Below are 57,671 nucleotides of genomic sequence, written 5' to 3' on the forward strand. Positions count from 1 at the left end.
CCGGTTGTCATGAAGCGTGCGGCAGAGCTGGCAGGGATTGCGGAAATCGGACCGGCAAGAAAGCCGGTACTGGAATGCAGTGCACAGGATGATGAAAAAATCAAAGAGATGCTGCAGTATTACCATCTCATATAATAACACGGGAAAGGATGATGGATATGAAGGAATACATCGTACGGGAAGATAGAGGAAAGCTGCTACTGTATACGCTGCTGAATCTGTGCTTAACCATATTGCTTATGCTGCTGACAATCTATGTTTACGGTTCCGGACATTTCCTGCTTGCGTTCTTAAGCATCACAGGTCTCTGGTTTTCTGTAAAAGCCATGTACCGTTATGGCTTTCGGCTTGTCAAAAACACCCCGGTATGTGAATTTAAACGCGACGAGGTGATTCTTCCGGCACTTCCCAAAGAGCAGCGGCACATGAAATATAGGGATATTCGTGCGGTAAAAATTCTTCGCAGCAGCAGCTCTGTCAAGCTCTTTTTCTCAGGAGATCATGTGACGCACCCCTCCGGCTGGCAATACGCAGGGGCGGTCTATCTCTTTCAGAGAAAGAAGCTGAATGATGTACAGAAGTATGCCATGGACTGCCTTCATACCCATCACATATCCTGCGAGGTTGTACAAAAGGCATAAAGCTAAAACAACAGGAGGTACGTATATGCAGAAAGCAGAGCTAACAAAACGCATAGCGGAAACAGGCGCTATGGCAATCGTTCGTGTCGAAACGATAGAGCGGGGAATAGAAATCGCAAACGGATGTCTGGAAGGGGGCGTCAGCTGTCTTGAAATCAGTTATACGCTGCCCAATGCAGGTGAGGTGATTCAGGCTCTGCGTGAGACATTTCAGGATCGTCTGATCATCGGAGCAGGAACCGTGCTTGACAGTGAAACAGCCAGACATGCCATCCTTCACAATGCGCAGTTTATCATAGCACCGAATTTTTCTAGGGAGGTTGCCGTTATGTGCAACCGGTATCAGATTCCCTATGCGCCGGGCTGCACGACATTAACGGAAGCACTTCAGGCTCTGGAAGCAGGGGCAGCCTTTATCAAGGCGTTTCCGATTTCCGATTTCTATGGTCCCAGACTGGTATCCGTATTCAAGACGCCGATTCCCTATATGCCGATTCTTGCGAGCGGTGGAATTGATCTGAAAAATCTGAAGGATTATGTGCTGCGTGGTGTGGACTGCTGCGGCTTCGGCTCACTTCTCACAAAAGGCAGCCGGGAAGAAATCGCAGCCAATGCACGCTCAATCAGAACGCTGATTGATGAAGCAAGACTGGAAATGCAAACTACGGCGGGATAACGTTTTAAAAGCCATTATGATACAATGAAAGGCGTATGATGAGCTGCGCCTTTTTTTGAGTTCAAAATTTGTGCGTATACAAAACAAAACTTGTACCGAAAACACTTTGTCAGTGATACCGTTTTCAGATAAAATCTAGTTGTAAGCATCATATGGGGAGGTATGTGTATGGATAATGAACTCATGGCACTCATGCAGGTGCTGTCCAATAAGCCTTATCTCACTCTGAAGGATATCGAAGTAAGTGCCGGCATTACCCGTCGTCAGGCAACCTATCGTATTGAAAAGGTGAACGATCTGCTGCGGCAGCATCATGCGCCCATCATTACCATTGGAACAGCGAAGGAAATTCGATTGGATTCCAAAGCACGGCAGAAGCTTGAGGAGCTGCTTCAGGAGATGAATCAAAGCAGCCAGTATTACATGAACAAAAAGGAACGTCAGATCTATATGTATCTGATGCTGTTTATGAACAGTGAGTATCTGTCATTGAGTGATTTCATTGATTCTCTCGGTGTGAGCAGAAGCACGGTGCTGCTGGATTTCAAGGAACTGACACAAATGCTGGAGGAGCGCGGCATCCGGGTGAGAAACAACCGGACCAAGGGCTATTATCTGATTGGCTCCGAAATGGAAATCCGCAGAATGATGATGAAGTATGTCATTTATACACTTGCCGAGGAACAGAGTGCTAAAATCTTCGATGTCTTCATCGACGATTTCAATCTGGATATTTTTGATTATTCACGGCTGGTGATCACGGAGCTTGCACAGCGGCATAACATTCGGTTTGTAGAAGACCGTCTGGTGGAGTTTATTTATATTTTTATTTTTCTGAAGGCACGTATGCAGAGTGGAAAAAACACAGAGGAGGAAATCCATGCGTTGCTGGATATGGAAGCAATATCCTCGATGAAGGAATATGAGTTTACGGTGGAGCTGTTAAAGAATTACAAGAACACTGACAATATTACAAATACGGATATCAATTATATCTCCTCGTGGATACTGGGAATTTCCTTTGGCGATATCAATGAGGAGACCAAGGATTGTATACTGATCTCCGATATCATCGGAAAAATCATGACCCGTTTTGAATATCTGAGCGGAGCCCATTACCGCAATACCGAGGAAATCTTCATTCAGCTGTATTCTCATTTTCGACCGGCCTATTACCGTCTGCTCTGCCGTCTGCCGATATTCAATCCACTGTGTGACAAGGTGAGGGAGGAATACCGGGAGCTGTATCAGCTTGTGGAGGAAACCATGAAGCCGTTTCATGTGATTTTCGGTGGAGATATTCCGGCAGGAGAGATTGCATATCTGACCATGCATTTTGCTTCCATTTATTCCGATCAGAAAGCGTTTGAAATAGCGAAGCAGAAGACTGCACTGGTGGTGTGTTCCAATGGAATCGGCAGCTCTGCCATTCTTTATAACGAGCTTACCGGTATGTTTCCCGAGCTGCATTTTTTGCCACCGCTGGAAACCTCGCATATCCATGACGTCAAAGAGCATGTGGATATCATATTTTCCACAAGCTATGTTTCTTTGGGTGCGGGTATCCATGCGCCTGTCATTCGGGTAAGTCCGGTCATGTCCATCGCAGAGCGCTATCAGGTAATGCGCGAGGTCTACATGCAGATGGGAAGCCATTTTTTAAAGCAGCCCAATGTTGATGTCGTGATGGGGATCGTAGCAAAATATGCGAATATCCAGAATGAGCATGCATTGTACAATGAGCTGATTACGTATTTCTCTCATATTGACACGACTACACAGGAGGAACGTGTCCTGCATCTTGCGGATATGGTCAAGCCTGAGCTGATCCGTCTGCATATGGATGCCGATAACTGGGAGGAGGCTGTGCGGAAAGCCTATGAGCCGATGGTACAGCATGGCTATATCACGCAGAATTATGTGGAGGAAACCATTAGCAGCGTAAGGATCGTAGGGCCGTATATCGTTATCACAAAGCATGTGGCGCTGCCGCATGTGAAGCCGGAAGCTGGGGCGTTGTCCGTTGCACTTGGGGTTGGCGTATTAAACAGCGCGATCGAATTTGGAAACCGTGACAATGACCCGGTAAAATATATTTTCAGCCTGAGTGCTACAGATAATCAGACGCATTTGTGCGCCATGGCGGAGCTTCTGGAGATGTTTAATAAGCAGGAATTCTTCGATATGCTGGATCAGGCGGAAAACAGCGATCAGGTTATGGTGTATTTAAAAGAAAATCAATAGTGAAAAGCAGGGCGGTGATTCTACAGATCATCGTCCTGTGTATTTGTCTTGAGGAAGCCTCGAAGTGTTATGTCTGAGATTTATTTTCGCTTCTATATCATACGTTCTGCGCTTCCCTTATATCCTGTTTTCTTGTTTGCAGCGTGCCGTATTCTTAAAAGAATTAGCGCTGCATGTATTCCTGCAGTTCTTTAGCACCCCTTGGCAGAAAATAGACATCCTTCAGATACTTCATACTGTTTAATGCCTCCCGTGCATTGTAGGTCAGATCAAGCTGACATCCTATTTCTATAGCTGTTTCATGAAACTGCTCACACATTGTAAACACCGCCTGCCACAGCGCCTCACTCTCAGCTTTTGCGTAGGTTGCCAGAAAGGTCTGATATACAGCATCTGGCAGCAGCTGTTCCATATATTTTCCGCATTTTCCGGCACTGATTTGAAAGTTATAGGAAATGCCGATTTTCCATTCCAATAGACGTTTCAGCATGGGTCGCAGGGTAAACTCAATAACATCCAGTGCATAGGGGAGCTCATTTCGTTTTAATCCCTTCGCGGCATTATTCAAACACCACCAGTATTCATTGCAGGTACAGGAAAACTGCTGTTGTGAAGGCTTTTGAATCCAGTATTGCTGAAGTGCTTTTTTACTTGGCTGCGGGAGGATTCCATCCTTGTCAAGCAGTATTTGATAGGCTTCCAGGTGCGTCTTTGCATAATCCTGTGTGCAGACATGAAGATCAATCCGGTTTCCGTCCCTCAACTGCATAAGCCACCCGTAACAGTTTTCTTTATCCCCTGGATCATAGACACTGTCTTCCGGATACTGCATATAAAGCCGTTCACCGAAACGATCAATCCAGCTGTTATCTTTTTGAAAGGAAGCTGTTTCTTTTACGATATATACGACATCATAATCCTGAAACATATCCCTGGGCACATCCGGGTTCACACGGGAGCCTTCCAGGTAAGCCGCCCGTATCCTATCATCCTGCGCAGCTGTGTTGATCAGCAGCTTCATTATTTCGTCTTCTGTTCTCATGAATGTTCACCTTGTCCACTGGCAGCACGGTGGGATAGCATTATAGCTGTATTTTGCTCATCCATGTGGTGCACCGCTTTCCTATTCTATATGTATTATAACGTGAAAACAGAAAATATATATGCTTTTTCAGGAAGGAAGTTACCGAATGCTTTTAAACCAGATGTGAATAGAGAAGAATATATTATAAAATCTGACAGTGCATGACTACGCAAAACGCTTAACAGAGAAAGAAATAACTTGCTGTTGCCGTTTCTACAAAGGATTCAGCTGGACAGTCTTGTTTTATCCCTTTATAATGGAACATAGAGGTGAATATAACATGGAAAAAATTACAAGCTTTTGTATTGATCATGACATACTGGAAAAAGGAATGTATATATCAAGAATCGATGGAGATATTATTACCTATGACCTTAGAATGGTGAAGCCAAACTGCGGTACGTATCTGGATAACGATGGTCTTCATACCTTTGAGCATCTGTTCGCTACCTATGTAAGAAATTCGGTATACAGTGATGCAGTCATTTATGCCGGGCCGATGGGTTGTAGAACAGGCTTCTATTTTCTAACGAGAGATTCTATCAGTAAGGCGCAGGCGGTACAGCTGGTTAAGGATACGATGGCGTTCATTGCGGGATTTGAGGGAGATATCCCAGGTGCACAGGAGTCTAAGGAGTGTGGCAATTATCTGGATCATGATCTTGCCAAGGCGAAGGCCTATGCAAAGGCTTATGGTCAGGTGATGAAGGACTGGAACGAGGAACAGCTCGTTTATCCACAATAAATCAGTGGTTTCAGACTGGATTGGTCTGAAGCCTTTCTTTTGAAAGAGGGTGACGTATGAAAACACGTATCAATTTGCTGGAGGGAAACATTCTTCCTGCATTAAGCGCGCTGGCATTGCCAATCATGGCAACCAGTCTGATCCAGATGGCCTATAATCTGATCGACATGATATGGATTGGAAAAATCGGTGCAAGTGCTGTTGCGTCCGTTGGTGCAGCCGGTATGTTTATGTGGCTGTCCAACGGTCTGGCGACATTGGCGAAGATGGGTGGTCAGATTAAGGTCGGCCATGCGCTGGGGGCGCAGAAGAAGGAGGATGCGGCGTCCTATGCACAGAGCTCGATTCAGATGGGAATTGTATTTGCCATCGGCTTCGGTATTCTGTCTATTGTGTTTGCGGATGAGATGATCGGCTTCTTTCAGCTGAACAGCGCACAGGTCATACAGGATGCAAAGCTGTATCTGATGATTACCTGCGGTCTGGTCATATTTTCTTTTATGAATCAGATATTCACCGGGATTCTGACAGCGATGGGGAACAGCAGAACCTCCTTTATCGCTACCGGTATCGGGCTTGTTTTGAATATCGTGCTGGATCCGCTGTTTATTTTCGGCTTTGGTGCAATTCCTCCAATGGGTGTTGCGGGGGCTGCAATTGCGACAGTTCTTGCACAGCTGGTGGTTATGCTGTTGTTTCTGCATACCATACTACGGGATACGGTCTTGTTCAGTAATGTCCATATACTGCATTCTTATTCTTCACAGCATACCATGGAAATTTTCCGTATCGGGCTACCTTCCGCTGTGCAAAGTATGCTGTTTTCTGGCATTTCCATGGTCATTGCAAGATTGATTGCAGGCTGGGGAGATGCTGCCGTGGCAGTCCAGAAGGTAGGCTCGCAAATCGAATCCATATCCTGGATGACTGCGGAAGGCTATGCGGCGGCTTTGAACAGCTTTGTGGCTCAGAACCATGGTGCGAAAAATACAGATAGAATCCGGGAGGGGTATCGGCTCTCCATGATTGTCATGCTGTCCTGGGGTGTGTTCTGTTCTCTTGTTCTGATTGTTTTTCCACAGCTCATCTTTCAGGTCTTTATTCAGGAAGCAGAGGTGTTGCCAATGGGGGTGGATTATCTTCGTATTCTTGGTGTTTCCCAGTTGTTTATGTGTATGGAAATCACAACAGCTGGTGCCTTCAGCGGACTTGGGAAAACGCTGCCTCCATCCATTGTAAGTATCACGTTAACCGGCGCACGAATACCGATGGCGATATTGCTGGGAAGGTGGCTGGGGCTGAATGGCGTCTGGTGGGCAATTACGATTAGTTCGATCGGGAAAGGTATCGTATTGCTGGGGTGGTTCTTAAAGGATATGAAGAGAGCAGGTATGCCAGAGAGGTAATCATTGTGTTAGAATTTGAAAGTTAAAAAATCATTTCATTATGCTAGAATCAACGATTAAGGTTGATGATGAGCTGGCATTAAAATATTTGCAGGATATTATGGGAAAGATGGAAATTATAGATGTTCTTTCAACATCAAATATGTATTTGAATTATCTGATACATTCAAAAGTAGAAAAAATAAAATCACTAAATATTGATTTAACGTGTGGTTTTAAAAATACGCTGGATTTTCTGAATCTTTTTGAATTGACAACGATCCTGGGAAATCTGATTGATAATGCTATAGAGGCTCAAAAATACGTAGAAAATAAAAGGTTTATAAAGCTTTCAACAATAAAAAAAGCGGACAGGGTTAGGCTTATTATAGAAAATAGCTGTAATATAGAAGAAATCCATATGGATAATCAGAAGCTTATTACAAGTAAAGAAGATAAAGAAAATCACGGAATCGGCTTTAACCGTGTTTGTGAAGTGGTGAAGGAGAAAAATGGCATTATTACAAGAACTGTTAATCATAAAATATTTACAGTGGAAATTGTATTGCCAATCGAATCGTAAAAGTGAAGCTGGTAAAAAAGGTAACTGATTATTGCAGTTGATGGGATAAGTCTTATTAAGAGATTGTTGAAGGATAGCTTAATAATCATAAACAGCTATGTTAGAATGATAACAAGGGTGAAAATGGTTTTACCTTCATAAAATCATAAAAATTTATTATTTTATGTACACAAAAATAAAAATAATTATAATTTTATGTTCATAAAAAAATGTCACAGGGTTGGCGTTTGCATTCAAATGTAGTATACTACTATTATAGGAGTGATGCTATGTATCGAATGATAGAAGAAAATTTCTTAAAGTGGAAAAAGCAGGAAAATCATAAACCTTTACTTATATCTGGATCAAGACAGGTGGGAAAGACATACAGCATACTTAATTTTGCTAAAAAACACTACCTATCTTATGTATATATTAACTTTGAAAGAGATGATGATATCAGAGCTTTTTTTGAACAGACATCGAAACCGGAAGAAATCATGATGAATCTGCAGGTTTTCTTCCCTGAAGCAGATTGGAAGGCTAAAGAAATTTTAGTTATATTGGATGAAATACAGGCGTGTCCCCAGGCGTTGACATCCATCAAATTTCTAGGTACAGAAACACCTTATGATTACATTTTGAGCGGCAGTCTGCTGGGAGTAGCTGTGAATCGTACTTCCTCCTATCCTGTAGGCTATGTGGAATCCATGGAAATGCAACCAATGGGATTTATGGAATTTTTATATGCTGTTGGCTTAAAAGCTGAACATATTTCCTACCTTAAGGAATGTTATACAGAAAAGCGAAGAGTAAATGAAGGTATTCATAAAGAATATATGAAGCACTTCAGAAATTACATAATAACCGGGGGTATGCCGGAAGCGGTGAAAACCTTTGTGGAAACCGAGGATTTTGTAAAGACAAGAAATATTCAGCAGCAAATAGTAGAAGGCTACTATCGGGATATGGCAAAATACGCAGATGCATCAGAAAAAATAAGAACACATGAATGTTTTCGTTCCATTCCTCTGCAGCTCGCAAAAGAAAATAAGAAGTTTCAATATAAGCTCGTGAGAAAGGGAGGACAGGCAGCGCATTTTGAAAACAGCCTGCAGTGGCTGAAAGACAGCGGGACTATTTCATTTTGTTACCGGCTGCAATGTATCGATGTACCGATGGAGGCCTATAAGGAATCTTCTGTATATAAGATATATATGAGTGATACTGGCTTATTACTCTCTCAGTTCAAAGAAAATGTGATGCAGGATATTCTGAAGAATGAGTTAGGTGTATATAAGGGAGCAATCTATGAAAACATTGTGGCGCAGATGCTGACATTCAATAAATACAGTTTGCATTATTTTGAACCGTCTTCTCATTCAGAGATAGATTTCATTATTGAACAGGATTGCGGTATTGTACCTATTGAAGTGAAAAGCTCCATGAACACAAGGGCAAGAAGTCTAAAAGCGTATATAGATAAGTATGAGCCGAAAAGAGCATTACGCTTTTCTATCAGAAATTTAAATATATCTGAAAGGATAGAGGATTACCCGTTATATATGCTGATGTTTCTTTAATAAACTTTTATTCTATATAAGATTGAGCTTAGCACGATTAAAAGTTCAATCTTTTTGAATATAAGATAGATATAGCTTTTACTGCTAACACAAATCATGAGCGGAGAATCTATTTCGAGATTATAATGCTTAAGATATTTTCGGTGTAAATATCTTATCCGACAATATCTATCACCGTTATTGTTGGATATCCTTCCGTTTTTATGATAGGAAATCTATCTGTTAATAAGGAACAGAGATAGATTAGACATGGGTGAAGTATAGTAAAAAAGAGGTGTTTCACACAATGCGAAAGACCCCTTCTTTTTCTGATGAATATGGATAAAATATCGTTGAAATCTATAAGTTCACTTTCTTTGATATAAATTAAAATATTAGCGATTTTACGATTTTCAATCGTTTTGAATATGAAATAATTTGTTGCAAATATAGGGAGCGAAGCTTCCCATATATTCTACAGCTGAAACAGTATACCCACAGCGGCGGAAGCAGCAATGCACAAAATTGGATGCCATTTGCGTTTATTCGATAAATAATAGATAACGGCAAACAGCAGGATACACGGCCATTTGACCATTTCCATGAAATTTTCACTATCCTGAAATAAAGCAGCGATGAAAATCGTTATACCGGCAGAGGCGATGAGTGCAGTGACTGCTGGACGAATACCGTAGAAAACGGATTTCACCAGCTCACTGTCCTTAAACTTCTTCAGAAACTGCGCAACGATACAGATCACGATGATGCTTGGCGCAACAAGCCCAAGCGTCGCAACGATACCACCCAGCACACCATTGATATGATAACCGGTGTAGGTTGCCATATTGATACCGATTGCACCCGGTGTTGATTCACTCACAGCAATCATGTCGGTCAGCATATCTGCAGTAAACCAGTGATATTTATTCATCATTTCCGTAAGAAACGGTATGGTAGCCAGACCACCTCCAAGGGCAAACAGTCCGGTTTTGAAAAATTCGTAGAAGGCAAGCAGCAATAACTCCAGATTCATTCCTTCACCTCCCTGCGGCGAAGTGCACAGACAATCACACCGAGTAATGCGGCGATGATAACAACAAGGACGGTTGATACGCTGGTAAAGGTGATTGCAGCTAGGACAACGGCAAATAACAAGATGCCGAAGGTATCCTTAATGCCGCTTTTCCAGAGCTTGACTACAGCGTTTAAAACAAGAACACAAACCGCGACACGGATACCTGCTAAAGCATGCTGAACCATAGCAAGTGAGGAATAGGTGGTAAGCACAGAGGCAATCAGCAGAATAATGATGATGCTTGGCGTAACAACACCCAGCGTTGCGATAATAGCACCAAGGATTCCTTTCTCATAAAAGCCGATAAACGTTGCCGTGTTCACCATGATGATTCCCGGTGTACACTGCGCAACCGCATAGTAATCCATAATTTCCTCTTCTGTGGCCCAATGCTTTTTATCCACAATTTCCTTCTGTATCAGCGGCAGCATGGCATAGCCTCCACCAAAGGTAAAGGCTCCGATCCGCATAAAGACAGAAAACAGTTCCCAGTAAATTTTCATAAACACCCTCATTTCCATATAAAGAATACCCATATTATACAAAAAACAAACATAAATACAAGAACTGTGGGGTATTTTCCCCTGGTTTTGGGATTGTAAGAGAAAGCGCTACACTATATAATAATACATATGGAGGTTTACTTATGTTCAATATATATCATCAGCCCTATACCAGAGGCCGCTATCCCACAATAGCCGCAAACGGTGTTGTTGCTACCGGAAACAATCTTGCTGCTGCAGCGGGATTGCAGATTATGCGAGAGGGTGGCAATGCCATTGATGCCGCGATTGCGACAGCCGCAACACTTACCGTTGTTGAGCCTACAGCAAACGGTATCGGTTCCGATGCCTTCGCCATTGTGTGGTACAAGGATGCCATGTACGGTTTAAACAGCTCAGGCTGTGCACCTATGGAAATTTCAATAGAAAAACTGAAGGAACAGGGTATCACGGAAATGCCGAAGCATGGATGGACACCGGTAACGGTACCGGGAGCACCCAAGGCGTGGGCGGAATTAAGCCGCCGGTTTGGAAAGCTGCCCTTTGCGCAGGTACTCGCACCTGCGATCACCTACGCCCGTGACGGATATCCGGTACCGCCGGATCTTTCCAGAATGTGGAAGATGGCTGTCAGAAGCTATACGGATAAAAAGGATGATCCGGTATTTGCACAATGGTTTCAGACATTCACCTTTCAGGGAATGGCACCGGAGGTAGGACAGCTGGTAAAGCTTCCGGATCATGCGAAAACATTGGAGAAAATAGCGGAAACACAGGCAGCCGCCTTATATGAAGGAGAGCTTGCACAGCGTATAGAAGAAGACAGTATCGCACACGGCGGATACCTGCGGAAAAAGGATCTGCAGCAGCATAAGGCAATATGGGTGGATCCGGTTTCAGTACATTATCACGGCTATGATGTTTGGGAGCTGCCGCCTAACGGACAGGGAATCGTTGCATTGATGGCATTGAATATATTAAAGGAATTCCAGTTTGCACAGCGTGATGAGGAAATGTTTCATCATCAGTTTGAAGCGATGAAAATGGCATTTGCAGACGGCTTGCATCATATTACAGATGCCCAATATATGAAAACCGGGGTACAAAGCCTGTTACATGCAGCCTATGGCAGAGAGCGTTCGCGGGAAATCGAAGCTTTTGCCAAACAGCCTGCGGTCCACATGCCGCCGAAAAGCGGTACCGTATATTTATGTACAGCAGACAGCGAAGGAAATATGGTATCCTTCATTCAAAGCAATTATATGGGCTTTGGCAGTGGGGTTGTAGTAAAGGACACAGGAATCGCCCTTCAAAACCGCGGACATGATTTCTCTTTGAATCGTAATCATGTCAATGCTCTTGTTCCCGGAAAGCGTACCTACCATACCATCATTCCCGGATTTCTTACAAGGAATGGAAAAGCAGTTGGTCCATTCGGCGTCATGGGCGGCTATATGCAGCCCCAGGGACATGTGCAGGTGGTTATGAATATGATTGATTTCCATCTGAATCCACAGCAGGCACTGGATGCACCCCGCTGGCAGTGGGTGAAGGATAAAAAATTTATCATAGAGGACAGCTTTGATACCAACATTGCAAGAAAGCTGCAGGAGCGTGGTCATCAGCTTCAGGTTGATTTGGAGACTGCCGGCTTCGGACGCGGGCAGATTATTGTGCGGCTTGATAATGGAACATTTATGGCAGGAAGTGAGTCAAGAACCGACAGCAGCATTGCCTGCTGGTAATGGCAATAAAAGAAAAGACAGGGGAATATATATGCAGACTGTTTACCATATAGCATTACTGGATGATGAACCATGCTATACAAATATGATTCGTGATAAAATTGAGGCCTTTGGATTAGAGGAACAGCTTTTCATCGATACGTATAATAATGTAAATGATTTTTTGAGAAGTAAACATATATATGACATACTTCTGCTGGATATCGAAATGCCGGGCATGGATGGGATTCATCTGGCAAAGTATATTGCCAATGAACGGACACTGGTGATCTATGTAACGAATTATGCAGATCGTATGGAGGATGCATTTGGAATCAACGTATTCCGCTATGTTCTGAAATCCAAAATAGATGAAAAGCTGAAGAGAACGCTGCAGGATGCTTTTGAGTTTTTACAGGATAACGCTGATTTTAAGATACGTACTGATGGCGGTTATGAGATGCTTGCACAAAAGGATATCATTTATATGGAGTATTTCTCTAAGGACGTCTATGCATATACCAAGGATCGTGAATACATATTTCGCATGTATTCCATGGAACGCATGATGAAAGAATTAAACAGCCGCTTCGTTCAGATCAATCGTGCCAATATTGTGAACATCGAATATATCCGCTCCATTCGCGGGTTTGAACTGCATGTAAAGGGTATTGATCGCGTACTGAAGATCAGCAGGCGGCGTAAGAACGAAATTATGGATGCTTTATTTCAAATGACGACAAAGCTATGATGCCGTCATTTTTTACTTTCAAATCATGAACACGGCAAGGATCGCTGACAAGAACATGAGGTGATTACTATGATTGGAATAAGTGGTGCCAGGTTACTCTTAAATAAAAAGGTGATTTTAAAATTCCTATTTTGAGGATACCTGTTGTATTTTTATAGCCGCTTGTGCTGCACTGTAAATACGAAAAAAAGGAGGGGCTGTCCCATGAAAACAAGTATGAAAACCATAATGATGATGTATGTATCACAACTGCAAAAGCCCCGGCCTTTCTGCATGTCTGTTTATTAGCGGTGTTTTTTCATATCCATGTCGTATGATGATACAAGGCACCCTTTTCTATTACATGAGTTCCTTGACTGCCGATTATCGGCGGACATTGTATACACGGTTCCAAATGTAGTGAATATAACAGCAGTATAAGAGGTCCACCAAATTATACTTCAGAAGCAATTAAATGTACTTAAGAAAGCATGGTATGTCTTTTCAATTATTGTGTTTATCATAATCAGATCCCTTCTTATATTCTTATACAAATATGTATTTCATAACATATCCTGGAATTAAATTGTTTGAAATAGCATCTATAGAGGACAGTAAGATAACAGCACTGTACCTGCTATAGGTGCTTTTTGCGTAAATTCCATGGAATGGAATAAATAGAAATTACAGATGGTGTGTTTTTATGAAAAACAGGAGGGATTACCATGACCATTGAATACAAAAAAAAAGGCCATTCATGCAAATAGTATACCGAAAATCCGTTATATTGTAGTATAATAATGGTAGGAAGGGGGAAGGGAAAAGGTATCTCAATCAAGAGAAATAGAAAAATTAAATTTTACATGACATCATACAGGCCTTCTTATATAATAGTTGTGCAGGAAAAGAGTGATGTTATGAATGAATTTATGGAATATGTGTATTGTTTAATTTATATTGTAGGAATAGCCTTCTGCGTTATCAGAGTAAACAATGATGTAAAATGGAATACTCGTACGGTGCTGCTGATTATTGGATACAGCTATATCAATATGCTTGTTACCAATAATATTGATGTATCTGATATCATGTTTTTAGTATCCAACATGTTCTCTACTCTTCCGGATTTTTTGTTTATCTGTGTATTATGCAGAAAAATAAAACTGTTGAATCTATTTTATCTATTGTTTTATACGGTTTCGTTCATGACCTTTATAGAAATATTTATGTATGCTCATATCCATTTATTCAACGGGGCATTTGATGCAACCTTTGTACCCGGGATATTGCGCACCGCTTCCATTATGTTTGCTAATGTCTGTGCAGCAATAGCATTTCAGATACCAGTATATCTGTATCGTAGATTTTTCGTCGTATTATCAAAAAAACAATTGCTTCCATTTGTTTTTCTACAAATTTTTTTCATGCTTGTCCTTATGATGTACATGAGGGAGTTGGAGCTTTATCCAAAGGATCTCGCTATGTTCTTTGTATTTCTGCTCATGGTAGTGCAGACATTGACCGTAGATTTCATCTTTGTTCGATTCTGGCTGCTTGCTCAGGAGAAGAGTGAAATCGAACTGACGGAGCTTTCTAGAAATATACAAAATCAATATATGCATGATTTACAAGAGGAACAGGAGAAAAACAGAGAGCTTCGCCACGATATGAGAAATCATATTGAGATACTGGAAAGCATTCATCATGACCGTGATTTTTTGAATTATCTGGATCGTGTAAGAAAAGATGTAGATGAACTGGGACAACGTATTAAGACAGGGAATATGTTTCTGGATGCATGTCTGAATACGAAAATTGAATCAAATAATGATATACAGTTTGAGGTCAGTGCATTTGTAAATGACGAAATAGGTATTGAGGATAAGGATATGTGTGCTCTTGTATTCAATATGCTGGATAATGCCATTGATGCCGCTAGGGGTAGTGAACATAAGAAGGTGGACATAAAGTTAATGATACATAACGATTCTCTGATTATTGAGGTTACCAATTCAACTGTTCAAGCACCGGATTTTCATTCCAGAAAAGGAACTGGACATGGGTATGGAATGAAAATCATTGAGCGTATTGCAGCTCAATATGAAGGTATGGTGAAATATGATTATGATGAACAAAGCCATACGGTAAGTGTGCACTGTCTGATGCCTCTTCCAAAATAAGAAAGGTTGGTAAATTTATATGAAATTTGAAATTAAGAAAAAACTTATCGATTATGCATTAAAAAATGTATCAAACACATCAGTTTTTGGACATTTTATGCCAAAGCCTTTTACCTATAAAAAGGAATCTGTGAAATCACAGAAGCATGGAAACAATAAGTAGAAGGCTGAGCATATTTCTTGCAAAACGAGGTCTGATTGAAGAGGATGAGGTGGATATCATCCGCTTTGCCCTTGAACTTCTTCTTACACAGGGAATACAGATTGTCAGTATGCTCATACTGGGATACTTCCTGCAGTTTTTCTGGGAAACGGTGCTTTACCTGTGCATGCTGCTTTTCCTGAAACGTTATACTGGCGGTTATCATGCAAAAACATATGGACGCTGCTATCTGATAACGATGATTATCTATCTGCTGGTGTTACTCTGTGTGGAGTATCTGAATATATACAGTCTGCTGGTCTTTCTTCCTGCCGGACTTGGTATTTTCATTTATTTCGGCCCGTGTCTTAGCTATAAGACGATGCTGGAACGTAGAAAGCAGCAGCTGCATCTGAAGCTTTCTCTGGCTCTGTGTCTTGTTTTGCTGCTGCTGTTTTTGGGAGTCCATGAATTTCGCTATACGATAGAAATTGCAGCTATTCTGTTTTTTACCGCGGTGATGATGCTGCCGGTATTCTGGAAAAAGTCAAAAACAATCTGATGAAAAAGGTCTGGTATGTCATGATGACGATCAGATCTTTTTGTAATATCTTTGGCAGCTTCACCATACATGTCAAATACTAAGAAAGCTCAGTACAAAACGTTGATCTTTATAAAAATAAATATTCGCAATGATAAATTAGAAAGATGGGAACGACTGTTTGCCATATACATAGTTTCCGATTTCATGGATTGTTGTATTGGTACTATTTTTTGTATAATATCCGTTGTATAATACAAAGGAAACACGTAATATGTATAAAAGTAAGGGGAATGAAAGGGGAAACAGAATAGAGGGAGATTATAATGAATTACACGATAAAGGAATTGATTGAAAAAGAGGATAGGAAAAATCCATATACGGATGAGCAGCTCGCAAAGCTTTGCAATATGAGTCGTGAGGAAGTTACACTTCTGCGTCAGGAACAGGGAATCTTAGACTCCCGGGAGCGGAGAAGGCAGATATTACTTCCAGAGGTTAAGGAAATATTGCAGGCAAACGAAAAAATATCAGACCGGAAGCTTACAGCGATACTGAATGATCGGGGATATCAGATATCGCGATTTATTGCTAGAGCAGTCCGTGATGAGCTAGAGCCCAAAGCGAAAAAAGAGGAACGCCTGCAAATGGATCCGGATCGTGATTTTGAACAGCTGATTGGTTATGACGGCAGTATGAAGCGGCAGATTTCCCAGGCACAGGCTGCTGTTCTTTATCCGCCAAGAGGTCTTCATACGCTGATCCATGGCCCCAGTGGTGTTGGAAAAAGCCAGTTGGCCGAAGCCATGTATCACTTCGCCATTCATGTGGGTACCATACAGAAGGATAGTCCGCTGGTGATATTCAACTGTGCAGATTATGCGGATAATTCAGAGCTCTTACTCTCACAGCTGTTCGGTTATGTGAAGGGAGCCTTTACCGGTGCGGATCATGAGAAATCAGGGCTTGTGGAAAAAGCCGATGGAGGTATTCTGTTTCTGGATGAGGTACACCGTCTGCCAAGCGAAGGCCAGGAAATGCTGTTCTATCTGATTGATAAGGGGATGTATCGAAAGCTGGGGGAAACAGATAATACAAGAACGGCAAGACTTCTTATCATTGCTGCCACTACGGAGGATCTGGATTCCTATCTTCTGACAACCTTTCGACGCAGAATTCCCATGCTGATCGATTTGCCGCCATTGAGCGAGCGCCCGCTTCTGGAACGTCTTATGATTATCAAAGTCTTTCTGTTTCAGGAAGCTCTGCGAATACAGCAGAATATTATTTTGGAAAGGGATGCTTTGCGGCTTTTACTGAATTATCCGTGTCCGGGCAATATCGGACAGCTGCGAAGTGATATTCAGGTGGCCTGTGCCCGAAGCTTCTTAAAGCATATTACATATGGGGATGAACAGCTGATCATAGCGCTGGATGATTTGCCACCCCATGTAGGTAATCTCGCGCTTAATACCGCATCACGTGAATCCCGGAAGCTGTGTGAAAGTGATTTATTTGTTTCCTGCACAAAACCAAGAGAACAGAGTGCGCATATGGGACCGAATATCTATCAATTCATAGAAGAAAAATACGAAGCCCTTTTAAATGAGGGATGTACTGAACATGAGGTTTATCAGACACTTGGAAAAGAACTGGATACAGAGATGGACAATCTGTTCAATAAAATAAAATATCAGCAGGTTGATCGAAAAAATCTGGAAGAGGTTGTGGGTAATCGTATTATTCAATCCGTACAGAAATCAGTTGATATCGCCAGGATTAGTATGCAGGATATCAGTCCCAATATACTCTCGCCCCTTTGTCTGCATGTGAGCGCAAGCTATGAACGTATGAAATGTGGAAAACGTATTATGAATCCACAGCTTGAAAAAATAAAAAAAGAGTATCCGCTGGAATTTGCCACTGCACGAAAAATGTGTATGCAGTATCATGAGGATTTCATGATAGAGCTGCCGGAGGATGAGATAGCGTTTATCGCCATGTATCTTAAAACCTTTACCAAAAAGAAGAAAGAGGAAAGCAGAGGGAAAATTGGAATCATCGTTTTAACACATGGCAATGTCGGTATCGAAATGGTGGAGGTCGCCAATCAGCTACTGAATGCTAGCTTTGCAGTTGGACTTCGCTGTGCCTTGGATGAACCAAGCAGTCATGCCCTGCAGCGGACACAGCATGCAGTGGAACAGCTTGATGAAGGCAGGGGCTGTTTAATTCTCACAGATATGGGATCACTGGTAACATTCGGACAGATTATCACACAGCGCACAGGAATTGACACCCGTACGATCTCCCGTGTAGACACGGTAATGGTCATAGAGGCGATTCGCAGAGCAATTCTGGAAGAAACAACACTTGATGAATTGGAACAGGCATTGAATATGGAAAAGGAAATCAATTTCCACGGTAATCTGGAGCTTGAAGAAAAGGAAACTGTGATTGTTTCCATTTGTCTGACAGGTAAGGGCAGCGCGGTCCTCATCCAGTCAAAAATACAAAAGCTGCTACAGGAGCATAACCTGACAATCCGAATACTGACACTGGGGGTCATCAGCGAAAACGGAATTGAATTTGAACTGGACCACCTTGCACGCAACTATCATATTCTTGCGATACTGGGAAACTTTCAGATAGAGTATCATCAGATACCATTTTTGTCCACGAATGAAATTCTCAATGGAACTGCACAGGAGCTGCTAAGCATCATAAAAAATAACAGGCAGCCCGGAAAGACTGTGAATTGCCTGCAGGAGCTTCTTGATGAGGATATCATACTCTGTCACGTACAGGATGCTTTATGTAAAAATGATATTCTGGAAAAGCTGGTAGACCTGCTCGTTAAAAAGGAACATGTATCTGAGGAATATCTGCTGGATGTATACAAACGGGAGGCAATGGGCGCAACCATTATGGGAAAGGCAGCTATCCCGCATGGTTTTACAGAACATGTCACAAAACCTGCCATTGCTATTCTGACCCTGCAGGATGCAATATTATGGGAGGATGACTTTGAAACGAATATCATTTTGATGCCGGCACTGCAGGAAGAGAGTATTGCATACACGCAGGAATTGTTCTCCATATGCAGCGATTCAACGCTGATTCAGGCACTTTCGGCTTGTCAGAAGCCGCAGGAAATCATAAGGCTGATAGCCACTTACACAAAACCGTCCAATTAGTTGGCACGGTTTTTGCTATTTTATGGGTGAAGGATAAAACATGATGGGAGGTGAAGCTGTTGGATCAGGAAATACAAATCGTCAGAGAATGTATTCTGCCGCATTATGCAGCACAGCAGAAGGAAGATATCATACAGGAACTCAGTAAGCGAATGAAGGAACGAAATCTTGTGAATGCAGATTTTCAGGAAGCGGTATTAAAACGGGAACAGAAGTATCCTACCGGATTGCTGATAGGGAAACGCAATATCGCTATACCTCATACAGAGCCGCAGTATGTTAAAGTACCGTGTATCGGTATCGCCACCTTGAAAAAAAGTGTTGCGTTTCACCGCATGGATGCATGTGATGAGCTGGTGGATGTGGATGTCGTACTGCTGCTTGCCTTGAATCAGGCACATGCACATATGGAAATGCTGAGCAGAATCATCCTCATGTGCCAGGATGAAGCATTCATCGAGGAATTGATGCGGGCAGAGCAGGAAACAGATATTGAACAAATCGTCAGAGAACGATTAGAAGGAGGAAAACAGCATGAATCGTAAACCATTGGTACTGGTTGTATGCGGCGCAGGAACCCTGACTTCCGTTATTGCCAGCCAGGGAGTGGAACAGGGCTTGAAGAAAAGAGGAATCACAGATGTGGAAATCAAGGTAGGCAGACTGGACGATATCGGACGGTACGCTGATCGTATTACCGTGCTTGTCGCTTCCATGAATATTCGCCAGAAATATGATTTTCCGGTTATCAATGCCATATCGTTTCTGACGGGGGATGAGGATGGTCAGGAGCGTGTCGTGGATAAAGTGGCTGATATTTTGAAAAATAAATAAGCAGAGAAAGTGAGGAGAAACTTATGGAAATGCTACAGAATTTTTTTGACTGGTTCTTCGCCTTGGGCAGCAGTGTGTTTGTGCCGTTCATCATGTTCACACTATGTATGGTGTTTAAGGGCGGTTTGAGCAAGAGTCTGCGCAGTGCCCTGTATATGGGCGTTGGGCTTGTTGGATTGGGGCTGATCGTTGATTATTCCGTTGCAGCGATGACACCTGTTACAGAATCACTCGTAAATAATCTGGGATTGAGTCTGAATGTAATTGATATCGGGTATGGAAATGTCAGTGCAGCCTGGGCTTGGCCGGGCGTAGTCTGGGTGATTTTGGGTATTATTGCAGTGAATTTCATCATGGTTGTTTTAAAGTGGACAAAGACGCTGTGGGTGGATATGTGGAATATCTGGCATGGTGAGTTTGTTGCCGGTATGATGTGGGCATTTACCGGAAATATCTATATCGGTGTTGCCAGCGGTCTGATCTTGCTTGTCATCAATATGAAGCTTGCCGATTATCACGCTAAAAAAATACAGGAGTTTAACGGTTTGGAGGGAATTTCTGTAGTTGCGACCTCAGGTACCTTTACAGCATCCTGGGCACAGGGATGTATGTGGGTAATCAACAAGATACCGGGGCTTCGCGATATCAAGGCATCCTCCGAACAGATTAAGGAGAAATTCGGAATTTTCGGGGAAATGTCTGTTATTGGTGCGCTGATGGGTACCGTTATGGGAATCGTTGCCGGCTTTGATTTTATTAACACGGCACAGCTGGCAATCAAGCTTGCGGCAGTGCTTGTCATTCTTCCAAGAATGCTGTCTATTATTGCAGAAGGTATTATACCGATTTCCAATGCACTGTCTAAATTCATGAGAGAGAAATTTCCAGGCAGAGAGCTGTATATCGCAGTAGACCCAGCCATTCTGCTGGGGGATCCTTCCGTTATGTCAACAGTAATCCTGATGTATCCGATTTCCGTTATGATTGCAGCGGTTATTCCGGGCTGTAACTTTCTTCCGGTTGCATCTCTTGCGGCTCTGCCATACTGGATTGGCGGCATGGTGCCGTATACAAAGGGAAATATCATTCATACGGTAATCTGTGCAACGCTTTGGATCATACCTGCCACTCTGATTGCTTCCTCTCTGGCGGGAATATGCACCGATCTTTGCAGCATGACGGGGTTATTTACAGATCAGATAGCAAATGGCGCAATGTTTACCAACTGGGATGAAGGCGGAAATATTCTTCTCTGGTTATTTGTCAAGGCAGGTCAGCTGTTTGGATTTGGTGGATAAGGGGTAAAAAACTTGAAGTATCCAACGGGAAAGCAAGAAAGCTGTACCCGTATACAGCAGGAGAATGGAGATAGTATGAAACAGGCAGTATTGAAACAGCAGGGGGTGCTTGCCATTGCGGATGTACAGGAGGATCTAACTCTGCAGGCGGATGAGGTGCTTGTTGAGGTGAAGGTTGTTACGATCTGCGGATCGGATCTCAGCTACTTTCAGGCTGAAACGCTGCCGCATGATTTACAGTATCCGCTGGTGCTGGGACATGAGATGGCCGGCATTGTAAAAGAAACCGGTACTGCTGTAAGCGGTGTTCAAAAGGGAGATCGTGTAGCAGTGGAGCCGCAGAGCTATTGCGGGCATTGCGAGGCCTGTCAAAGAGGAGATTATAATTTCTGTGAATCATTGCAATTCATGGCCAGCAAGGGAATCAGCGGAGCTTTAAAGCAATATGTGAAGTGGCCGCAAAGCTCAATCTATAAGCTGGAGGATTCCATGTCCTTTGAAGAAGGTGCGCTGCTGGAGCCGTTATCTGTTGCATACAGCGCGATTGAAAAGTTGGACTTTCACAAGGAAAGCAGGCTTGTGATTTTAGGAGCAGGATCTATCGGACTGCTTATGGGAGTGCTGATGCAGGAATTATATCCCGAGGTGAGCGTTCATCTAGTGGATGTTTATGAGAGTAAGCGGGACATAGGAGAGCGTCTGCATATGAAAAAGGATCAGTTTCTGATAGGAACTGCGTATGAACTGGAATCTATGAAGCCGTTTACCCACATCATTGATACAACCGGGAACAGTGAGGTGGTGAAGCAATTTCTGCAGCATAGCATACCGCAGGCCGTACTTCTGGAACTCGGTGTCAGTGATCGCCCTTTGGAAATCAGCTTTAAGGATATTGTATATCAGGGGCTTCGCATTATAGGCTCTTACCGCTATACGAATACCTATCCCAGACTTTTGAAATTGTTTCGGGAACAGCACCTGCAAGTGCGCGATATTATAACGGGCAGATACCCGTTTGAAGCAGTACAGACAGCCTTTGAACAGGCAATGGATGGACGCCATCACAGCAAAATCGCCATTTATTTATAACGAAAAGCCTGTTGGCTGTGCAGTAGGCAGCATGCCGACAGGTTTTTCATACATTTGGAAGGAATGTAAAAAAGAGGTTGAAGGAAAAAAAGCTAACGTATGATAAGCATCCCGTATTGCGTCTATCGGGGTGTATAAACCGTTATGGGATAAAAACGTACAGTGTATCACAGAGAAAGCGAAGCGCAGTAAGGAAAGCAGGAGTGCGTGTATAGGAGGATATGATTATGAAATTGAATACAGGAATGAATTTGTCTGTGGATCTGGATAAAATGGAATTTATATATGATGTAGCTACGACAGGACCGCTTACAGAGAAGCGTAGACTGGATGATATACGTGCAAGCTTGAGTGATCCGAATGCAGAAGGACCGTCCATTGTTTATGCAGTTGCAATGGATGTAGCCAAAAAGAAGCATATGCAGGATTTAATTGACCGCAATCTTTTGTATGGCGCGATGATTTTTGAAAAAGGAGTTATCGGGGAGGAGCCTGTTCGTTCTCAGGGGCATATCCATGCGGTGTCAGCCTCATGTAATGCCTCTACCTGTGAGGTATATGAAATCTGGGCAGGGGAGGCCTATATCTATATGCAGGAATATGCCGGGGATGATCCGGGGCGTTGCTTTGCAGTTCATGCCAGAACCAAAGATGTAGTGATTGTACCGCCGGGGTGGGCACATTGTACAATCAACGCGGATCCCTCCAGAGCCATGCTGTTTGGTGCATGGTGTGTCCGTGATTATGGTTTTGATTATGAGCAGGTTCGCGCACATAGGGGAGTTGCATTTTTCCCAAAAGTAAAGGATGGCAGTATCACCTTTGTGCAGAATACACAATATCACCCTGCACAGCTAGAAATTCTGAAAGCAAGAGCATATCCGGAATTTCATCTGGAGCAGGGGGTACCAATCTATACGCAGTATGAGAATAATCCGGAAAGATTCCGTTTTGTAACGCATCCACAGGAGGCTGAGGAGCAATGGAAGGAGTATCGACCATGAAACAGAAGAAGCTGGTCGTCCATTTTGGCGCAGGTGCATTGGGAAGAGGTTTGGTTGTACCAATGCTGTATGATAGCGGCTGCCGTATCGTGCTTGCGGATACAAATCCGATGCTGATCGAAAAAATGAAAGATGCAAAGTCCTATACACTGGATGTTTCAGATGATGAACAACAGAGACTGCATACCATTAAAATAGAAGATATCGTTTCACCTGTAACGGATGAAGCGATGCTTCTTGCATATTTGCATATATGTGATGCAGTGACTACATCAGTCCGCAGAGAAAATCTAATCCATGTCGCAAAGGTTCTAGCCATGGCATGGGGGACGGAAAGTGATTCCCGGCGTATGGTTCTTTGCTGTGAGAACGTGGAGGGTGTAGGGGCATACTTTCACTCTCTGCTTATGGATTATGCGAAAAATGAACAACAGAGGAAAAACCTGTCTGTGATTCGCATACCGGATACGATTGTTGACCGCATCTGCGCAGCAGGATCCACCATTATGGAGGTTACGAGTGAATCGTTTCATGAATGCAGTGTCGATGCAGACGTGGTGACAGATACGGGAATCGCCAAGATACCGTCGATAACAAATATTCGCTCCCACTTTTATCGCAAGCGGTATCTGCTGAATACCTATGCAGATGCAATGGCATTTCTTGCACTTGAAAAACAGCATACCTATTTATATGAAGCAGCGAAGGATGAAGAAATTCAGAACAGGTTGGACCCATATATTCGTCTTTTGATACAGCTTTTAAAAGCGAAGTACGGAATCGCCATGAATGAGAGCGAGCATTGGTTTCAGCTGTACCGAAAACGACTTTCCAATCCGGAAATTCCAAGAGAGCTGCATACGGTTGCCCGCAGTCTATGGAGCAAAATGACACTTAGTGAACGTTTTATCTGTCCGCTAATAGAATTGATTCATTTGCATATCGATGTCAGCGACGGGCTGGCGGTCATACAAGAAATCATTGAGAGTCAGGCCGGAAGAGAAGGTCTTACAGATGATGAAGTACACAAAAAGCTGCAGGATCTATGGGGTGGGACGGAGTATGGAAGGAAGCTGCTTGAGATGTTTATTGCTTTGGAATAGATTTGAAAGCAATCACCTTAACGCAATATCTGTTCCTTATCATGAATGAGTCCTTCTGTAAACAGGCTTATTTTGTTTATCATATAGAGATCGTTTTCTTTTCTGCTTTTTTAATTGAAGTTTATGAAACGTAAAGAACGCAAGCTGTGGCCTGCGTCTTTTGCGCTAAAGCTGTATTGGTTTTTAAGGACATAGACATGAATTTCCTGCTTTTACGTATCCTTTTAGTTTGTACCACTTCACGCTGAAGTATGATTGCAAGCTCATTCGTGTCTTGCTCGTTTATAGATGGATACCATATTGTTGCGTAATGAATTCCAGGTCATTATACAGCTCCTGCCGTGTATAGCCGCCTTCCTGTAGCTCGGATTCGCTCAAAGAATTCAGCTGATCAAACGCAGATAGTGCAACCTTGAGATATTCCATACTGCCGGTCGCAAAATATTCACGTAAATATTGTACAGCTTCGGGGTATTTCCTTTCCCTTAGCAGCGCCTGTATCCGTCTGTGATATTTTTTCACATCTTCATCACTGAGCTCCTCCTCCACCCTAATTTCACTTTTCTCCCGATGTAAAAGCACCTTGCCCAGCATGTCGGTCATGCCCTCAATCTGCCGCATGATCCAGTCATTTTCAAATACACTCATAATCCATTCCTGTCTGCCGCAAATGCGATTCCGGCATCCCTTCTGGCAGCTTCATACACCTCCATAACCGTTCTTGAATAAGCAAGCAGCTGTGTACAGCGCTCATAGTCATCCAGCTTATAAATATCTCGGAAATCCTGTAATTCATAATACAGAGCTACATCATTCTGCACGATGGAAGGATGCTCAGCACGTTCCCTGCCGATCTGAATGGTATAGGCAGCGCATCTGCTTGTTTCCGAACGCATGGTGATAAATCCCTTTTCTCCCTGAATCTGTGCAATGCATTCACTTCTGGTATCCTTACAGCCGACGCATACCGCCTGAAAGCCGTCGTATTGCATAAGTACAACACCGCTTGTATCAATGCCATTTGCATGTTTATTGGCATAGTAGTGCACTGTTTTGGGCTTACCGAATAATCCAATTACATAATGCAGATTATAAATATTGATGTCTGCGAGTGCTCCTCCGGAGAATTCCGGATTGAATACATTCGGTGTTTCCCCCTGCAGAAACTTGTCATAGCGGCTGGAGTATTGAGAAAAATTACACTGAACCATCCGAATGGTACCAAGCCTTGGAAGCTCTTCTTTCATGCGTAGATAATTTGGCATATGTGCAGTTACGATCGCCTCGAAAAGATACAGGTGCCGATCCTGTGCTTCTTTAACCAGACGATCGAATTCCTCAACCGTGGATGTGAACGGCTTTTCACAGATAACGTTTTTTCCTGCCTGCAGAGCTTTCAATGCATGCTCAAAATGCAGGCTGTTCGGTGATGCGACATAGACGAAATTGATTTCCTCATCCTTCAGCATATCATCCAGATTCGTATAGATTTTATCAATTTCATATTTGTCTGCCAGCTTGTGGGCTGAGGATTCCTTACGTGAAAACATGGCAACACAGCTGATATTGGCACTTTCCTGCACTGCCGTTAAAAACCAGTCAACGATAAAGCCTGTTCCTATGGTTGCTACATTCATGACAATCCCTCCATTCTTATTTTAAATATAGCACATATGCATGTTTGTGAACAGAGAAAGAGAATGAATTGCGTAAGAAGCAATTCTTAAAAAACTGTTGGTTTTCATGATTTGTTATCTGGTGTTTTTCCTGTATAATGAACATATAAAGGGTGATGCTATGAAAAAGAAATGCCTTGTTTACCTGATAATCCTGCCGCTTTTATTGCCGCTATCCGCGCATGCGAGAGCGGGAGGCGGTGGTTCCGGAGGCGGTGGTGGAAGCTCTAGTGGCGGTTCCTCATCAGGCAGTACGAATTCTGATCATTATTACGGACGTGGATACAATGACCCGATTGGCAGTATGTTCTCTACGATTGCCATAGGAGGTCTGCTTGTATTGATACCTGCAATGCCGATGCTTGCCTATCGTAGAAGAGTGAAAAAGAAAGCAAAGCAAAGTGCTGCCCTGCTGCATCGGATGGAAGATACGGATGCCATTTGGAATGAGAAGCTGATAAAGCAGCGGGTAGAGGATATTTACTATCATGTACAGGATGCATGGACGAATGCAAAGGTTGAAGATCTGAAGCCTTATCTTACAGAACATTTGTATGAGCAGTGGAAAATGCGTCTTACCTGGATGGAGCTGCGCAATGAGCGCAATGTTCTGGATAATATCAAGCTGCGAAGAAGTGCGGTGGTTGGCATTCAGGATTATCGCGATGACAGTCAGGATTCCTGCTGGCTGTATATCGAAGGAAGCATGATAGATTACACCATAAATTCACAGACACAAACAATTACGGAAGGTAAACGAAAAACATCAACCTTTGTGGAATATTGGAAGCTGCAAAGAATCGGGGATACCTTTTACCTGGATGATGTCAGACAAAAGGAGGATGTGAATCCGGAGGATTTTACAGATTGGAGGGAATAAGCGTGAAGACAAAGGATATCGTATGTGCTGTAATTTGCATGGATCAGCGTCTGCTCATTGCGAAGCGAAGCAGCGGTGTACATGAGAACATTTGGGAATTTCCCGGTGGCAAGGTAGAGTCGGGGGAAACATGGGAACAGGCAGTAGCTCGTGAAATTAGGGAGGAGCTGGAGCTGTGTGTGGATATCGACAGATATCTTACAACGATTCGCGATAACAGAGAGGATTGCACACTGCTTGTACACGCTTATCTTTGCAGATATGTAAGTGGCGAAATTCATCTGCATGCCCATCATGAATATGCATTGGTAACGCCGCGTGAGCTTTACAGCTATCAATTTGAAGCAGCAGATCAACCTATACTGGACATGCTTCAGGAGAACACCTTATGATGTGGGCATTCTCTATCGTACTGTTAATGCTGATAACGATTGTGGCACTACCGATAGTTTCAATGTCTGCGCTCATGCTTGCATGGGCAACTGCACATAGATATATGTCACCGGTTTTTATGTTTACAGTGATTATGGTGTTTGTCTACCTCTGGAGTATGCTGATATCAAAACAGCGGAATCAGTGCTGGCTGAAAAAGAAAACACAGCTTGCGCTGATTCTCCCTGTGATTCTGGGAATCTGTATACTGGGCGGGACCTTTGCATATGATGCATGGCAGAGCCGGTTTGAGGTGATGCGCAGTGAGGTTGATTTGTTTGAATATGAACCGTTTCATAGCGATAAGCTGGCAGTTCTTGATAAAAAAAGCTCCTATTTGATGCAGGAGCCACTTTTAAGGCTTGACGGCGCAACAGCATTATACCCGGTGTATGCTTCCTTCGTGCAGGCAGTGTATCCTAGGGAAGGCTATGATGATGATAGTACAGATATTGTGCGATGTACAACAACCCCGGAAGCATATGAAAATCTACTGAAGGGTGATACTGATCTTATTTTTGTGGCAGCTCCCAGCGATAAGCAAAGGGAACTGTTTGAAAAAGAGGGAAAAGAGCTTATCATGGTTCCCCTCGGTATGGAGGCCTTCGTATTCTTTGTGAATTCTGAGAATCCGGTGGAATCATTAACATCACAGCAGATTCAGGATATTTACAGCGGTAACATCATAAATTGGAAGGATGTCGGTGGCAATGATGAACGAATTTGAGCCTTCCAGCGTCCGGAGGGAAGCGGTTCGCAATCGGCTTTGCTGCGCTTTATGGAGGGAAAGAAATTGATGTCGCCACCGCAAAAGGATGTGGCAAGCGGTATGGGAGATATCGTAACGGAAACTGCAGAATACGAAAACAGGGAAAATGCAATCGGCTATTCCTTCCGCTATTATACGCAGGGGATGGTGAAAAATAAGGGAATACGTCTTCTGAAGGTGGATGGCATTGAACCGAGCGTTGAAAATATCCGCAAGGATACATATCCGATCAGCAGTCCGTTTTATGCTGTCTATGTGAAGGGGAATGCGAATAAGAATCTGAAGCCGTTTCTAAGCTGGATTCAGTCAAAGGAAGGAAAAGAGCTGATTGAGAAAACAGGATATGTGGCAGGCTCATAGCTTTTATAGAAAAGAAGATCGGATAGAGGCTCCGATTTTCTTTGTTTTACTCACAGGTATTTATATCAGTTAATTCTTAGGCTTATCTAAATTCCATAATTTGTTATAATTACACAGCGCTTTATAGTATAATGATAATAGAAAAGAGGGTGAGAGATTATGCTTAAAACAGAAGAAACCAAAGTTCTGCGCGATCCGATTCACGGCTATATTCATGTGGATCTGAAGGTGGTATGGGATTGCATCAACGCAAAGGAAATGCAGCGTTTGAGACGGATCCATCAGCTGGGGGGAGATTTTCAGGTTTATCATACGGCAGAGCATTCACGGTTCTCCCACTCTCTGGGGGTTTATGAAATTGTGCGGCGCATGGTTTATGAAATTGATCAGCTGCGGGAGGTATTGAGTGACTACGAAAAGGCGGTAGTGATGCTGGCAGGTCTGCTTCATGATATCGGACACGGTCCGTTTTCTCACGCCTTTGAGGGAATCAGTACGTATAAGCATGAAGAGTACACCGTGAAAATCATCATGGAGAATAGCGAAATTCATCAGATACTTGCCGCCTGTGATGCGCGGCTGCCGGAGGATGTTGCTAGTATTATCCAGTACCGCCATGCAAAGGAATGTATGAATCAGCTGGTAAGCGGTCAGCTGGATGCGGATCGTATGGATTATCTTCTGCGGGATGCTTATTTTACCGGAACCAGCTATGGAAAATTTGATCTGGAGCGAATTCTGAGAACAATACGTGTAAAGAATGGAAGAATCGTTGTAAAAGCAAGCGGGATACATAGCGTTGAGGACTATATCATGGCTCGCTACCATATGTACTGGCAGGTGTATCTGCATCCGGTGGCACGCAGCTATGAAACCCTGCTTTCTATCCTGTTTCGCAGGATGAAGGAGGTATATGCTCTGCATCCTGAATATCTGAGTGATGTAAAAATGTTTCATCCATTCCTCTGTGGAGCGGATGCGGGCATTGATGCGTTGTATCGTCTGGACGAATCCGCGGCCCTGTATGGATTCTCTGAGCTGGTAACCTGCAGGGATGAAATCCTGCGTGATATATCCTATCGACTCTTAAATCGAAAGCTGTTTGAATATGTAACACTGAAAAATCCGGAGGATTTAGAGCGTATTCAGCTGCATGTACAGGCATTGGGATACGATCCGGACTATTATGTTTATCAGGATGTTGTCTCACAAAAGCCGTATTCTCCTTATAAGAGCAATGAAAGCGGACATAATATCTGGGTACTTGAGGAAAGCGGCAAGGTTAAGGAGCTGTCAAAGGCCAGTGATATTGTTGGTGCATTAACAAGAGCTGATTTAAAAGAGGAATCAAAGCTTTATTTTCCTGAAGAAAAACTGCATATAAAATAACCGTCATAGAGATACTCGAAAGCTTACGGCAGGCTGTATATCAACAATACCGTAGGAAAGGAAGAGGAAACTGTCTATGACGGTTTTCTGTTGGTTTCACTTTTTACGGAATCCGGATGGTAGTTAATGTATTTATACGATATTTACTATCAAGAGAATAGGAAGCATAGAATTGTTTTGCTTTCAAAAGGCTTACCGTTTCGGATACACACGCTTTGGATCATAGCCATTCTTTTTTAATTGCTTATTCCAGGAATGATGTGCCATTTTTATATAAAGACTGCGCGGAAAGGCAGGCTGGACATAAGAATTTTCGAATGCAGTATCCGTTATAATAGCTTCTCTCATACGGCGAAGGGCTTTATCCACAGGAGCTTTTGGGCCATGCTCCCATGCCATTGCTTGTATTTCATTCAGCATGGGACCTGCACCGATGCCGATCCCTCCCATGAAACACATACCGCTTTTAGTACACCAGTTTTCCACAACCTGCAGCGCATAGCGATTCTGCTTTCCTTCAAAAAAGCCGCAGTTTACAATAACATACAGGTTCACCTTTACAGCTGCACGCTTTCGTTCCTTCTCCCATTGCAGAAGAAAGCTGAGAAGATGGGAAGGCAGCGCATCAAAATAAAGTGGAAAGCTTAGCACAATGGTATCAAAGGATTGCAGTTGATGAAAAATATCCGGAATTTTATGGATATCCATACAGTGGAAAACAGTGATATTTTCCATATCTGTAAAGAGATGTTTGGCCAGCATTTCACTGCAGCTGTTTGATGGCTTCGGTGAGCCGGAAAGGATTGCGTATTTCATTAAACGGCCACCTCCAACATGGTTTGTAACCGGACAAGTGCCTTTTCACTATCCGCGCAGTGATGACATTGGACATACCTGCAATCCATATTGATTCCATTCGCCTGAACAAGAGCTTGAAGGACGTTTTGTTCCTGTTCATTCTCACTGCCATATGCAATAACAATCAGCTGAAGATGAGTGGGAGAGGTTAACACATGGTGCATTTCATGATTGCGAATGGTGAAATACGGCTGCACATAGGAAAGAGAGCGGTCGATTGCACACTTCACAAACGGACTATAGGAGCCATATACATTCTCTGTAAGAATATAAAGCGTATCGCTTTGTTTCATGGAAGCTGTAAAGGAAGCTATATCATCTTGGAATATGCATGCTCCCGGTGATTTGATCCAGCAGGAAAAGCAGCCTGTACATGGTGCTGTCTGCTTGAGCTCATGGGAATCGAATACAGATACATTTTCTGAAAATGGCAGTTGAGGTAAGGCAATATCGGATAGTATGGTTTTCATGATAAATCCTTTCTTCAGCTAAGTAAACGCTGTTTACATTGATAGAGTATCATATTATGTTTACACTGTCAACATCGTGTGATAAAATACAGTTACATCGTAAGAAGGGACTGGTCTGCATGTGTGAACAAAGCTATCATCATAAGGATTTAAAAAATACATTGATAAAGGAGGGCATTCATTACATCAATGTGTACGGGGAACGAAGCCTTTCTATGCGAAAGCTTGCGGCACTCTGTCATGTTTCACATACCGCCCTGTATAAGCATTTTCAAAATAAGGAAGAGTTTATGAACGCCATTTCTGCATATATCGAAGAACAGTTCACGGAGGCATTGCAAAGGTCCTATGAGAATGCGGGTGGTGATGTAGATGAGGCTATCATTCAGATTGGTGCAGGTTATGTAGCCTTTATGGTACAGCATCCTGATTTTTTGAAATATCATACCAATATCATGAAATCACAAATGTTTCAGCTGCAGGACTTAGAAAAGAAGTCAGTGAAGTCGTATGAGATATTTCGCAGTACCGCTCTTGCCTTTTTGAAAAAACACGGTTGTCCGCCGGAGGAGTATCAGAAGGAGATCCTCTCCATGTGGAGCCTTGTAATGGGATTGAGTGATATGCTTGCCTATAAAATCATAGATTCCCAAAAGGATGCGTTGAAAACGGCAGAGGAAATCATACGTCGGGAAATCAAGCTTCGCTGTATGAAGTCTGCTTATCGCAGCTAGCTATTTAGGAAGATATTTGGAAAGGATAGTCCTGAGCATCCCTTTATAAAGCTGTTTTGTTACATCCTTCAGAAAGCAGATCTGCTGATTTGAGTATTATGTTTTACTGTTGGGTCTGTAAGCGGCTGTGAATGCCTGAGAGTATGATAGAAATAGGTCTGCATATCCTGTAGCTGTTAAAGCGATTGAGAGAATACTTCAATCAGTAATGAATTCGGCATCTTTTGTAAGAGATATCATTTTCTTTAAATTCCTAGTGAAATCACGGTATGGGTATGATACAATAGTAGAACAGAAAAGGTCAGGAGATGGATACGATGGGCAGTTCAGAACTTGAAATACTAGAAATCATTTCTTCCGTGGGACAGGCTAGAAGTCTTTATATCGAAGCGATTCAGGAGGCTAAAAGTAAAAACTACGGACAGTGTAACGAGCTTGTAAGAAAGGGCAATGAACAGTATGCAAAGGGGCATCGTATACATCAGCGACTTGTTCAGGAGGAAGCCGGAGGAAATCCGGTGGATTTAAACCTTCTGCTCACACATGCGCAGGATTTACTGATGAGTGCGGAATCCTTCAAAATTTTATGTGATGAATTCGTTGATCTGTATCGTAAATTTGATGAGCTGGAAGAGAAAATATATGAAAAAGGATAAAGGCATGGAGTGATTTCCATGTTTTTTTGTTTAAGAAAACGGTATGGCTTATGAGTGTTAATGTCTTTATCGAAGCATGCGGATATAAGCTTTGTGAATAACGTACGTGAGCAGTCAGAGAAGCTGGAGTCCTTAAAACAGATTATACGGGATATACAGAAAGTAGGAGCCTGTCGATGAGGTTTCATAAAGTATGGTCATCAACGGTATCCATGCGCAGATTCAAAGCCTTGCCGTGGATACACAGAAGCAGTGCAATCAGCTGTTCTCACAGCATACGGTTGATATGAATATATTGATGCTGTATGTGTTCCTGGTGTCATGTGAGCGCAGATACCGCCTGTCTACAGCTGTAAGGATAAATCCATACTCAGCACGCTGCTGAAAATCGATTATCTTCAACGGTATTCCTATATAAAACAGGCCATTCGGATGCAGCTGCCTAGGCTCTTTGCGGAATGCAGTACATAGATAAAACTCTGTATAAGGTCAGGTATACAGAGCTTTTTTCATATCAATTCATGGTACAGATAGATTCATGACTGTCGGTTAAGTAAATATATGATTAAAATCTATTCAGGAAGCTCATGTAGAAAGCGTATTATGGTTTTCCATACCTCTTTACTCATTGCGATATCACCATGATCCAATGTATCAAATTGAATCGTCTTAACCGGCGTTGTGAAGCATTCAATCAGGCGCCTTGAGAGGCTGGGAGAAACGATGGTATCCTGATTGCTCAATATGACCAGAGCAGGGCAGGTCACGGTATGGACATATCTGTCACTTGTTAGCGGGTAACGAATCAGATGCTGCAGGGGACCATAGAAAACAGGGAAATAGGAATTGAATAAATCTCTCCCGTTATTGTATGGAGAGAGAAGAATGAGTGCATCCGGTGTTGATTTGGAAGCTGCATAGCTTGCCATTCCTGTACCGATACTGTAGCCGACGATATACAGCTTTTTATTTGGATATCTGTGACGGGCATAATGCAGGACTGCATCCGCCATCTTAAATAGCTCTTCCTGTGACAGGGAACCCTTGCTGTCTCCGTAGGAAGGATAATCAATACTGAGAAAGTGTGAATTCTTCATATAAGAGAAAATTCCGCTTTCATCATATTCTCTGCATAAGGCACTGGTATTCTGTGCATTTCCTCCAAAATACACTATGATGCTATCCGCATTCTCTGCTTTTCTCAGCCATCCGGTATATTGCGAATCTATGCTGATACGCTCATAGGCTTTATCCGCCATGAGCATATCCCGATCCTGAGGACTTGCATTTGGATAAAAGATAACATATTCCTGTGCAAAATAAATGGTTGTGAGAAAGATGAAAAGCATACTGATCAGAAGAAATGCAAACAGACGGCAGACGATATGGCGAAATGGTTTTGTATATTCCAGCTTTACATATCTGCGTACGAGGAAGCCGGTCATGATAAACAGGGATAACAGAAGCGGCAGAAGATAAATACCGATTCGTATCCATAGCGGATAATAGCTCGTAACCAGTGCCTGCTGACGCAGAATGTAAAAGACAATGCATATTTCCAGACAAATATTGATGAGTGGAAAAATGAACAGAAAAAACCTTGGCAAACGGTAATGATAGATAAGAATCTCGATAACTGTAATGGCTGCTGCAATGAGCAGAATCCATACAAGCTGCATAAACAGCATCTCCTTTACGATATTACAATACCATCTTCTTTGGTGAATATAATGTATTGCGAAGTCTGGCAAAGCTGCCTGTATACAAGCAGCCAATGAGCTTATGCACAGGCAGTATTTTTAAAGCAGCCCTGCAGGAACCGGATCGTACGCGGCAGCCTTTTGATGATGGCGCATGCATCCCTGTAATCGGCTTCATCCGGCAGGTCTATGATATGGAAAGCTACAGCCTTCTTTTGTAATACATCCAGATCAGTAAATAGGCAAACAGCTGAATGCCCAGGAGAATGTTAAAGCAGCTGTTGATGGCTTCTTCATGATATAAGGATGCAAGAACAGAGGCTGCCAGAGTTGCGATAAGAGATACGTTGAATGCCTGCGCTCTGCTGTTTTTCTGAATTAGCAGATTGCGTTCATCTGTTTCATCAATAATCAATTGCTCACGTTTCCTTTGTGATGCTTTGGCTGACCATATCGCTTTCAGCATATACAGGGAAACGATGAGGCCTCCGACACCTCCACTGAAAAGGGAGGAACTGCGATATTCCTGCGAAAAGCCGACAACAATCAGCACAACTGACAGTATGATAAACAGTAGAATCGTAATGCATTTCATCCTTATAATATTCTGTTCTTTCATGACTCATCCGCTCCTTCCGTAAAAAGAAATACATCCTCGATATGATGTTGAAAAATTGTTGCTATGCGGTGTGCAAGGTGAATGGAGGGATCGTATTTCCCCTTCTCCAGTGAGATGATCGTCTGCCGGCTGACTCTGCACCGCTGTGCCAGCTCCTCCTGCGTCATTTGTAATTCCTGCCGAAGCTTTCGTATTCGATTTCTCATGAATGTAAAGCCTCCTTTACATCTTTAGTATACCACCGGATGATAAAAATGTGAAGCGTGCTTTACATATATTTGCTTTTCCTGTGCATGTTACTGCCTATATTTGTATCTTATATCATACTGCTTGTGTTTCCTCTGAATTCCGATAAACTATAGGTGAAAAGGGTGAAAGTATGAAACTTAAGCTATTATGCAGAAAAGAGATGAAAGAACAGCTGTTGGATGATCTTCAAAAGGGGCAGGTTACTGTTTGTGAGGATGCCGATTATGTATTGTACGAGGCAAATTATGATTACCGCTATCTGCTTGTCAGGGATCATGAGGAATACATGCGTCTCGCTGTTGAAGATATCATCTATATAGAAAGCATTTCCCAGGAAATATGGATACATACCATGGACGGCAGGTACCGTGTTAAAGAAGCAATGTATCAGCTGGAGGCCAATTTGTATGAAAAAGGATTTCTGAGAGTTCATAAGGCGTTCATTGTAAATAAAAAGGATATACGGCGAATCCGAAGCAGCTTAAATTCAAAATTTACGCTTATTCTCACAAACGAGGATCAAATCGAGGTATCCAGAAGCTATTATTACCGGTTCAAAGAAGAAATGGGATTTTAAGGAGGGATGCATATGCTACAGACTTTGTTTGACAGTCAATCATCCACCGGTTTGCTTCTGCTTATTCTACTTCTTTTACTGGCAGGTCTGGTGGTTTATGTCCTTTATAAGCATTACTATGAGCTGCGGGTCAATCAACATTTAAAAACACCGGAAAAGCAGATTCATTTATTAACAGTCCGGACAGTGGTATGCATTTGGGGGATTCTCTCGATCCTGACGCTATCCTGGTATATGGGCTATTATTATCTGCGTGAAGCAGAGCAAAGTGAAACGACATGTGATATGTATGATACGGTGCAGTATGCAGGAGTGGATGAAGCTATGGTTAAGGAACAGCTTGAGGCTGTAAAAAAAGGCAGCAAATCCCTTAGCATGCAGAAGGAAAAGCCGAATAAGCATGTAACTGTAACCTATGCAGTAAATGATCGCAAGGAATATGTATATGTCGTTACGTATGATCTGCTGAGAGAACCGCAAAGGGATGAACAGATAATAATCCGTAATCGTACGGACAGCGGCTGGACCAGTGGGGAAATCAAGGCGGATTCGCGGAAAATCATATCCATGACCACAGGAACAATCAAGGATTCTTGCGCAGCACAGAAGCGCAGCATTCACATATACAATTATACCCGGGGGAAAAATAAGAATCGTGTCGATTATTATGACAGCTACACGATTGAAAAGGGAGGTATCCATCGATGAAAAAATTAACAGGAATTGCAGGGCTGCTTATTCTCTGCTGTATAGGAGGGTGTGCACCTGTGCAGAAGGAAGCGACATTTCTGAAATCAAGTATTCGATTTCATTTTCCGGGAGAGGACATGGAGGAAAGTCTTATAGTACGGTTTAAAAAAGAAGGCGGTGAAGGTGTCAGGGTAACGGGAATCGCAGATTACAAGGCAGACGCTGTGGTTGATCCTCGTTATGTGATTGATGAGGAAGCACCTATGGAGGATGAGAATTTCTATGCTTATGGAATTCAGCTTCCCATGTTTAAAGATATGAAGGTAAGCTTTTCCAAAATCACCTATCAAAAGGATCAGGAGGAGAAAACGGCGGATATCGGTATATATGAAATAGAAAAAAGCGGAGAGGTTTTTGAAGAAGCCTCCATTTCAAAGAACTGGGATTCTGAGGAAAAAGAGCTGTATATTGATGTAAATACGAAGGCAGCAGGGAGACTGATCCACGTTGAAGCTGTGAATCCGGATGCTCCTATAAAAATTGAAATACAGAGAAATACATATGGCGATTTTGATACAGACACAAGAGTTATACTTCGCTATGAGCTGCCAAAGGAATATGATATGACAGCTACAAATTTCTGTTATACCTTTGAAAAAAGCGGCAGAAGGATACAACGGTATGGACGAGGTGTTGTTGAGCTTTATAGGAATGGAAATCAAACCGCGGGCAGAGGCTTTCAGCGCCTTGCTGTGTGACTGTAAACAGAATGGATACGATTGCACAGAAAGCTACAGCCTCCCTTACGCAATGGCCGTGGGTTCTGGTTCTGCTCGTCCTAGGCGGAGCTCTTCTTTATATTGCGTATCGATATCGCTATGATAAAAATCTGAATGCTGCACTGCTCGATAAAGCTGTAAGAAAACTGCCTTCCCCGAAAACCGTATTATTTGCTTACGCAATATTGGCTGCAGCCTGCAGCTTGCTTGTTTTCGCATGGAACACAAAGCCAGGTGACACGAAACAAAGGAGCTGTTTCACGACGGAAAGCTATCTTGACCTAAATGCCGATGTACAAACGATTACAGAAGAGCTGAAACACATGGAAGCATTGAAAAGCAGGGAATCAGTTTCATATCATGAACAGGAGCTTAAGCATGGAATCCGGATGCAGTATGCGATAAAGAATAAAAAGGACTACGTTTATATCATCAGCTATGAACGTGCCGCAACAGATTTAAAGGAGTATTACTATATAGAGCTGCAGGATATTTTCGGTGGTACATATGCAACGAATATGATAATGAACCCCAAAGATAAAAAACTATATGTCATGGTTCGAGGAACTATGCAGGAATCCTGTGATGCTTCCGAGTTGAAGCTGGAGCTGCGGAATATAACGGAAGAAGAAAATAAAAATTCGATACATGAAGAGATTCGCTTTACTGTAGAAAATGGAGGGATACAAAATGAAAGTAAATAAAAAAATACTTCTGCTTCTGCCTCTGTTAGTGGTGGTGTTTCTTCTTTTATGGTTTGCTTTCCAGCCTGCAGCTTCAACGGCTGAATTTTTACACAACAGTGTAGAATATAGCAAGACCTCATTGTATGAGGTGGAGAGTATTATGCTCGAAGAGGGTAAGCCTTCGCGTAATACTGTCACAGAGCCGCAGCTGATAGATTTTGATATGAAGCAGCCGATGGATCCTGCTGTATGGTTTTGTGAAGCTGCCCCGTTAACCGTCTATGTGCCTATGAAGCAGGGAAGTCGTGTCCGTTTTCAAACACTCCAGTATACAGAAAACGGGGAAGAAAGGACGGCTGATCTGGGACGGTATGATATCCGATATGTGAAGGGAAAAGCATTGCAGGAGTCTGAGTTTTTCGGAAACACGGAGGAACAAGTGATAAATATCCGTATACGAAAGAAAGCATATGGTCGTCTGAAAACGGTGGAGCCTGTTAATCGGGATCTGAAAGTCAAGGCAGTGGAAATTAGCGAGGATGAGAAAAGCTATCGGATTCGAATACCGTATCAGGATTTCTCAGCATATGATTATATTTATACCAATCTGAAATATACGTTTGAAAAGGATGGAAGAAAGGAAATTTATTATGGGGAACAGGTGCTGCCGATTCATAAAGAATTCGGAATAGACTATCATGTGATTATAGATTGAGTGCTTTCCCGAAACTTTCCTGAAATGGAATTGTAATGTTGTACAAAATAAAGTAAAATAAGAGTGGAAATATTACTTGTATAGAAACATGATTGGATGATTCGTCTCTACTCGCCGACCGTAAATTGGCGAACTACAAGTAAACTTTTTGGCTCAATGCATGGAAGGTTTACTGTGACTTTTCATGCTTTTTATGTTTCGGAAGGAGCGATTGTTTGATGAAAGTATTGGTAATCGGTAAAGGCGGAAGAGAGCATGCACTGGTTCATGCGGTAAGCAGAAGCGGCCGGGTAAAGAAGATTTATGCAGCTCCGGGAAATCCCGGAATGGCAGAGCTTGCGGAGTGTGTCAATATTGCGGACAGTGATGTAAAGGGCTTAACCGCATTTGCAAAGGAACAGGAAATAGATTTAACGATAGTCGGACCGGAGGCTACGCTGTCACTGGGAATCGTTGATGCGTTTCAGGCAGAGGGACTAAAGATATTCGGACCGACAAAGGATGCGGCACAGGTGGAGTCCAGCAAGGACTTTGCGAAGAAAATCATGGCGAAGTATGGTATTCCGACAGCAAGCTACCAGACCTTTGACAATAAAGCGGATGCAATCGGCTATGTGGAGCATCAGGGCGTGCCGATTGTCATAAAGGAAGACGGCTTGAAGGCAGGAAAGGGTGTTACGGTTGCTTATGAATTAAAGGAAGCATTGGATGCAATCGAAATCGCGTTCAGTATTCCGGGAAACCGTGTTGTTATCGAGGAATGCCTGGAGGGCTTTGAATTCTCCTTGATTTGCTTTGTATGTGATGATCTGGTTCTTCCGATGGAGGTTGCACAGGATCATAAGGCGGCGTATGACGGTGATAAAGGTCCAAATACCGGTGGTATGGGTGTCTACTCTCCTGTTAAGAAGATAACACCGGATATTATTGAGGAAACGATGAATGCAGTTATGATACCGATGGCGAAGGCAATGGTGAAGGAAGGGCATCCGTTTACCGGATTTCTGTACGGCGGGCTGATGCTGACAAAGCATGGTGTTAAAACAATCGAATTCAATGCACGCTTTGGTGACCCGGAGGCAGAGGTTATCCTGCCGAGGCTGAAAACGGATTTCTGTGACGTGATTGAGAATATTATGAACCATTCCAAGACAGAGCTGGAATGGGACGACAGGGTTACGCTTGGTGTTGTTATGGCCAGTGAGGGTTATCCTGCTTCCAGTACAAAGGGCGCTGTGATTGAAAATTTGGAGAATGTGAATTCCATGGTATTTCACATGGGGACGGCAGAAAAGGAAGGCAGTCTGGTAACGGACGGCGGTCGTGTTCTGTGCGTGTGCGCTGCAGCGGATACACTGGAGGAAGCATATGAAAAAGCATATGCGGATGTACATAGAATTCACTGTGATAAGCTCTTTTACAGAAATGATATTGGAAAGAAAGATATGTAGCTATGGGAAACTGGAAGCCGCTTTTTGCATCTGTGTGCATAGGCATGGCACTTCTTGGATGCACATCAAAGGAGATGCCAAAGAAGGAAGCAGATCAGGTATCTGAGGGGGAGATACAGCAGATTAGCTGGGTGAAAGAACCGTTTGCTGCATATGAAACGGATCCAATCGCTTTGTACGACAAGGGCTTTCTTGTGAATGATGGAAACAGGGAAGGCTTCATAAATGCCAATGGCGATCTTCTGCTTGCTATGAAGTATAAGTTTCAGACCTGCTTCATAGATGATGCTTATGGTGTCATGGAAGGCGGTGATGGAGATTTGAAATATCTCTCACAGCTACTCCATGTTGAGGGCTATGATCAGGGCTGTTGGACAGGGATTGTTGGGCCGCAGACCAGCTACTATGTTGATGATAAAGGTGAAAATGTTTATGCTATTCGCTATGATATGAATACATCCACATATGTAGAGGAAAAAACGGATTTGGAAACGATCTGTGCTGATATAAAGGCAGATGTCTTCTTCCTGCCAGTCAATCTGAAAATAACAGGTGAGGAAGACGGAAAGGATAGTAGAACAGAGGAAGGATTTGTACTTGTCACTAAGGGAAAGCTGCATTCGGAAACCGTATATGAAGCTGTACATATGAAGGAGCGTGTATATCGTCCCCATATGGCACTGGAAGCTTTAAATGCTGTAAAAAAGGATGGAAAATGGGCTATCATGGATAAAACAGGGAAGCTGATAAGCGATTTTGCGTATGCTGCGGCAGATGTTTTGAATGATACCTATGTGAAGGTAGAGAAAAAGCCGTATATTGGACTATATACGAAGGACCAGAAAGAATATTTGTATGAAGGCATCGAAAGTATCACAGCACCAAGTCAGAGGGTTGTATTTGCGAAGCAGAATGATCTGTGGGGCTTGATGAAGCTTACTGAATAAGGATAAGAGAAATATACAAGGAGGAAGCTATGTTTAAAACAGACTTAGAAATTGCGCAGGAATGTAAAATGGAGCATATTCGTGATATTGCGGCAAAAATCGGTGTGGGTGAAGAGGACCTGGAATACTATGGTAATTATAAGGCAAAGATATCTCTCGATTTGCTGCATAGAAATGAAGACAAGGAAGATGGTAAGCTGATTCTGGTGACCGCAATCAATCCGACAAAGGCCGGGGAAGGAAAATCCACAACGACTGTTGGTTTGGGGGATGCGTTAAACCGGCTGGGGAAAAAGACGATGATCGCGCTTCGTGAGCCAAGTCTGGGTCCGGTTTTCGGTCTGAAGGGTGGAGCTGCCGGCGGCGGTTATGCCCAGGTTGTACCAATGGAGGATATTAACCTGCATTTTACCGGGGATATGCACGCAATCACAACAGCAAACAATTTGATTTCCGCATGTCTGGATAATCATATTCATCAGGGAAATGAGCTGGATATCGATATAGAAAACATCACATGGAAACGCTGTCTGGATATGAACGATCGTACGCTGCGTCACATTACGATTGGACAGGGACCGAAGGCGAATGGTGTGGAACGTGTGGACGGCTTCAATATCACGGTGGCCAGTGAGGTGATGGCAGTTCTTTGTCTGTCTACTTCTTTGATGGATTTAAAGGAGCGCCTCGGCAATATGCTGGTGGCATTTAATTCAAAGAAGGAGCCGATTTATGTAAAGGACCTTGGCATTGAAGGGGCTCTGGCAATGGTTATGAAGGATGCCATCAAACCGAATATGGTACAGACACTGGAACATAATCCTGTACTGATTCACGGCGGTCCGTTTGCCAATATCGCTCATGGCTGTAATTCCATTCTTGCGACAAGAACATGTCTGAAGCTTGCGGATTATACGGTGACAGAGGCAGGCTTTGGTGCTGATCTTGGAGCTGAAAAGTTCCTGGATATCAAGTGTCGCTTCGGTGGGCTGAAGCCAAATGCAGTGGTAATTGTAGCAACCATTCGTGCCTTGAAGCAGCACGGCAATGTAGCATATGAGGATTTGAAGGATGAAAATGTGGAAGCGATGCTGACAGGGTGTGAAAATCTTGCAAAGCACATTGATACAGTAAAGCAGTTCGGACTGCCTTATATCGTAGCAATCAATGAATTTGCGAGCGATACTCCTGCAGAGGTGAAAGCATTACAGAACTGGTGTAAAGAGCATCAGCATCCGATGAGCCTTTCTCAGGTATGGGCAAAGGGCGGAGAAGGCGCGCTTGATCTAGCCAATCAGCTGGTGGAGCTTTGTGCAGAGGAAAACAGCTATGCTCCGCTGTATGATGTGGAACAAAGCATTGAGGAAAAAATTACAGCAATTGCGACCAGGGTGTATGGCGCAAAAGAAGTGGCATTTACAGAAGAGGCGAAGGAACAAATTGCGTTGTATACTTCCCTTGGCTGGGATAAGATGCCGATCTGTATGGCGAAAACGCAGATGTCACTGTCCGATGATGCGAAGGTATATGGGGCTCCAAAGGATTTTACGATTACGGTTCGTGAGCTGCGCCCGAGTCTTGGTGCCGGTTTCCTGGTTGCATTAACGGGAAAGATACTGACGATGCCGGGTCTTCCAAAGGTGCCTGCGGCAAATAACATGGATATCGATGAAAAGGGGCATATTGAGGGATTGTTCTAAAATGAACATAATGCAGCTTTAATAACATTAGCTTGATCATCATAAAGATATTTTGGTTTTAATGGTACTTTACGCAACTATAGGTACTATACATAAAGGGAATTCATAGCTTCTAGTTCAATAGATGCTTTGGATTCTCTTTTTCGTATGCATCAAGTCTGTGAAAACAGGATGGAATTATCGACCTGAAAAACAAGAGAGATTATATTGGTTAGGAAAATGAAAATAATTATCACGCTTATATGATAATCTATATCGCACATGTTATAATAAGGAATAAGGTATAAACTGAAAATCACCTTCATTCATACGATAAATACGGTATTATTTTCATATGAATATGAATTCAGAGGAAGGATTTAAAAAACAATAATGTAAATTATTATCAAAATATATTGACACAATAATGATAATAATTTACAATAACGTTGTGAACAATTGTTCCTGATCATCATGTGAACGCTTACCCGGGCTGCGCTGCATGAAGAAAGAAGGTTGATGCTATTCTGGAGGGAAAGGAAGATACAAATGAATACAACAAAATTGGCATTATTTGAAAAACAGCTGACGAATATGGAGGATGCACTGACGAAATCCGATCAAAAAATCGTAACATATCTGAAAGAGCATCCGGATAGATTCACACGCATGTCCATAACGGATATTTCAGAAGATATTGGAACGAGCATTGCGGCAATCACCCGTTTTGTAAAAAAAATGGGCTACGATAAGCTGCAGGATTTAAAGCTGGCGATTACAAGAGATATGGAAGCCAGCGAAAGCTCCCAATATGTACGTGTGGAGGAGGATGACGATATTCTCACCGTTTCAAAGAAGGTTCTACAGAAAAACATCGAGACGATTGAGGATATCGGCAAAATTATTCGCGAGGATGATCTGGAAGAAGCATTTCAAATCATTCGGGATGCAAGAAGAGTCATCTTCACAGGTGTTGGCGGTTCTGCCAGCGTTGCACAGGATGCTTACCATAAATTCATGCGTATCGGCATGATGGTGGAGCTGATTACAGATGTGCATACACAGGCGGTTGTTTCCTCAGTGGGAAATGAAGAGGATGCCATTATTGTTGTAAGCAATGAGGGAGCCAATACGGAGCTAAATGCCGCATTGAAGGTAGCAAAGGAAAATCGCATGAAGATTATTGCAATCACACAGTTCTCTCAATCTCCTTTAACAAAGCTGGCGGATGTATGCTTATATACGCTGTCGAGAAATTTCAGCTATAAGCCGCAGTCGCTGATCTCCAGAATAGCAGAATACAGTCTTGTTGATGTTCTATATGTTGGCTTCTGCATGCAGTCACAGGATACCGTTGCAGAGAAGCTTTTAGAAATCAGCACCAATATGAAGAAATTCAAGAATTATAACGACTGATGATAAAAGGAGATAAGGCGTATGCAAATCGGATTTATCGGTTTAGGAAAAATGGGGTTGGAAATGGCCGCAAGAGCTGCCAGTGACGGACATGCTTTGATTGGCTGTGATACCTGTGAAGCGGCATGTGAACGTGCTGCAAAGAGGGGGATCAAGGTTGCAGCAAGTATGCAGGAGATGGTGAATGCATTGGAAAAGCCCTGCATTATATGGCTTCAGACACCGCCCGGAACCATTACAAATACCATTATCAAAGAGCTTTCAGAGCTGTTAAAGGAAGGCGATATGGTTATCGACGGTGGAAATTCTGATTTTCGCGATACGAAAAAAACAGCTGATTACCTCATGGAAAAGAATATCCGATTTATGGATATCGGCGTCAGCGGAGGAGTGGCCGGCGCGAAAAAGGGATGTGGTATGCTGATTGGCGGAACAAAAGAAGACTATGAGCGTATGATTCCATTCATAAAATCTTTAGCTGCACCGGGCGGTTATGCTCATTGTGGTGGAACGGCCGCCGGGCATTATGCGAAAACCATACATAACGGTGTGGAATATGCGATTATGCAGGCATATGCAGAAGGATATGAAATGCTGATGTCCTCTGAAATTGATGTGGATGTGCTCGGCAGTCTTCAGGCATATCAAAATGGCTGTTCCATCCGTTCTCATATTCTGGGAAAAGTGATTGAAGCCCTGCAGCCGGATGTGGCCCTGGAGGGTGTTGCAGATTACGTTGCAGATTCCGGTATGGGAAGATGGACCATAGAAGAAGCAACACGTCTGAAGGTACCTACTCCTACAATTTCAGCGGCCTTACAGGCAAGATTTCGTTCACAGCAGGAAGATTCTCTATCCATGCAGTGCATAGCGGCTTTGCGAGGGACGATTGGTGGCCATCCGGTAAAGCGTAAGGATAGCAAATGATATGAATGTAGGCAGACACATTGCAGCGAATCTGGATGAACTGCGGGAAATACAGAATGCACTGGATGAGGGGCAGCTGCAAGCTGTAGCAAACGCCTGTCTTTCGGCAAATAGAATTTTCTTCAGCGGAATGGGGCGATCCGGAAACATGGTCAAGGCACTGGCCATTCGCTTTATGCATCTAGGCTATGCAGCATATGTCGCAGGGGATGCTGCTACACCCTCCATACAGGAAAACGATGTTCTGTTTGCGGTGTCATCGAGCGCAAAAACCAAGGTTACACTGAATCATATGGAAGCGGCAAAAAAGCAGAAGGCACATGTGGTTCTGATATCCTCTCTCTGTGAAAATCCCAAGATAAGCGACACCTATTTGTGTATACCGGCAAAAACCAAGGTAAGGACATCTCAGCATGCCGGCTCTCTCTTTGAACAGGCGGTACTCATCATAGGGGATGCCATCACATCCTGTCTTCAGGAAGAGAAAAAGATTTCAACAGAATATATGAACAATCGCCATGCAAATCTGCAATAACTATAAAATTAAATGATTTTAATCCTTAACATATAATAAAAAACGGAGGAACTATGAAAACGAATACTTCAAAGAAAGTGAAAGTTCAGAAAATGGGAGCTTTCCTAAGCGCAGAAGTTATGCCGAATATTGGGGTCTTTATTGGATGGGGATTATTAGCTGCATTATTCATACCGACCGGGTGGCTGCCAAATGAAACTATGAACCAGATGGTAGCTCCGACTATGAAATATCTGATGCCGTTGCTGATTGCATACACTGGAGGGTATAACGTACACAAAAAGCGTGGTGGTGTTATCGGCTCGTTTGCCACGATGGGAGTAATACTGGGAGCTGATATCAACATGCTTGCAGGGGCAATGCTCATGGGACCGCTGGCCGCATGGGTTTTGAAAAAGGTAGATAAGCTGTTTGAGGGAAAAGTTAAGCCGGGAATGGAAATGATGGTCAACAATTTCTCCCTGGGACTCGTAGGCGTATGTTTAATGGTACTGGGCTTCTTTGCCTTTGTACCGGTTATTGAATTTCTGCTGGGTATCTTAAGCACAGCTGTTGATTTCCTAATCAATAAAGGACTTCTTCCACTGATTGCTGTATTTGTACAGCCAGCCAAGGTATTATTCCTGAATAATGCTGTGAATCATGGTATTATGATTCCTTTGGGTGTGGAACAGGCAGCGGAAGCAGGGAAATCTCTGCTGTTTATGATAGAAGCAAATAATGGATGTGTATTGGGCATCGCTCTTGCATTTACCTTCTTTGGTAAGGGAACGGCAAAAAAAGCAGCACCTGGTGCCGCCTTCATCAACTTCTTTGGTGGTATCGGTGAGGTCGTATATCCATTCGTATTAAGTAAACCGCTTGTTATTCTGGGACAGATTGCAGGAAGTATGGTTTCTCTGTTTATCATACAGGTATTCGGAGGTGGAACTGTAGCGCCAATTTCACCGGGTAGCTTCTTTGCCTTGCTGTCTGTTTCTCCAAAGGATGCAATGCTGGTTAATATTATTTCCTATTTCGCAGGTATGGCGGTGTCTATGCTGGTCGCAGGCTTCATCCTAAAAATGGATAAAACCGAGGATGAAGCAGTACTTATTGAGCTGGACTATGGATTCGATATGCCAGGTGCAGGTGCGGTAGTCGTTGATCCAAAGCAGAATAGTGCTGCTGTACAAAGAATTATTTACGCATGTGATGCTGGTATGGGATCAAGTGTCATGGGGGAATCTATCATGAAGACCAAGCTGCAGAAGGCCATGCTGAATATAGAAGTTATGCATTCCTCTGTGGCGACGCTCTGTGAAAATGCAAGAGCTGGAGATTTAATCGTAACTACACAGCCGTTGGAAGCACGTGTGAAAAATGTACTTGAGACAAACGGGAAGAAAAATTCAGTCTACGCGGTGGATAATCTGTTGAATTCTGAAGCATATGATCGACTTGTGGATTCCTTGAAAAAATCCGAATGAAAACAGAAAAAAAGATGAAGCCTATTTTACAGGAGGATAATATTATATTGCAGGCTGCATACGCGGATCGCTGGAGTGCCATACAGGCATGCGGTGAAATACTTGTGAAGCAGGGGTATGTTAAGGCGGCCTATATTGAAGATATGATGGAACGGGAACGTCTTGTATCTGTCTATGTAGGGAATCATGTAGCGATTCCCCATGGAATAGCGAATAGTGAACAGCATATTCTCGAGTCCGGCTTATCGGTACTGCAGATTCCAGAGGGGGTTGATTTTGATGGAGAAAAGGCATATATCATGATTGGAATTGCAGGCAGAGATGGAGTACATATGCAGTTGCTTTCACAAATCGCGCTTGTGTGTATGGAACAGGAGCAGGTCGAGCGGCTACGTACGAGTAAGGATAAGAACGAAATCATGGGGATTCTGAAGGCTAAGATTTGAGTAGCTGATTTTAATAAAGAAAAGAGACTTATTACAGTGATGGATAATATTCCATACCAGTATAAGTCTTTTTTTGAACTCCATATGAGATTATTATTACAACGAAACACACTTCAGTCTGTATGTAGGCTTGCTTTACCTTTCCGCTTTTTTACCCGGAGAAGGTACTTAGCCGGATATCGGATTAAAATGTATCTGCCTGTTGCTTTATGAAAACATATCCGGTTCCTGCTCCAGTATGATTTCCAGCATATACAGTGGCAGGTGTTTGATGACTCCATCAATAGATACTCCTGTATTCTTCTTTGAAAAAAGGAAGGCATGCTTTACATGATATTTTTTTACGAAGTTCTGAAATGCCCTTGATGTTGTATGTGTGTTAAATTGCATATATTTATTGATAAAAATATGTAGATTAACATATTTTTATTGATGAAATTATGCATAATGAAGTGGTAATCGCTTTGCAGAAAGACAACGAGGTTATCATCGTCACTGATATGGCGGTGCAAATTTCAACGAAAGAGGCGCTATATTTTAAAATCATAACAGTTCAACAGATAACCTCATTTTTAAACTATCAGGATTTTGGGCGAATTGAAAAGTATGTTCAACAGCTCAGGAATAATCGTTATTCTTTTGTTAAGGGCAGAAATATCTCCGTGATAAATGAAAACTCAGAAGGAGGAATCGTACAATCGAAAACCTCCTGAACCTCATGAAAATTCCGCTCAATGATATTGTAAACATAATTATTGCGATTTATGAATGCCTTCATCTTCGGAAAAGAAAGTGGCTCATTTTTTATACAGCGCTCCAGTGTAAAGGAGCAGTGAAAAATAAACTTAATCAACAGATTGTCTGAATAAGGAAGCTGCAGCTGCTTTATAATGGCATTTAATGTTTTATAAAGTATTTGGGAAGACTTACGCGGATTTAGAAAGACAAGGGAATCGCTTAAAATGGTTTCATCCATTTGTTGAATCAATTGCATTGCATAGCTGTCAGAGTCCTTGGCTTCTGTTTCAGCAATCGGATTTTCGGCATCCTTTTGAAGAATGGTTTCAAAGGTTGCTCCGATACTGCTTGCACGTTTTAACAGTGTTAACAATAGCGGCAGGTCAAGGTCTGGGACGACGCGTACATGACAATTTGACAAAGTCTGTAGTTCCTCCTCCAGCAGCTTGATATCCTTACAATCCGTAATGATCAAAACGCCTTTCCCCTTATCACTTTCCTGTACATGCTTTGTCAGAATGGATAAGAGAGCATCATGGGATACCTGTGTATCCAACTCCAGAGATAGAATCTGGTTCCCGTAATCATGCGAATGCAGATAACGTGCATATTCCTTGGAGCGGCCATTTTCTGTAACAATCAGAAGCTGTACCTGCGTTTCCTGCAGCCATTGACTGGATAGATAAACATAGGTCGCAATATAATCACGCTCCCATTTTGTGAAGGTATAATTAAAGCGTGAAGAAACAGCTTCTTGAATTTCGTCAAATAAGAGGTAATCTTTTTTTCGTGCAATGCTGATCGCCCCAACATCTGTAATCGCCGGAACCGTGTCTTCTTTGAAAGCTGAGATAAATTCAGAAAGCTTACTTAACATTCCATAAAGTATGTTTTCATTTCGCGAAATAGGTTTATCCTGTAAAACAGGATATAATAAATCATAAATATCCTTCAATAAAACAGAGCGTATGGTATTCAGGTGAACATTCATGAATGCATTCATATCATTCAGACACTGATTTACAATTTCACCCTTTGCATTGTTTATAGAAATGTTTTTTTTCTGATTCAATTCCTCATTGATATGATAGAGCATCTGTAATTCTTCATTCTCTTTCATCGTGGAAAAGTAGAAATCATTATGTGTAAATAAAGCTAAAATCGTATTCAACTGCTGATAACGCTCGTTTACATCATAAATATCGGATAGTACCGTGTTTGATATATCGGCGAAATCCAAAGTGATACATAAGGGATTTTCTTTTATCAAACGGGTATAGGCATTTGCACATGCACTGCGTATCTCAGCTTTTAAATGCGGCAGATTTCCCTTATAGGAGGACATTGCGAAGCAGCTCAAAATTCCCTTTGATATGCGAATGGCTCGCTTGATGAAATAAGCCTCCTCCTGAAACTGCTTAAGAACCAGCATAACGGTCTCTTCCAGTGTACGCTGCTGTAGTGAAGGCAGGGAAATCAGCGTTGGAAAACAGCGGCGGATCATGGATTCCTCTTTTAATTCAGGTGAGGAGGTCGTGATAATCACCTGGCATTGAAATGTAAATCTGCGATTGACAGCGTTGAGTGGATGGTACTGCGCTTCTGTTATTGCATTGCATATCTTTATCTTTATTAAATCGGGAAGCTGTTCGAAATGAAGCAGTATGAGCATCCCCTGCCTAGCTTTTTCCACCAGACCGCGGCGCAGTCGGCTGTCGATGATTTCTCCGAATACATACAAATCCAAATCATGAACAGAATAATTTTTTAAAAGGCTGCAGTCTGCAATAATCGGAGAATGAAAGGAAGAAAATCGTCCATTCTGTTTGCCGTATAGAAACATGAGCTGTGCAAAACTCTTCCGGTTGGTTCCCTCCTGCCCCTCGATAATGGTATTTAATCCGCTATATGGGTAATTCATTGCTGCTTTAGCTTTTTGAATCGGCTCATACATACTTTCACCGATGTTTTTTCCAATCAATGTATCCAGAGATTCTTTCATCTGCGTTTGTTCATTCTGACGCTGCTGCTTGGTCAGAAAATCGGTAAGCTGCTGATCCTTGGAAAGAACGGCGGGTATGTTCTGCTCGGGAAAATACTTCATCAAAAGCTGGCGTGAAACATATAGTGTTGGTCTGCCATTGAGCTTGATCAGTCTGCCTTCCTGATGCAGGAGGTTGAGATCTCTGGATACATTTGATCGATCAAGCCGCAAATCCATCGCCAAAGAGGAGGCATCCATTCCAAGCTTATCATACTGCTTATCCTCCAGACATTCCAAGGTGTGCGCATAAATTGCTTTCAGAATCAGTTCCTTGCGTTTACTCATGAAATCACGACCTCCTTAATTTTTTTGTGTTGATTTCTTCTTCATAATAACACAGTAAGAATAAAAATGCATAAAAAAGTCTAAAAGTGTGTCTGCTTTTTACAATGTATACATATTGTGTATGCTTGCACTGGAAGTTATCGGAATAAAAGCTGGTAAATCTGTTTCTTTTTTCTTCACACGCTTTCCTGAGTGTGTTGAAACAGGGACTTTTTTGACCACCTGAAAGGGACGATGATAAGATGACATCAGAAAGGAAAAGGAGGAAGCTGTATATGATTGATATCATAATCGTTACACATGGCGAATATGGAAAAGCGATGCTGGCAAGCAGTGAACTCATCATGGGGGAACAGGAAAACGTACAGGCATTCGGCTTCTATTTAGGTGAAAGCGTCGAACATCTGAGGGACTCTATTTTGCAGGCAATCAGCTGTACGCGGAAAGGAAGTGAAGTATTGATTCTAACAGATATGCGTTCCGGAAGTCCGTTTAATGTTACAGCGTCATTGATGAAGGATCACACATTTGAGCACCTAACAGGAATCAATCTTCCCATTTTACTAGAGATTCTCTGTTCAAGAACGCAGATGGAGCTGAAGATGATGATCGCACACATAATGTCACAGGGAATGAAAACGCTCATTCATGTTAATGAAATGCTGAAGGAGGACTAAACATGAAACATATTGTGTTATGCCGCATTGATGACCGTCTTATTCATGGGCAGGTTGTTACGGCATGGGTAAAGCAGACTGAGGGTAATCGTATTGTAATCATTGATGAGGCACTGGTGAAGGATGTTTTCCTGCAGAAAATCATTAAAGCAGCAGCACCTTCTGATATTCGTATTGATATATACAATATAGAAAACGGAGTGTGTGAGTTGAAAAAGGAGGCTGAGGACAAAGAACGAATTATCATTTTGGTAAAGACTCCACAGGTGGTTGAGGCTTTACTTGATGAAGGTATTCTGCTGGATAAAGTGATTCTGGGGGGAATGGGGGCAAAGTCAGGCCGCAGGAAATTTAATCGCAATGTATCAGCAAGTGAAGAAGAAATCGAGTGTATGCAGCGCATCATGAATAAGCATATACCGATGTATTATCAGCTGGTACCGAATGAGTCGCCAAGTGATGTTGGTAAAATGATAAGCGGATAGGAAAGGAGAAGTATTTATGAGTATTTTACAGGCTGTTTTACTGGGGATTATTTATTATTTGGGGAATAGCTCGATCATTGCAGGACCGGTTGGTTATTATTCCGTCTACAGGCCGTTGGTAAGCGGTTGTCTGACAGGAATGATTCTTGGTGATCCCGCACAGGGAACTATGATAGGAGCTACCATAAATCTGATGTATGTCGGGTTTATATCCGCAGGTGGTGCTTTACCCGGAGATATGTGTTTAGCTGGGATTTTGGGAGCCGCTTTGGGAATTACAGGGGGGCTGGATACGGAAGCTGCTCTGGCGATTGCTGTCCCTATCGGATTGATTGGGACCTTGCTGTGGTTCGGACGTCTGACACTGGATTCGGTATTTGCACATATGGCAGATCATCTCGCAGAAAAAGGCGAGGCTGGGAAAATTTGGATTCCGTCTGTATTGCTGCCGCAGCTGATGCTGTTTGTGCTTACCTTTGTTCCATGTATGCTGGCATGCTATTTCGGAGCCAGCTATATACAGGGGATTATTGATGCTCTTGGCGGGACGGTTTTAAATATTCTCATGATTATCGGAGGAATGATGCCTGCTCTCGGTATAGGCTTGACTCTGATGTATATTTTCAAAGGAGAAGCAAAAATCTTTTTCTTCATCGGCTTCTTGATTTCTGTTTATTCGGGACTGAGTATGATCGCGATTGGATTTATATCTCTTTGTATTGCAATCGTCTATACACAGAAAAAAGAGAGTACAGGAGGTAATGCGGTATGAGTGATACTGTAGATAAGAAAAATCTGCTTACAAGTAAAGAGGTTAATAGAGCCTGGCTGCTATGGCTGTTTAATAATCAGGCTTGCTACAATTATGAGCGTATGATGGGAATCGGCTTCCTTCATGCCATGACACCGGCCTTGCGTAAGCTTTACAAAAATGATAAGGATTTACGTATAGAAGCTATGCAGCGTCATACCAGCTTCTTTAATTGTGAGCCTTGTTTAGGGTCATCTATTGTCGGATTGGTTCTGGCGATGGAAGAACAAAAGGCATTGGGAGCTGAACTTGATAATGATGCAGTCACCTCAATTAAAACCGGACTGATGGGTCCTCTTTCAGGTATTGGTGATACCTTGATACAGGGGGTCATTCTCCCCTTACTGATTGCATTCGCTGTAGATTTTGCAAAAGGTGGCAACTGGGTTATTCCCTTTGTATTCTCATTGGTTATGGCGATTATTGTATTTGCTATATCACGCTTTGGATTTTTACTGGGCTATCGTAAAGGCTCCGATGCAATTCTCAGTATGCTGGAGAATGGTGTTATCAAGCGTTTGATATCCGCAGCGGGCATTATGGGATGTATGGTACTGGGGGCATTGGTCGTTAATTTTGTGACAATGAAATGCGGTATCAGCATTCCACAGGCAGAGGGAAGCTTCTCCATGCAGGAGCAGCTATTCGATACCATACTTCCAAGTATGCTTCCGCTGCTGTTAACACTGGGCTGCTACAAGCTGCTGAAAGCAGGGAAATCAAGTGTTTTGGTTATGCTGGTCATAATCGCTATTGGCATTATTGGCGGATTAACGGGAATTTTGAGTGTATAGGGAGGCAATAGATGCAGATTAAACAATACCAAACAACGAAGTATATCATGGGAAATGGTGCACTTCGTGAAGTACAACGGTGGAAGGATAAAAAAATCGGCTTGGTTGTCGATGAAAATGTTTTGAAGGCATTACAGCTTGAAACAAAGCTGTTTGATGAGCTTTTAAAGGACTGCGATTATGAAGTCCTCTGTAATATGCCGCAGGAGCCTACCACAGAGCTTCTGGAACCGGCCATTCGAAAAGCGCAGCGCTTTGATCCGGATGTATTTGTGGCAATCGGAGGCGGCTCCGTCCTGGATAGTGCGAAGGTACTATGGCTGTTTACAGAATTCCCTGATTACACTTGGGAACAGGCATTTGCACCATATGCTGTAGAATCATTCACAAAGGAAAAGGAACTGATTGCCATTCCTACAACTAGTGGGACAGGCTCTGAAACAACGGGTTGTGCGGTAGTTAAGGATACAGAGAAAAGAAAGTGCATGGTTTTAAGCAATGAAATCATGCCAAGCACAGCCATTCTTGATTATGAGCTGTTGGTAAGTCTTCCCAAGCACGTCATTGCATTCTCCGGATGTGATGCTCTTGCCCATGCATTGGAGGCGGGTATTTCTGTTCTGGCTTCGGATATGGTACGGATGCAAAGTGTGCAGGCCGCTGTGCAGATTATAAAACAGCTGGAGGCTTCCTGCAATGGTGATTTGAATGCACGTCGTGATATCCATTTGAGTGCAACGATTGCAGGTGCATGTATCAATAACTCCATAACCGGTATGGCGCATGGAATGGATCAGGCCGGTGGTGATTTCAGAAAGCCACATGGACTTATGACGGGGCTTATCCTGCCGTATACAATGTGTCATCTGCTGCCGCAGCCTTTATATGAGGAAGTGGCTGATCAGCTGGGAATCTGCGGGACCTCTATGGAAAAGCAGGAGCGTCTGATAGCAAGGATATGGGAGATGTATCGAAGAATAGAGATGCCGGTTACCCTACAGGAAGCAGGTATTGATCGTAAGACTTATATGTGTAAAATTGATACCTATGTGAAGCAGGCGATGCAGGATGCCAATGTGCAGTGTGCACCAAAGACCTTCTCTGCAGCTGAATTAAAAGCAATGTATCAGGAATTATATGATGGAAAAGAATGGAGGACAGCATATGAATGAGAAAATGAAGGTAGTAGCGATTACGGATGACCATAAGGTTGAGGTGAAAGAGGTTCGGCGTCCTGATGTAAAGCCGGGCAAAATACTGATGCATATCAAAGCATGTGCATTATGTACCTGGGAACAGCGTGTGTTTACACGGGAGTCCAAAATGCCGCTGCCATTTGTTGGAGGACATGAAATTGTCGGAAGCGTTGCGGCCGTTGGGGAGGGGGTAAGTGAACGAGAGTTTCCGATCGGAAGGAAGCTGACAGCTCGTTTGATTCAGGTTTGCGGAAAATGTTATTTCTGTCGTCATGGTGAAGAGAATCTGTGCGTAGATATCAATGCGCCGTTTGATAAGGAAATGGAAATACCAGGTACAGGAGGGCTTGGAGAATATCTGAATATTGATCCCTCTCAGGCTTACCTGCTGCCGGAATCACTCTCTGATACAGCAGCGGTGTTCAGCGAACCGCTGGCATGTGTGCTGAACTCGATTGAACGTGGACAGATTGCACTGGGAGATGATGTAGCGGTGTTAGGTGGAGGCATCATGGGAATGCTACATGTACTCTGTGCCAAGCTGTCGGGTGCACGCGTTATCATGAGTGAGCCGGATGCTAAACGTCGTGCTCTGGCAAAGACACTGGGATGTGATGATACTATCAACCCGATGGAAACAAATCCGGTTGATTACATAAAAAATCTGAATGGTATCGGTGCAGAGGCTGTCTTTAACACAACACCGATCAGTGCTGTTGCTAAGCAGGCTGTGGAGATGACAGCACCCTTGGGAAGATGCGTCATGTACAGCTCACAGCATCCTGATAAGCCGATTGAAATCAGTCCAAACTGGCTGCATTCCAGTGAAACGGTTATTACAGGAGCAGTAAGTCCAAGCGTACGTTCCTTTCAGCGGGCGGTCAATATGTTAAGTAAAGGGTTGATTGATCCAGAAAAATTGGTTTCCGGAGTATATCCGTGCAATCAGGCACAGGAAGCGTTTGAAGCAGCAATACGTCCGGATACATTTCGTATTATTATCACATTTTAACTTAAGGAGGAATATAAGATGTTAGTAAGTATGGCAGAAATCCTGCAACAGGCAAAAGAGGGACATTACGGAGTACCGGCTTTATCAGCTGTAGATGAGCTTTCATTGAGAGCATGCGTGGAAGCGGCTGAGGAAATGAATGCCCCCCTGATTATGCTTTGTGGCTGGGGTCATAATAAAGATATGCAGTATTTTGGCCGCATGCTGCATGATTTTGCGATCAAAGCGAGCGTACCGGTAGCGTTTATATTGGATCACAGTGCAACCTTTGAGGATGCGGTGAAAGGAATCCATGCCGGCTTTCATACCATCATGGTCGATCGCTCCTCTCTTCCATATGAGGAAAATGTCGCACAGGTGAAGGAGCTTGTGAAAATTGCACATGCTGCGGGTGTCGGTGTAGAGGCAGAGCTAGGTCATGTCGGTGTCGGTGAGAATTATGCTGTTGATGGTATTGCAGCCCTAACGCAGCCGGATGAAGCAGTCCGTTATGTGAAGGAGACAGGCGTTGACTGTCTGGCTGTGGCCATCGGATCCGCACATGGTGTTTATAAAGGAGAGCCAAAGCTTCGTCTTGATCTTTTAAAAGAGCTGGCAGAGAAAGTTCCGGTGCCATTGGTGCTGCATGGTGGCAGCGGTACCGGTGATGAGAATCTGGCAACGGCATGCCGTCTGGGTATCAGTAAGGTGAATGTAGCCAATGATTTATTCCGCGGAGCGTATAATAAAATACAGGAAGTCGGTATGGAGGGGAATAATATCTATGCCTTAATGCCGATGCTGCAGGAAGGATATAAGGAAACAGCAAAGCATTTCATTAAAATTCTGGGATGTGCAGATAAAGCATGGAAGGCAGAGCAATGTGTTTCTTCGGGATTGAAACAGGACCTAAATGAAGCAAAGTAACAAATAATCTAATAGAGAAATAAGATATCCTGTTATGGTGATTGTGACAGGATATTTTATGATTATCTGAAATCTATGATTGATCACATAAAATATGCTTACATGATATGGAAGCGAATTATACAGTTAACATAACATTCACACAAGGATGAATTTCTATAATCTGTCTATCATGCGGAAGAATATGGAGACTTTTTATATTGATAATTTATGAGGCATATTAGTTTACTAAGTTACAACTTAGTAAGTTATAACTTAGTAAACTTCGGAGTAAAATATAGGTTCTGAGTTGGTTTAAAAATCATAATTATAACATAGTTTAACTGTTTCTATTTAAATTAAATTATGAAAACAATATTTTATAACCTTTTAATAAATATGATTTTAATTTATTTTTTTGTTTTTTAAATATATTAAAAAGAATTATTGAAATTTCCTTCAGAATTCTATATGATTGTAATAAAATTCAGGAGGTGTTTTATGTCGAAAAAATACCAGACAATGAAAAAAGCAATCAAGATGGAGATCAAGGAGCATAGGAAATCGTTTCTTGTATACCTAACCCTGCGCGCACTTGTAATTCTTGTTATGATTCTTCAGATATTCAACAGGAATTTTGAAAATGTATTTTTATGCCTGTTAACACTGATTTTGCTGATAGTACCGAGTTTTCTACAGGTAGAGCTGAAAATCGAACTGCCAACAGCATTGGAAATTATCATCCTGCTATTTATCTTTTCCGCAGAAATTCTCGGAGAAATCCAGTCTTTTTATATCCTGATTCCCATGTGGGATACCATCCTGCATACGCTGAACGGCTTTCTTGCGGCGGCAATCGGTTTTTCACTTGTGGATCTTTTGAATAATGATGATCGTCTGCAGTTTCGTCTTTCCCCTGTGTTTATGGCACTGGTTGCTTTCTGTTTTTCCATGACAATCGGTGTTGTATGGGAATTCTTTGAATTTGGTATGGATACCTTCATGGGGACGGATATGCAGAAGGATACGATCGTGCAAAGTATAACAACGGTTATGCTGGATCCAACCAACAGCAATATACCAATTACGATTGACGGGATCCATTCCGTTGCGGTAAATGGCAAAGAGCTGGGATTTAACGGTTATCTGGATATCGGACTGATTGATACTATGGAGGATTTGCTTGTGAATTTTATAGGCGCCTCTACATTTTCTATCCTTGGCTATTTTTATGTGAAAAAGCGTGGAAAGGGTGCTTTTACCAGACAATTCCTTCCTAGAAGAAAAACAAGAGATGCGGATTTTAAGCGTCTTGC

At 42.7% G+C, this 57,671-nt stretch carries 56 protein-coding genes, 1 pseudogene and 1 riboswitch (1 of these 58 running past the window's edge); of the genes and pseudogenes, 46 read left to right on the forward strand and 11 right to left on the reverse strand.

Features of this window, described 5'->3' with window-relative positions:
* Window positions 1-158 precede the first annotated feature (158 nt).
* The 3 genes from ACESPQ_RS00005 (at window position 159) to ACESPQ_RS00015 (ending at window position 3,561) form a co-directional block, all read left to right on the forward strand.
* Complete coding sequence (locus ACESPQ_RS00005) at window positions 159-641, forward strand: hypothetical protein (RefSeq protein WP_002606452.1); 483 nt, start codon at window positions 159-161, stop codon at window positions 639-641.
* A 25-nt stretch (window positions 642-666) separates the two neighbouring features.
* Window positions 667-1,317 (forward strand): ketohydroxyglutarate aldolase, encoded by a 651-nt coding sequence (locus ACESPQ_RS00010; protein WP_002606451.1) that lies wholly within the window; start codon window positions 667-669, stop codon window positions 1,315-1,317.
* 168 nt (window positions 1,318-1,485) lie between these two features.
* Complete coding sequence (locus ACESPQ_RS00015; protein ID WP_002606450.1) at window positions 1,486-3,561, forward strand: BglG family transcription antiterminator; 2,076 nt, start codon at window positions 1,486-1,488, stop codon at window positions 3,559-3,561.
* Between the two features lie 163 nt (window positions 3,562-3,724).
* Here the strand turns inward: ACESPQ_RS00015 and ACESPQ_RS00020 are convergent, their stop codons facing one another.
* Complete coding sequence (locus ACESPQ_RS00020; RefSeq protein ID WP_373143730.1) at window positions 3,725-4,603, reverse strand: aminoglycoside 6-adenylyltransferase; 879 nt, start codon at window positions 4,601-4,603, stop codon at window positions 3,725-3,727.
* Between the two features lie 322 nt (window positions 4,604-4,925).
* On the opposite strand from ACESPQ_RS00020, the gene ACESPQ_RS00025 reads away from it, so the two are divergent.
* From ACESPQ_RS00025 to ACESPQ_RS00040, 4 genes are all read left to right on the forward strand, one after another.
* The gene (locus ACESPQ_RS00025; protein WP_002606448.1) at window positions 4,926-5,390 is read left to right on the forward strand and encodes an S-ribosylhomocysteine lyase; all 465 of its coding nucleotides are present in this window, start codon (window positions 4,926-4,928) and stop codon (window positions 5,388-5,390) included.
* Window positions 5,391-5,446: 56 nt separating this feature from the next.
* Complete coding sequence (locus ACESPQ_RS00030; protein WP_257335056.1) at window positions 5,447-6,796, forward strand: MATE family efflux transporter; 1,350 nt, start codon at window positions 5,447-5,449, stop codon at window positions 6,794-6,796.
* A 100-nt stretch (window positions 6,797-6,896) separates the two neighbouring features.
* The gene (locus ACESPQ_RS00035) at window positions 6,897-7,358 is read left to right on the forward strand and encodes a GHKL domain-containing protein (RefSeq protein ID WP_257316139.1); all 462 of its coding nucleotides are present in this window, start codon (window positions 6,897-6,899) and stop codon (window positions 7,356-7,358) included.
* Window positions 7,359-7,636: 278 nt separating this feature from the next.
* Window positions 7,637-8,920: an ATP-binding protein gene (locus ACESPQ_RS00040; RefSeq protein ID WP_233105366.1), complete on the forward strand. Its 1,284-nt coding sequence runs from the start codon at window positions 7,637-7,639 to the stop codon at window positions 8,918-8,920.
* 454 nt (window positions 8,921-9,374) lie between these two features.
* Here ACESPQ_RS00040 and ACESPQ_RS00045 read toward each other — a convergent pair whose 3' ends face one another.
* Window positions 9,375-9,932: a chromate transporter gene (locus ACESPQ_RS00045; protein WP_002606444.1), complete on the reverse strand. Its 558-nt coding sequence runs from the start codon at window positions 9,930-9,932 to the stop codon at window positions 9,375-9,377.
* Window positions 9,929-10,477 (reverse strand): chromate transporter, encoded by a 549-nt coding sequence (locus tag ACESPQ_RS00050; RefSeq protein WP_002606443.1) that lies wholly within the window; start codon window positions 10,475-10,477, stop codon window positions 9,929-9,931. Before ACESPQ_RS00050 ends, ACESPQ_RS00045 begins: the two co-directional genes overlap by 4 nt.
* A gap of 143 nt (window positions 10,478-10,620) precedes the next feature.
* Between ACESPQ_RS00050 and ACESPQ_RS00055 the strand changes: the two genes are divergently transcribed.
* The 11 genes from ACESPQ_RS00055 to ACESPQ_RS00105 all read left to right on the forward strand — a co-directional run bounded on the left by ACESPQ_RS00055 (window position 10,621) and on the right by ACESPQ_RS00105 (window position 24,319).
* On the forward strand, window positions 10,621-12,222 hold the full coding sequence (locus ACESPQ_RS00055) for a gamma-glutamyltransferase family protein (RefSeq protein WP_257320483.1): 1,602 nt from the start codon (window positions 10,621-10,623) through the stop codon (window positions 12,220-12,222).
* 31 nt (window positions 12,223-12,253) lie between these two features.
* Window positions 12,254-12,952 carry a LytR/AlgR family response regulator transcription factor gene (locus tag ACESPQ_RS00060; RefSeq protein ID WP_002606441.1) on the forward strand — a complete coding sequence of 233 codons (699 nt, stop codon included), beginning with the start codon at window positions 12,254-12,256 and terminating at the stop codon, window positions 12,950-12,952.
* Window positions 12,953-13,848: 896 nt separating this feature from the next.
* Window positions 13,849-15,111 carry a sensor histidine kinase gene (locus ACESPQ_RS00065; RefSeq protein WP_009588429.1) on the forward strand — a complete coding sequence of 421 codons (1,263 nt, stop codon included), beginning with the start codon at window positions 13,849-13,851 and terminating at the stop codon, window positions 15,109-15,111.
* A gap of 146 nt (window positions 15,112-15,257) precedes the next feature.
* The gene (locus ACESPQ_RS00070; protein WP_002606439.1) at window positions 15,258-15,815 is read left to right on the forward strand and encodes an accessory gene regulator ArgB-like protein; all 558 of its coding nucleotides are present in this window, start codon (window positions 15,258-15,260) and stop codon (window positions 15,813-15,815) included.
* A 305-nt stretch (window positions 15,816-16,120) separates the two neighbouring features.
* Complete coding sequence (locus ACESPQ_RS00075) at window positions 16,121-18,991, forward strand: sigma 54-interacting transcriptional regulator (RefSeq protein WP_373143732.1); 2,871 nt, start codon at window positions 16,121-16,123, stop codon at window positions 18,989-18,991.
* Window positions 18,992-19,041: 50 nt separating this feature from the next.
* Window positions 19,042-19,536 carry a PTS sugar transporter subunit IIA gene (locus ACESPQ_RS00080; RefSeq protein WP_227761272.1) on the forward strand — a complete coding sequence of 165 codons (495 nt, stop codon included), beginning with the start codon at window positions 19,042-19,044 and terminating at the stop codon, window positions 19,534-19,536.
* The gene (locus ACESPQ_RS00085; RefSeq protein ID WP_002606436.1) at window positions 19,526-19,825 is read left to right on the forward strand and encodes a PTS sucrose transporter subunit IIABC; all 300 of its coding nucleotides are present in this window, start codon (window positions 19,526-19,528) and stop codon (window positions 19,823-19,825) included. The genes ACESPQ_RS00080 and ACESPQ_RS00085 overlap by 11 nt, the downstream gene beginning before the upstream one ends.
* A 23-nt stretch (window positions 19,826-19,848) precedes the next feature.
* Window positions 19,849-21,123, forward strand: a complete 1,275-nt coding sequence (locus ACESPQ_RS00090; RefSeq protein ID WP_002606435.1) for a PTS transporter subunit IIC — start codon at window positions 19,849-19,851, stop codon at window positions 21,121-21,123.
* 75 nt (window positions 21,124-21,198) lie between these two features.
* Window positions 21,199-22,212: a zinc-dependent alcohol dehydrogenase gene (locus ACESPQ_RS00095; RefSeq protein WP_257335028.1), complete on the forward strand. Its 1,014-nt coding sequence runs from the start codon at window positions 21,199-21,201 to the stop codon at window positions 22,210-22,212.
* A gap of 227 nt (window positions 22,213-22,439) precedes the next feature.
* Entirely contained in the window at window positions 22,440-23,216 is a 777-nt protein-coding gene (locus ACESPQ_RS00100; RefSeq protein WP_002606433.1) for a glucose-6-phosphate isomerase family protein, read from the forward strand.
* Window positions 23,213-24,319 (forward strand): mannitol dehydrogenase, encoded by a 1,107-nt coding sequence (locus tag ACESPQ_RS00105; RefSeq protein ID WP_022300616.1) that lies wholly within the window; start codon window positions 23,213-23,215, stop codon window positions 24,317-24,319. The genes ACESPQ_RS00100 and ACESPQ_RS00105 overlap by 4 nt, the downstream gene beginning before the upstream one ends.
* A 282-nt stretch (window positions 24,320-24,601) precedes the next feature.
* Here the strand turns inward: ACESPQ_RS00105 and ACESPQ_RS00110 are convergent, their stop codons facing one another.
* Together ACESPQ_RS00110 and ACESPQ_RS00115 are read right to left on the reverse strand one after the other, a co-directional pair.
* Entirely contained in the window at window positions 24,602-24,967 is a 366-nt protein-coding gene (locus ACESPQ_RS00110; protein WP_008816288.1) for a DUF6483 family protein, read from the reverse strand.
* Window positions 24,964-25,956 carry a Gfo/Idh/MocA family protein gene (locus tag ACESPQ_RS00115; RefSeq protein WP_373143733.1) on the reverse strand — a complete coding sequence of 331 codons (993 nt, stop codon included), beginning with the start codon at window positions 25,954-25,956 and terminating at the stop codon, window positions 24,964-24,966. Before ACESPQ_RS00115 ends, ACESPQ_RS00110 begins: the two co-directional genes overlap by 4 nt.
* A 160-nt stretch (window positions 25,957-26,116) precedes the next feature.
* Between ACESPQ_RS00115 and ACESPQ_RS00120 the strand changes: the two genes are divergently transcribed.
* The 4 genes and pseudogenes from ACESPQ_RS00120 to ACESPQ_RS00135 all read left to right on the forward strand — a co-directional run bounded on the left by ACESPQ_RS00120 (window position 26,117) and on the right by ACESPQ_RS00135 (window position 29,825).
* The gene (locus ACESPQ_RS00120; protein ID WP_257270920.1) at window positions 26,117-26,875 is read left to right on the forward strand and encodes a Tim44 domain-containing protein; all 759 of its coding nucleotides are present in this window, start codon (window positions 26,117-26,119) and stop codon (window positions 26,873-26,875) included.
* A gap of 2 nt (window positions 26,876-26,877) precedes the next feature.
* Window positions 26,878-27,267, forward strand: a complete 390-nt coding sequence (locus tag ACESPQ_RS00125; protein WP_373143734.1) for a (deoxy)nucleoside triphosphate pyrophosphohydrolase — start codon at window positions 26,878-26,880, stop codon at window positions 27,265-27,267.
* A gap of 296 nt (window positions 27,268-27,563) precedes the next feature.
* A pseudogene (locus ACESPQ_RS00130) lies at window positions 27,564-28,436 on the forward strand (PstS family phosphate ABC transporter substrate-binding protein).
* 159 nt (window positions 28,437-28,595) lie between these two features.
* Window positions 28,596-29,825: an HD domain-containing protein gene (locus tag ACESPQ_RS00135; protein ID WP_373143735.1), complete on the forward strand. Its 1,230-nt coding sequence runs from the start codon at window positions 28,596-28,598 to the stop codon at window positions 29,823-29,825.
* Between the two features lie 192 nt (window positions 29,826-30,017).
* Here the strand turns inward: ACESPQ_RS00135 and ACESPQ_RS00140 are convergent, their stop codons facing one another.
* Both ACESPQ_RS00140 and ACESPQ_RS00145 read right to left on the reverse strand, forming a co-directional pair.
* Entirely contained in the window at window positions 30,018-30,641 is a 624-nt protein-coding gene (locus ACESPQ_RS00140) for a hypothetical protein (RefSeq protein ID WP_002606425.1), read from the reverse strand.
* Window positions 30,641-31,153, reverse strand: a complete 513-nt coding sequence (locus ACESPQ_RS00145; RefSeq protein WP_002606424.1) for an NAD(P)H-dependent oxidoreductase — start codon at window positions 31,151-31,153, stop codon at window positions 30,641-30,643. The genes ACESPQ_RS00140 and ACESPQ_RS00145 overlap by 1 nt, the downstream gene beginning before the upstream one ends.
* Window positions 31,154-31,209: 56 nt before the next feature.
* Here ACESPQ_RS00145 and ACESPQ_RS00150 point away from each other — a divergent pair, with 56 nt between their 5' ends.
* The 3 genes from ACESPQ_RS00150 (at window position 31,210) to ACESPQ_RS00160 (ending at window position 32,928) form a co-directional block, all read left to right on the forward strand.
* The gene (locus tag ACESPQ_RS00150) at window positions 31,210-31,887 is read left to right on the forward strand and encodes a TetR/AcrR family transcriptional regulator (protein ID WP_217780268.1); all 678 of its coding nucleotides are present in this window, start codon (window positions 31,210-31,212) and stop codon (window positions 31,885-31,887) included.
* Between the two features lie 317 nt (window positions 31,888-32,204).
* Window positions 32,205-32,543 (forward strand): PTS lactose/cellobiose transporter subunit IIA, encoded by a 339-nt coding sequence (locus tag ACESPQ_RS00155; protein WP_002606422.1) that lies wholly within the window; start codon window positions 32,205-32,207, stop codon window positions 32,541-32,543.
* 193 nt (window positions 32,544-32,736) lie between these two features.
* A complete protein-coding gene (locus tag ACESPQ_RS00160; protein ID WP_002606420.1) occupies window positions 32,737-32,928 on the forward strand; it encodes a hypothetical protein in 192 nt (63 codons plus the stop codon).
* 187 nt (window positions 32,929-33,115) lie between these two features.
* Here ACESPQ_RS00160 and ACESPQ_RS00165 read toward each other — a convergent pair whose 3' ends face one another.
* The 3 genes from ACESPQ_RS00165 to ACESPQ_RS00175 form a co-directional block, all read right to left on the reverse strand.
* Window positions 33,116-34,222: an alpha/beta hydrolase gene (locus tag ACESPQ_RS00165; RefSeq protein ID WP_002606419.1), complete on the reverse strand. Its 1,107-nt coding sequence runs from the start codon at window positions 34,220-34,222 to the stop codon at window positions 33,116-33,118.
* 223 nt (window positions 34,223-34,445) lie between these two features.
* Entirely contained in the window at window positions 34,446-34,862 is a 417-nt protein-coding gene (locus ACESPQ_RS00170; RefSeq protein WP_002606418.1) for a hypothetical protein, read from the reverse strand.
* Window positions 34,859-35,068 (reverse strand): helix-turn-helix transcriptional regulator, encoded by a 210-nt coding sequence (locus ACESPQ_RS00175; protein ID WP_002606417.1) that lies wholly within the window; start codon window positions 35,066-35,068, stop codon window positions 34,859-34,861. The genes ACESPQ_RS00170 and ACESPQ_RS00175 overlap by 4 nt, the downstream gene beginning before the upstream one ends.
* A 173-nt stretch (window positions 35,069-35,241) precedes the next feature.
* Here ACESPQ_RS00175 and ACESPQ_RS00180 point away from each other — a divergent pair, with 173 nt between their 5' ends.
* From ACESPQ_RS00180 to ACESPQ_RS00240, 13 genes are all read left to right on the forward strand, one after another.
* The gene (locus ACESPQ_RS00180) at window positions 35,242-35,688 is read left to right on the forward strand and encodes a LytR/AlgR family response regulator transcription factor (RefSeq protein ID WP_257335402.1); all 447 of its coding nucleotides are present in this window, start codon (window positions 35,242-35,244) and stop codon (window positions 35,686-35,688) included.
* 12 nt (window positions 35,689-35,700) lie between these two features.
* A complete protein-coding gene (locus ACESPQ_RS00185; protein WP_002606415.1) occupies window positions 35,701-36,396 on the forward strand; it encodes a hypothetical protein in 696 nt (231 codons plus the stop codon).
* The gene (locus ACESPQ_RS00190; RefSeq protein ID WP_002606414.1) at window positions 36,393-37,136 is read left to right on the forward strand and encodes a hypothetical protein; all 744 of its coding nucleotides are present in this window, start codon (window positions 36,393-36,395) and stop codon (window positions 37,134-37,136) included. Before ACESPQ_RS00185 ends, ACESPQ_RS00190 begins: the two co-directional genes overlap by 4 nt.
* Entirely contained in the window at window positions 37,133-37,861 is a 729-nt protein-coding gene (locus tag ACESPQ_RS00195) for a hypothetical protein (protein WP_002606413.1), read from the forward strand. The genes ACESPQ_RS00190 and ACESPQ_RS00195 overlap by 4 nt, the downstream gene beginning before the upstream one ends.
* Window positions 37,848-38,558, forward strand: a complete 711-nt coding sequence (locus ACESPQ_RS00200) for a hypothetical protein (protein ID WP_002606412.1) — start codon at window positions 37,848-37,850, stop codon at window positions 38,556-38,558. Before ACESPQ_RS00195 ends, ACESPQ_RS00200 begins: the two co-directional genes overlap by 14 nt.
* A 56-nt stretch (window positions 38,559-38,614) precedes the next feature.
* A riboswitch (purine riboswitch) is annotated at window positions 38,615-38,714 on the forward strand.
* Window positions 38,715-38,776: 62 nt separating this feature from the next.
* The gene (purD, locus tag ACESPQ_RS00205) at window positions 38,777-40,009 is read left to right on the forward strand and encodes a phosphoribosylamine--glycine ligase (RefSeq protein WP_002606411.1); all 1,233 of its coding nucleotides are present in this window, start codon (window positions 38,777-38,779) and stop codon (window positions 40,007-40,009) included.
* A 2-nt stretch (window positions 40,010-40,011) separates the two neighbouring features.
* A complete protein-coding gene (locus tag ACESPQ_RS00210) occupies window positions 40,012-40,956 on the forward strand; it encodes a hypothetical protein (RefSeq protein WP_002606410.1) in 945 nt (314 codons plus the stop codon).
* A gap of 29 nt (window positions 40,957-40,985) precedes the next feature.
* On the forward strand, window positions 40,986-42,656 hold the full coding sequence (locus ACESPQ_RS00215; protein WP_002606409.1) for a formate--tetrahydrofolate ligase: 1,671 nt from the start codon (window positions 40,986-40,988) through the stop codon (window positions 42,654-42,656).
* A gap of 528 nt (window positions 42,657-43,184) precedes the next feature.
* Window positions 43,185-44,051: a MurR/RpiR family transcriptional regulator gene (locus ACESPQ_RS00220; RefSeq protein WP_002606408.1), complete on the forward strand. Its 867-nt coding sequence runs from the start codon at window positions 43,185-43,187 to the stop codon at window positions 44,049-44,051.
* Window positions 44,052-44,072: 21 nt separating this feature from the next.
* On the forward strand, window positions 44,073-44,978 hold the full coding sequence (locus ACESPQ_RS00225) for an NADP-dependent phosphogluconate dehydrogenase (protein WP_002606407.1): 906 nt from the start codon (window positions 44,073-44,075) through the stop codon (window positions 44,976-44,978).
* Window position 44,979: 1 nt separating this feature from the next.
* A complete protein-coding gene (locus ACESPQ_RS00230) occupies window positions 44,980-45,513 on the forward strand; it encodes an SIS domain-containing protein (RefSeq protein ID WP_002606406.1) in 534 nt (177 codons plus the stop codon).
* A 53-nt stretch (window positions 45,514-45,566) separates the two neighbouring features.
* Window positions 45,567-46,982, forward strand: a complete 1,416-nt coding sequence (locus ACESPQ_RS00235; RefSeq protein WP_109769921.1) for a PTS mannitol transporter subunit IICB — start codon at window positions 45,567-45,569, stop codon at window positions 46,980-46,982.
* Between the two features lie 14 nt (window positions 46,983-46,996).
* Window positions 46,997-47,428, forward strand: coding sequence for a PTS sugar transporter subunit IIA (locus ACESPQ_RS00240; protein ID WP_242406658.1), 432 nt, complete (start codon window positions 46,997-46,999; stop codon window positions 47,426-47,428).
* 631 nt (window positions 47,429-48,059) lie between these two features.
* Here the strand turns inward: ACESPQ_RS00240 and ACESPQ_RS00245 are convergent.
* On the reverse strand, window positions 48,060-50,495 hold the full coding sequence (locus ACESPQ_RS00245; RefSeq protein WP_373143738.1) for a PRD domain-containing protein: 2,436 nt from the start codon (window positions 50,493-50,495) through the stop codon (window positions 48,060-48,062).
* A gap of 275 nt (window positions 50,496-50,770) precedes the next feature.
* Here ACESPQ_RS00245 and ACESPQ_RS00250 point away from each other — a divergent pair, with 275 nt between their 5' ends.
* The 8 genes from ACESPQ_RS00250 to ACESPQ_RS00285 form a co-directional block, all read left to right on the forward strand.
* On the forward strand, window positions 50,771-51,172 hold the full coding sequence (locus ACESPQ_RS00250) for a PTS sugar transporter subunit IIA (RefSeq protein WP_373143739.1): 402 nt from the start codon (window positions 50,771-50,773) through the stop codon (window positions 51,170-51,172).
* A 2-nt stretch (window positions 51,173-51,174) separates the two neighbouring features.
* Complete coding sequence (locus tag ACESPQ_RS00255; RefSeq protein WP_257308430.1) at window positions 51,175-51,657, forward strand: PTS sugar transporter subunit IIB; 483 nt, start codon at window positions 51,175-51,177, stop codon at window positions 51,655-51,657.
* 16 nt (window positions 51,658-51,673) lie between these two features.
* Window positions 51,674-52,429: a PTS mannose/fructose/sorbose/N-acetylgalactosamine transporter subunit IIC gene (locus tag ACESPQ_RS00260; RefSeq protein WP_373143740.1), complete on the forward strand. Its 756-nt coding sequence runs from the start codon at window positions 51,674-51,676 to the stop codon at window positions 52,427-52,429.
* On the forward strand, window positions 52,426-53,262 hold the full coding sequence (locus ACESPQ_RS00265) for a PTS system mannose/fructose/sorbose family transporter subunit IID (protein ID WP_373143741.1): 837 nt from the start codon (window positions 52,426-52,428) through the stop codon (window positions 53,260-53,262). Before ACESPQ_RS00260 ends, ACESPQ_RS00265 begins: the two co-directional genes overlap by 4 nt.
* An 11-nt stretch (window positions 53,263-53,273) precedes the next feature.
* Entirely contained in the window at window positions 53,274-54,434 is a 1,161-nt protein-coding gene (locus tag ACESPQ_RS00270; protein WP_002606397.1) for an iron-containing alcohol dehydrogenase, read from the forward strand.
* Window positions 54,427-55,470 (forward strand): zinc-dependent alcohol dehydrogenase, encoded by a 1,044-nt coding sequence (locus tag ACESPQ_RS00275; protein ID WP_002606396.1) that lies wholly within the window; start codon window positions 54,427-54,429, stop codon window positions 55,468-55,470. Before ACESPQ_RS00270 ends, ACESPQ_RS00275 begins: the two co-directional genes overlap by 8 nt.
* An 18-nt stretch (window positions 55,471-55,488) precedes the next feature.
* The gene (locus tag ACESPQ_RS00280; protein ID WP_002606395.1) at window positions 55,489-56,376 is read left to right on the forward strand and encodes a class II fructose-bisphosphate aldolase; all 888 of its coding nucleotides are present in this window, start codon (window positions 55,489-55,491) and stop codon (window positions 56,374-56,376) included.
* A 480-nt stretch (window positions 56,377-56,856) separates the two neighbouring features.
* A protein-coding gene (locus ACESPQ_RS00285; RefSeq protein WP_008728725.1) for a hypothetical protein crosses the window boundary here: on the forward strand, window positions 56,857-57,671 show its 5' portion. It continues 64 nt past the right edge of the window; 815 of the gene's 879 nt are visible here — the first part of the coding sequence; its start codon is at window positions 56,857-56,859; the stop codon falls past the right edge of the window.

It is taken from the genome of Clostridium sp. HGF2 (assembly GCF_964240115.1).
Lineage (GTDB): Bacteria > Bacillota_I > Bacilli_A > Erysipelotrichales > Erysipelotrichaceae > Clostridium_AQ > Clostridium_AQ innocuum.

Coding starts and splice junctions, on each gene's coding strand:
- ACESPQ_RS00005 (WP_002606452.1), top strand. CDS start 159: ATGAAGGAATACATCGTACGGGAAGATAGAGGAAAGCTGCTACTGTAT.
- ACESPQ_RS00010 (WP_002606451.1), top strand. CDS start 667: ATGCAGAAAGCAGAGCTAACAAAACGCATAGCGGAAACAGGCGCTATG.
- ACESPQ_RS00015 (WP_002606450.1), top strand. CDS start 1,486: ATGGATAATGAACTCATGGCACTCATGCAGGTGCTGTCCAATAAGCCT.
- ACESPQ_RS00020 (WP_373143730.1), bottom strand. CDS start 4,603: ATGAGAACAGAAGACGAAATAATGAAGCTGCTGATCAACACAGCTGCG.
- ACESPQ_RS00025 (WP_002606448.1), top strand. CDS start 4,926: ATGGAAAAAATTACAAGCTTTTGTATTGATCATGACATACTGGAAAAA.
- ACESPQ_RS00030 (WP_257335056.1), top strand. CDS start 5,447: ATGAAAACACGTATCAATTTGCTGGAGGGAAACATTCTTCCTGCATTA.
- ACESPQ_RS00035 (WP_257316139.1), top strand. CDS start 6,897: ATGGGAAAGATGGAAATTATAGATGTTCTTTCAACATCAAATATGTAT.
- ACESPQ_RS00040 (WP_233105366.1), top strand. CDS start 7,637: ATGATAGAAGAAAATTTCTTAAAGTGGAAAAAGCAGGAAAATCATAAA.
- ACESPQ_RS00045 (WP_002606444.1), bottom strand. CDS start 9,932: ATGAATCTGGAGTTATTGCTGCTTGCCTTCTACGAATTTTTCAAAACC.
- ACESPQ_RS00050 (WP_002606443.1), bottom strand. CDS start 10,477: ATGAAAATTTACTGGGAACTGTTTTCTGTCTTTATGCGGATCGGAGCC.
- ACESPQ_RS00055 (WP_257320483.1), top strand. CDS start 10,621: ATGTTCAATATATATCATCAGCCCTATACCAGAGGCCGCTATCCCACA.
- ACESPQ_RS00060 (WP_002606441.1), top strand. CDS start 12,254: ATGCAGACTGTTTACCATATAGCATTACTGGATGATGAACCATGCTAT.
- ACESPQ_RS00065 (WP_009588429.1), top strand. CDS start 13,849: ATGAATGAATTTATGGAATATGTGTATTGTTTAATTTATATTGTAGGA.
- ACESPQ_RS00070 (WP_002606439.1), top strand. CDS start 15,258: ATGGAAACAATAAGTAGAAGGCTGAGCATATTTCTTGCAAAACGAGGT.
- ACESPQ_RS00075 (WP_373143732.1), top strand. CDS start 16,121: ATGAATTACACGATAAAGGAATTGATTGAAAAAGAGGATAGGAAAAAT.
- ACESPQ_RS00085 (WP_002606436.1), top strand. CDS start 19,526: ATGAATCGTAAACCATTGGTACTGGTTGTATGCGGCGCAGGAACCCTG.
- ACESPQ_RS00090 (WP_002606435.1), top strand. CDS start 19,849: ATGGAAATGCTACAGAATTTTTTTGACTGGTTCTTCGCCTTGGGCAGC.
- ACESPQ_RS00095 (WP_257335028.1), top strand. CDS start 21,199: ATGAAACAGGCAGTATTGAAACAGCAGGGGGTGCTTGCCATTGCGGAT.
- ACESPQ_RS00100 (WP_002606433.1), top strand. CDS start 22,440: ATGAAATTGAATACAGGAATGAATTTGTCTGTGGATCTGGATAAAATG.
- ACESPQ_RS00105 (WP_022300616.1), top strand. CDS start 23,213: ATGAAACAGAAGAAGCTGGTCGTCCATTTTGGCGCAGGTGCATTGGGA.
- ACESPQ_RS00110 (WP_008816288.1), bottom strand. CDS start 24,967: ATGAGTGTATTTGAAAATGACTGGATCATGCGGCAGATTGAGGGCATG.
- ACESPQ_RS00115 (WP_373143733.1), bottom strand. CDS start 25,956: ATGAATGTAGCAACCATAGGAACAGGCTTTATCGTTGACTGGTTTTTA.
- ACESPQ_RS00120 (WP_257270920.1), top strand. CDS start 26,117: ATGAAAAAGAAATGCCTTGTTTACCTGATAATCCTGCCGCTTTTATTG.
- ACESPQ_RS00135 (WP_373143735.1), top strand. CDS start 28,596: ATGCTTAAAACAGAAGAAACCAAAGTTCTGCGCGATCCGATTCACGGC.
- ACESPQ_RS00140 (WP_002606425.1), bottom strand. CDS start 30,641: ATGAAATACGCAATCCTTTCCGGCTCACCGAAGCCATCAAACAGCTGC.
- ACESPQ_RS00145 (WP_002606424.1), bottom strand. CDS start 31,153: ATGAAAACCATACTATCCGATATTGCCTTACCTCAACTGCCATTTTCA.
- ACESPQ_RS00150 (WP_217780268.1), top strand. CDS start 31,210: ATGTTTACACTGTCAACATCGTGTGATAAAATACAGTTACATCGTAAG.
- ACESPQ_RS00155 (WP_002606422.1), top strand. CDS start 32,205: ATGGGCAGTTCAGAACTTGAAATACTAGAAATCATTTCTTCCGTGGGA.
- ACESPQ_RS00160 (WP_002606420.1), top strand. CDS start 32,737: ATGGTCATCAACGGTATCCATGCGCAGATTCAAAGCCTTGCCGTGGAT.
- ACESPQ_RS00165 (WP_002606419.1), bottom strand. CDS start 34,222: ATGCAGCTTGTATGGATTCTGCTCATTGCAGCAGCCATTACAGTTATC.
- ACESPQ_RS00170 (WP_002606418.1), bottom strand. CDS start 34,862: ATGAAAGAACAGAATATTATAAGGATGAAATGCATTACGATTCTACTG.
- ACESPQ_RS00175 (WP_002606417.1), bottom strand. CDS start 35,068: ATGAGAAATCGAATACGAAAGCTTCGGCAGGAATTACAAATGACGCAG.
- ACESPQ_RS00180 (WP_257335402.1), top strand. CDS start 35,242: ATGAAACTTAAGCTATTATGCAGAAAAGAGATGAAAGAACAGCTGTTG.
- ACESPQ_RS00185 (WP_002606415.1), top strand. CDS start 35,701: ATGCTACAGACTTTGTTTGACAGTCAATCATCCACCGGTTTGCTTCTG.
- ACESPQ_RS00190 (WP_002606414.1), top strand. CDS start 36,393: ATGAAAAAATTAACAGGAATTGCAGGGCTGCTTATTCTCTGCTGTATA.
- ACESPQ_RS00200 (WP_002606412.1), top strand. CDS start 37,848: ATGAAAGTAAATAAAAAAATACTTCTGCTTCTGCCTCTGTTAGTGGTG.
- purD (WP_002606411.1), top strand. CDS start 38,777: ATGAAAGTATTGGTAATCGGTAAAGGCGGAAGAGAGCATGCACTGGTT.
- ACESPQ_RS00210 (WP_002606410.1), top strand. CDS start 40,012: ATGGGAAACTGGAAGCCGCTTTTTGCATCTGTGTGCATAGGCATGGCA.
- ACESPQ_RS00215 (WP_002606409.1), top strand. CDS start 40,986: ATGTTTAAAACAGACTTAGAAATTGCGCAGGAATGTAAAATGGAGCAT.
- ACESPQ_RS00220 (WP_002606408.1), top strand. CDS start 43,185: ATGAATACAACAAAATTGGCATTATTTGAAAAACAGCTGACGAATATG.
- ACESPQ_RS00225 (WP_002606407.1), top strand. CDS start 44,073: ATGCAAATCGGATTTATCGGTTTAGGAAAAATGGGGTTGGAAATGGCC.
- ACESPQ_RS00230 (WP_002606406.1), top strand. CDS start 44,980: ATGAATGTAGGCAGACACATTGCAGCGAATCTGGATGAACTGCGGGAA.
- ACESPQ_RS00235 (WP_109769921.1), top strand. CDS start 45,567: ATGAAAACGAATACTTCAAAGAAAGTGAAAGTTCAGAAAATGGGAGCT.
- ACESPQ_RS00240 (WP_242406658.1), top strand. CDS start 46,997: ATGAAGCCTATTTTACAGGAGGATAATATTATATTGCAGGCTGCATAC.
- ACESPQ_RS00245 (WP_373143738.1), bottom strand. CDS start 50,495: ATGAGTAAACGCAAGGAACTGATTCTGAAAGCAATTTATGCGCACACC.
- ACESPQ_RS00250 (WP_373143739.1), top strand. CDS start 50,771: ATGATTGATATCATAATCGTTACACATGGCGAATATGGAAAAGCGATG.
- ACESPQ_RS00255 (WP_257308430.1), top strand. CDS start 51,175: ATGAAACATATTGTGTTATGCCGCATTGATGACCGTCTTATTCATGGG.
- ACESPQ_RS00260 (WP_373143740.1), top strand. CDS start 51,674: ATGAGTATTTTACAGGCTGTTTTACTGGGGATTATTTATTATTTGGGG.
- ACESPQ_RS00265 (WP_373143741.1), top strand. CDS start 52,426: ATGAGTGATACTGTAGATAAGAAAAATCTGCTTACAAGTAAAGAGGTT.
- ACESPQ_RS00270 (WP_002606397.1), top strand. CDS start 53,274: ATGCAGATTAAACAATACCAAACAACGAAGTATATCATGGGAAATGGT.
- ACESPQ_RS00275 (WP_002606396.1), top strand. CDS start 54,427: ATGAATGAGAAAATGAAGGTAGTAGCGATTACGGATGACCATAAGGTT.
- ACESPQ_RS00280 (WP_002606395.1), top strand. CDS start 55,489: ATGTTAGTAAGTATGGCAGAAATCCTGCAACAGGCAAAAGAGGGACAT.